This is a genomic window from Azohydromonas lata (assembly GCF_034427735.1).
Lineage (GTDB): Bacteria > Pseudomonadota > Gammaproteobacteria > Burkholderiales > Burkholderiaceae_C > Azohydromonas > Azohydromonas lata.
In genome coordinates this window covers 55,782-101,578 of record NZ_JAXOJX010000021.1, presented here as the reverse complement: position 1 = coordinate 101,578, position 45,797 = coordinate 55,782, and the positions used below count along the sequence as shown (strand labels likewise).

Genomic DNA, 45,797 nt, shown 5'->3' with positions numbered 1-45,797 from the left:
AACAGCCGCGCCGCGACGAGCCCCGCCGCTCCGCCCTCACCGGCGGCGGCGCGCGGCTGACGCAGCCCAAGCGCTGAGGTCGTCAAGGCCAGCGGCCCGCGTGCAAGGCGCGGGCTGTTGGGCGGCTGTCGGCTGCCCATGAAAGTGAAAACGTCGCCCATGAGGCGACGTTTTCACTTGGGGCGACGGAAAAGGCGGAAGGCTCAGCGCCCCGCCGGCGCCCTCATCGCCCCCATCACACGAACACCCGCTGCCGCAGCCACTTCGTGGCGACCCACTTCTCCCCGGTGATCACCGGCGCGCCGCCGTGCAGGGTACGGGTGTCGGGGTGCGGGCGGGCGTAGCTGAAGAACACGGCGTTGCCCTTGATGGGCGCGACTTCCAGGCCCACGTCGGGGAAGATCGTCGCGCCGCCCTGCTCCGGGGTGTTCAGGTACATCACCAGCGTGCCCACCCGCTGGCCGCCGCGCTGCAGGATGGCCGGCGTGCCCGGCTGCGCGGGGTCGAAGTAGTCGTGGTGCGGCCGGTACTCGGCGCCCGGCCCGTAGCGCAGGATCTGCAGCCCCTCGCCGTGGTCCACCGGCCAGTTCACCAGCGCGCCGATGCGCTCCTCGATGCGCTGGTGCAGCGCCGTTTCGCACCGGCTGAAGAACATGCCGGAGCTGGTGCGGGCGGCGTTGACCTCGCTGCCGCCCGTGGTCGTGTCCACCGTTTCCGAGCGCGCCAGGCGCGGACGGGCCAGCTCCACGAGCTGGTCGCACTCGTCTTCCGACAACAGCCCGCCAAACACCACCACGCGCGGGCTGTGCATCGCCATCAGCACCTTCACCTCATGCCCGCCCACCGCCACGATGCTGGGCTGCTGGCGCAGGTCAGGCTCGGGCACGGCCGACAGCGCCGGCGGTGCGGGCTGCACGGCCGGCTTCTGCAGCGAGTCCATGAAGCCCTGCAGGGTGGTCTCCAGCGCGTCCAGCGCCACGGCCTCATCCCAGCCGCTGGCGCGCATGGCCGCCACCACGGCCTCAGGCCGGTGGCCGGCGCGGGCCTGGTCGATGATCCATTGGCGCAATTCCGGCGTGATCTGCTGGCTCATGTCGAATTCCCGTGATTGGTCGTGAGGTCTCGCGGCGGCCCCGCAGGGCGCGGGCTCAGGCGGCCGCGCGGCGGCGGAAGACCAGCCTGTCGTCGGTGGAGGCGGCGGCGTCGAAGCGGTAGCCGTCGGCGTCGAACTCGCGCAGCGCCTCCACGCGGGCGGCGCGGTTGAGGATGGCCCAGCGCGCCATCAGCCCCCGTGCCCGCTTGGCCCAAAAGCTCACCACCTTGTAGCCGCTGCCCTTCCAGTCCTCGAACACGCACTCGACGATGCGCAGCGCCGGCAACGCCTTGCGGTCCACCGCCTTGAAGTACTCCTGCGAGGCGAGGTTGACCAGCACGGGCTGCGGGTCCTGCGCGAGCTGCGCGCGCAGGTGGTCGGCAATGCGCGTGCCCCACCAGGCATACAAATCCTTGCCGCGCGGATTGGCCAGGCGCGTGCCCATCTCCAGCCGGTAGGGCTGCAGCCGGTCCAGCGGGCGCAGCACCCCGTAGAGGCCGGAGAGGATGGCCAGGTGCTGTTGCGCCCACGCCAGGTCGTCCACGGCGAGGGTCTTGGCGTCCAGGCCGTCGTAGACGTCGCCGTCGAAGGCGAGCACGGCGGGCTTGCTGTTGTCGTCGTCGCAGGTGGTGGACCAGGCGGCGTAGCGGGCCACGTTGAGCGTGGACAAGGGGCCGGAAAGGTCCATGAGGGCGCCGACCTCGGCCGGCGTCTTGGGCTTGAGGAGGTCGATCAGCCCGGCCGCTTCATCCGTGAACGCAGGCAGCGTGGCGCGCTGCAGCGCGGACGGCGGCGTGGGGGTGTCGTAATCCAGGGCTTTGGATGGCGAAAGCAGGAAGAGCATGGGAATGAACAGTCGGCAAGTGAGCGGACGGCCGGGGAAAGTGGCGGCGGATGCCGGATTTTGCGGAGTGGCGGCGTAGGGGCGGTGACTGATCGGGACTGTGCGTTGGCCGAGCTGAGATCCAGGCCGCCAGCCACCACACCGTCATGCCCGCGAAAGCGGGCGTGACGAAGCAGTAGGCGAAACGCCTGGACTCACGGGACACGCAGTGCCACCAGGTTTCGCCGGACGGCAGTGCGCTCCCAGCCCCTCAATGCTCGCAATCCCCCCCGCGCTGCGCGCTGGACACCGCACCCAGCGCCGCCTGCCAGGTGCGGTGCGGGATGTGGGTGCGCAACCGGTGGATGGCCTCGTCCAGCAGGGCGGGGTGCAGCTCGTGGCCCACGCCCTCGGCGATGTCCAGCGTGGCGTCGCCGCCCAGGAGCGCCAGCCGCTCCAGCGCCTCGCGGGCGTGGCGCGTGGGCATCACCGTGTCCTGCGCGCCATGCAGCAGGTGCAGCGTGGTTTCGCGCGGGGCGTGGTCCGGCAACACGGCATAGCGGCCGCCGAAGGCCAGCACCCGGCCGGCCAGCCCGTCCTCGGCCTGCGCCGTCTCCAGCGCCAGGATGGCGCCCTGCGAAAAGCCCACCAGCGCCGTCACCGCGGGCGTGGCGCGCAGCCGCTGCTGCGCCGCGCGCAGCCACGCCACGAAGCGCTCGCGCGCCGCGGCCACGCGCTGCGGCCGGTTCTCCTCGGTGACGCCGCTCACCGAGAACCACTGCCGCCCCTGGGGGCCGCCGTCGAAGTCGTCAAAGCCTTCCGGGATCAGCAGCGCCGCCTGCGGGAACTCGCGCTGCAGCGCGCGGGCCGTGGGGATCATGGACGCCGCGTCCGCCCCCACGCCATGCAGCAGCACCATGAGCTGCGGCGGGGGCAGGCCCTGGCTGTTGTTGGGAATGAATTCAATGCAATCGCTCATTCCGGGATTGTGGGCGAGGCCGAAAGCACCGGCGAAGCCCGCCGCGCAAACCCCATGTCAAGCGCAACGACTCCGGCGCCCGCCCCGGCCCGCACTTTGCCGGTGCCTGTACACCAGCCGCGCTGCCGGGCCTACCATCGCGCCCGCCGCGCCCAGCCGCGGGCGCGCGCCCTGCCCTGTTGGCCCGCCCATCACGATCCGAGGAGAGCCCGCCATGCACGACCAGATCTACGTCAACCTGCCGGTCAAGGATTTGCAGCGCTCCATCGACTTCTTCACCCGGCTGGGCTTCACCTTCGACGAGCGCTTCAGCAACGAGCTGGCGACCTGCATGGTGGTGGGTCCCAACATCCACGTGATGCTGCTGAGCGAGCCCTTCTTCCAGGGCTTCATCGGCGACAAGCGGATCGCCGACGCCCACCGCGCCAGCGAGGCGCTGATCTGCATCTCCTGCAGCAGCCGCGCGCAGGTGGACGGCCTGGTGGCGCAGGCGGCAGCCGCGGGCGGGCGCATCCCGCGCCCGGCCCAGGACCACGGCTTCATGTACGGCCACGCCTTCGAGGACCTGGACGGCCACATCTGGGAGCTGATGTTCATGGCCGGCGAGCCGCCCAAGGCCTGACCGCTCACCCTCGCCCGCCATGCCCCGCATTGCCCTCATCTCCGACACCCATGGCCTGCTGCGCCCGCAGGCGCTGGCGGCGCTGCAAGGCTACGACGCCGTGATCCACGCCGGCGACATCGGCCCGCCAGAGCTGCTGCGGCAGTTGGAAGCCATCGCGCCGCTGACGGTCGTCCGCGGCAACAACGACCGCACCGCCTGGGCGCTGGAGCTGCCCCACACCGTGCTGCTGGACGTGCAAGGCGTGCGCGTGTGCGTGGTGCACGACGTGAAGGAAGCGCCCAGGCCGCTGCCGCCGGGCGTGCGCGTGGTCGTGTCCGGCCACTCGCACAAGCCGGCCTGCGCCGAAAGCGCCGGCGTGCTGTGGGTCAACCCGGGCAGTGCCGGGCCGCGCCGCTTCAAGTTGCCGGTGTCGGTGGGCGAGCTGCTCATCGACGGCAACGACGTGCGGGCGCGGCTGCGCATGCTGGCGGTCTGAGCCCAGAAAGAAACGAGGGAGAGATCCATGGACGCCGTCGATCTGGAAATCATGCGCGCTGCCCTGGCCTGGGCCGGCCAGGGCCAACGCTGCTGGAGCGCCACGGTGCTGGGCACCTACGGCTCGGCGCCGCGCCCGGTGGGGGCGATGGCGCTGCTGTGCGAAGACGGCCGCGTGGCCGGCTCCGTCTCCGGCGGCTGCGTGGAGGACGACCTCATGGCCCTGCTGCAGGCCGACGCCACGGGCCTGGCCGCCCCGCGCCGCCTGGTCTACGGCCGCAGCGACGAGGAGCGTGCCCGCCTGCGCCTGCCCTGCGGCGGCAGCCTGGACCTGTGGGCCGAGCCCGCGCCGCTGGCGGATTTTCAAGAGGCGCTGCGCCTCATAGACGCCGGCCAGGGCTGCGTGCGCGAGATCGATTTGCCCGGCGGCGCCTCGCGCGTGCGCGCCGCGCTGCCCGGGGACGCGAGCGCGCTGAGCGAAGGCGTCTTCACTCAGCGGCTGGGCCCGCGGCGGCGCCTGGTGCTCGTGGGCGCGGCGGAAGTGTCGCGGTATCTCGCGCCCATTGCGCGCACGCTGGACTTCGAGGTCTTCGTCATAGATCCGCGCCCCGAGTACCTGCAGAGTTGGCCGGCGGACCTCCCCGCGCGGCGCCTCTCAGGCATGCCGGACGACGAGCTGATCGCCCTGAAACCCGACGCCGGCACCGCCGTGGTGGCCCTGTCGCACGACCCCAAGCTGGACGACCTGGCGCTGCTGGAGGCGCTGCCCGGCGCGGCCTTCTACGTGGGCGCCATGGGCTCGTTCAAGAGCACGGCGGCGCGGCGCGAGCGGCTGGCGCTGTTCGACCTGGCGCCGCAGGCCATCGCCCGGCTGCGCGGCCCGGCCGGGCTGGACCTGGGCAGCCGCACGCCGCCGGAGATCGCGGTGGCCATCGCGGCCGAGCTGGTCCAGTGCTGCCGCGCCGAGGAGACGCGCCAGCGCCGCGCCGCCGTGTCCGCGCTGGAGGCGGCCGCCGCCGAGGCGCCGGCCTGCCGGGTGGACGCGTGAGCGCGGTTCAGGCCCTGCTGCTGGCCGGCGGCTTTTCCAGGCGTTTCGGGGCCGACAAGCGCCAGGCGCGGCTGGCGTTGGGCGACACGCTGCTGGAGCGCAGCCTGCGCACCTGGGCGAGCGCGCTGGGTGCCGTGCACGTGGCGCTGCGCGGCACGGACGAAGCGTTGGCGCGGCGGGTGGAGGCCTTGGGCGGCGTGCCGCTCCTTTGCTCCCGCAGCGAGGAGGGCTTGGGCGCGACGCTGGCCCAGGCCGTGGCGCAACTGCCGCCCGGCCCGGTGCTGGTGGGGCTGGCCGACATGCCTTTCGTCCAGGCCGGCACGCTGCAGGCGCTGGCGCGGCGGCTGGAAGGCGGCGCGCCCGCCGTGGCGCCCTTCTTCAACGGCCAGCGCGGCAACCCGGTGGGGTTCGGCGTGGAGCACCGGCCCAAGCTGCTGGCGCTGCAGGGCGACCGCGGCGCGGGGCCGCTGCTGGTTGGGCTGGCGCTGGAGCGGGTGGACGTGGACGACGCGGGAGTGCTGGTGGACATCGATCAGCCGGCGGATTTGCAGACGTCCGGCGACGCCGCCCAACCGCCCGCCACGCCTGGATGACGCCTGGATAAGGCTCAAATCACGAACAGGTCGGCCGCCGACAGTGCCCTGCCCGGCGCGCCCCAGGAGGGCGCGGGGTCCGGCGGTTCAGCGCCCCTTGCGCCCGCCCGCCTTGGCCGGTGCCGGCCGCCCGCCTGTCTCGCGCGGCGGCAACCCCGTGTGCTGCGTCAGCAGCGTGCCGCGGCGCGGCGCCGCGCCGGCGGGCTTGGCGTAGGAGACGCCACCTTTGGGCGCCTGTGCACCGGCCGCACCCGGTCGGCCGCCGGCCATCCCGGCCTTGCCGCCGGACACGGCGGTCTTGCCCCCGGACAGCACCGTGGGCGCCTTGCCGCCCGTCGCCGCCTGCGGCATCCCCACTTTCCCGCCCGGCTTGGCCACGGACGCCCGCGCCCCGGCCGCCGTGCTGTTCTTGCGCCGCGCGCTTTGATACGCCCCGTCGGTAGCCGGCTGGAAGGTCGGGATCAGGTGGTGCTTGCCGTTGCCGATGAGGTCGGCGCGGCCCAGGTCCTTGAGCGCGTCGCGCAGCAGCGGCCAGTTGTTGGGGTCGTGGTAGCGCAGGAAAGCCTTGTGAAGCCGGCGCCGCCGCTCGCCGCGGACGACGTCCACCTTCTCGCCCTTGGCCGCGTCGCGGCTGATGCCCTTGAGCGGGTTCATGCCGGAGTGGTACATGGCCGTGGCCGTGGCCATGGGCGACGGATAAAAGGTCTGCACCTGGTCCGCCCGGAAGCCGTTGCGCTTGAGCCAGAGGGCGAGGTTCATCATGTCCTCGTCGCTGGTGCCCGGGTGCGCGGCGATGAAGTACGGGATCAGGAACTGCTGCTTGCCCGCCTCGGCGCTGAACTGCTCGAAGAGCTGCTTGAAGCGGTCGTAGGTGCCGATGCCGGGCTTCATCATCTTGGACAGCGGCCCGCCCTCGGTGTGCTCCGGGGCGATCTTCAAGTAGCCGCCGACGTGGTGCGTGACGAGCTCCTTGATGTACTCCGGCGACTTCACCGCCAGGTCGTAGCGCAGGCCGGAGCCGATGAGGATCTTCTTGACCCCGGGCAGCGCGCGGGCGCGGCGGTACATCTTGATGAGCGGGGCGTGGTCGGTGCGCAGGTTCTGGCAGACGTCCGGGTAGACGCAGCTGGGCTTGCGGCAGGCGGCCTCGATCTCGGGGCTGCGGCAGCCCAGGCGGTACATGTTGGCCGTTGGGCCGCCCAGGTCGGAGACCACGCCGGTGAAGCCCGTCACCTTGTCGCGCATCTCCTCGATCTCGCGGATCACGGAGTCCTCGCTGCGGCTCTGGATGATGCGGCCCTCGTGCTCGGTGATGGAGCAGAAGGTGCAGCCGCCGAAGCAGCCCCGCATGATGTTCACGCTGAAGCGGATCATTTCCCAGGCCGGGATCTTGGTCGCACCGTCGTGGCGGCCGCTCTCGTCCGCGTAGCGCGGGTGCGGGCTGCGGGCGTAGTGCAAGTCGAAGACGTGGTCCATCTCCGCCGTGGTCAGCGGGATGGGCGGCGGGTTGATCCACACGTCGCGCTCGCCATGGCGCTGCACCAGCGCGCGGGCGTTGCCGGGGTTGGTCTCCAGGTGCAGCACGCGGTTGGCGTGGGCGTAGAGCACGGGATCGCTCTTGACCTGCTCGAAGCTGGGCAGCCGGATCACGGTCTTCTCGCGCGGCGGCAGGGCGATGCGCCCGGTCTTGCGGCTCACGGGCATGGCGACCACGGCCACGCCGGGCTCGCCTTGCGGCGTCGCGGCACCCTCGCCGGCCTGGCCATCCGCCGGGCCCTGCTGGCCCTCCTCCTTGGTGCAGGAGCCGCCCTTCGCGGCGGCCTGCTCCTCGGTCGTGAGGTAGGGGTTGATGTGCTCGTCAATGCGTCCCGGGCGGTCCACCTCGGAGGAGTCCAGCTCGAACCAGCCCAGGGCGGTAGGGTCGTTGCTGCGGCGCATGAAGGCGGTGCCGCGCACGTCGGTGATGCTCTCCACGGGCTCGCGGCGGCCCAGGCGGTGGGCGACCTCGATGAGCGCGCGCTCGGCGTTGCCGTAGAGCAGCAGGTCGGCCTTGGCGTCCACCAGGATGGAGCGGCGCACCTTGTCCTGCCAGTAGTCGTAGTGCGAGATGCGGCGCAGCGAGGCCTCTATGCCGCCGATGACGATGGGCACCTCGGGGAAGGCCTCGCGGCAGCGCTGCGCATAGACCAGGCAGGCGCGGTCGGGGCGCGAGCCGCCCTGGCCGCCGGGGGTGTAGGCGTCGTCGCTGCGGATCTTCCGGTCGGCCGTGTAGCGGTTGATCATGGAATCCATGTTCCCCGCGGTGACGCCCCAGAAGAGGTTGGGCTTGCCCAGCGCCCGGAAGGGCTCGGCGCTTTGCCAGTCCGGCTGGGCAATGATGCCGACGCGAAAGCCCTGCGCCTCCAGCACCCGGCCGATGACGGACATGCCGAAGCTCGGGTGGTCCACGTAGGCGTCGCCGGTGACCAGCACCACGTCGCAACTGTCCCAGCCCAGCGCGTCCATCTCCTCGCGGCTGGTTGGCAGGAATTTGGCCGTGCCGAAGCGCTTGGCCCAATACGGGCGCCACGAGGTGATCGGCTTGGCGTTCAAAGGCAGTTGGGACACGGCGGCAGGACTTCTTCAGGCAAACCCCGCATTGTCCCCGCTCACGCCCAGGCAAGCCCCGATCAGGGTTGTGCAGCCTGCCTCGCCCTCCCCGCTCTAAGGGTTAAACACCCTGTTTCCCGGCGTCATCCCATAACAAGATGACACAAATTCCTGACCGATGGGTCGGCATTGCGCTCAGGGGCAGGCCCGCAGGCGCACAAGAAGAGCGACGAGGGAGACGAACATGAGGCTGAGGAACCTGTCGGTGCGCAACCGGCTGGCCATGGTGTTCGGCGTGCTGGTGCTGCTGTTGTGGGCGGTATCGGCGGGCACGCTGCACACGCTGGGACGGGAGCACCAGTCCTTTGAGCGCTATGCCGGCGAAATGAGCGTGCGCCAGGAGCTGGCGCACCAGCTCCTGCACGCCGCCAGCGCGCGCGCCATGGCCGTGCGCAACGTGCTGCTGGTCGACGATGACGCGCAGCGCCAGGCGCAGCGCGCGGGCTTCGAGCAGGCGCAGCACCAGGTCGAGGCCGCCTTGGCGCAGCTCAGGCAAGCGCTCAACGGCGCCGGCGGCGGCACGCCGGCCGAGCAGCAGCACTTGCAGCAGATCGCGCAGGCCGACGCCCAATCCGGCGCGACGGCGCTGGAGATCGTGAAGATGGCGCTGGAGGACAGGCGCCAGGAGGCCGTGGCACGCCTGGGCCGCGACGGCACGCCGCAGGTGCAGGCGCTGCTGGCGGCCGTGCAGGCGCTCATCGCGCTGGGCACGCAGCAGGCGGGCGACGAGGTGCAGGCCGCGGCGCAGGCCTATGCCCAAAGCCGCTGGCTGCTGCTGGCGGCCTGCGCGCTGGCCGGGCTGCTGGCCGTCGGCCTGGGGGCCTGGGTGACGGCCTCCATCACCAGGCCCATGGCGCAGGCGCTGGGCGTGGCGCAGGCCGTGGCCCAGGGCAACCTGAGCATGGACATGGACACCAGCGGCCGCGACGAGGCCGCGCGCATGCTGCAGGCGCTGGCGGCCATGCGTGACCATCTCGCCCACACCGTGGCCGACGTGCGCCGCAACGCCGAGGGCGTGGCCTCGGCCAGCGCGCAGATCGCCCAGGGCACGCAGGACCTCAACCAGCGCACCGAGCAGCAGGCCAGCTCGCTGCAGCAGACGGCCTCCTCCATGGAGCAGTTGGGCAGCACCGTGCAGCACAACGCCGACAACGCGCTCCAGGCCAATCAGCTCGCGTTGGGCGCCTCGGAAGTGGCCGTCAAGGGCGGGGAGGTGGTGGCGCAGGTGGTGGGGACGATGCGGCGCATCGAGTCCGGCTCGCACCGCATCGCCGACATCATCGGAACGATTGACGGCATCGCCTTCCAGACCAACATCCTGGCGCTCAACGCCGCCGTGGAGGCCGCCCGCGCCGGCGAGCAGGGCCGGGGCTTTGCCGTGGTGGCGGGCGAGGTGCGCACGCTGGCGCAGCGCAGCGCCGAGGCGGCCAAGGAGATCAAGCAGCTCATCACCGAGAGCGTGCAAAGCGTGGGCGAGGGCTCGGCCCTGGCCGACCAGGCCGGCCACACCATGGAGGAGGTGGTGAGCGCCATACGCCGCGTGACGGACCTGATGGGCGAGATCAGCGCCGCCAGCGCCGAGCAGAGCAAGGGCGTGTCCCTGGTGGGCGACGCCGTCACGCGCATGGACCAGGCCACGCAGCAGAACGCCGCGCTGGTGGAGCAAAGCGCCTCAGCCGCAGGCAGCCTGCGCGAGCAGGCACAGGCGCTCGTGGGCTCGGTGGCGGTGTTCCGCCTGGGAGCCCAGGCCGACAGCGGCCGCCCTGCCCCGGTGGCGGCGCGGGCGCAGGCCATGGTGGATGCGCGGTCGCCGGCCCCGGCCGCGGCCGCGGCGCAGCCCGCCACCGGCAGCGGCTGGGACGGCGTGGAGCGCCGCGGCCCCCACCGCGCCACCAACGTCACGCGCCCAGACTTCCGCCGTGCCGCGCCGGCCATGGCCATGGCAGCGGCCGCGGTGACGCCGCTGGCGCAAGCGCGCACGGGGACGGACGACGAGGAGTGGGCGGCGTTTTAAAGGGCCGGCAGCCAGGTTGGGTTTCGCCGGCCGCATCGTTCAGGAATCTGAACGATCCCGCCCATTCAATGGGGGCCCAAAGGGCGTGAAAGCGAACGATGAGCGCCGCCCGCTCATCCCGCCCCGCCCAACTGCGCCTTCAAGAACCCCAGCAGCCGCGCGTCGGTGGCCCAGGCGGCGTTCAGGCGCAGGCGGTCCGCGCCCACGCCGCGGCGCGAGAACATGTGGCCGCCGGCGATGACGATGCCGGCCTCGCGCGCGGCCTCCACCAGCGCCGGCGCCAGCACGCCCGGCGGCAGCCCGGCCCACAGGAACACGCCGCCGGCCTGCGCCGCGTCGGCGTCAAAGCGCAGCCCGCAGCCCTGCAGCGCCGCGATGGCCGCGCCCCGCGAGCGCGCCAGCCGCTCGCGCAGCCGCAGCACGTGGCGGTGGTAGCGGCCGCTGCGCAGCACCTCGGCCACCAGCGCCTCTTCCAGCGTGGAGCCCGACAGCACGTCCATGAGCTTCAAGTCCACCAGGCGCTCGGTGAGCGACAGGGGGGCGGCCAGGTAGCCCACGCGCAGGCTGGGGCTCAGCAGCTTGCTGAAGCTGCCCACGTAGATCACGCGGCGCAGCGCGTCGATCTGCGCCAGGCGCACGCCCGCATCGCCCGCGAGGTCGCCATAGACATCGTCCTCCACCAGCACGAAATCGAACGCCTCGGCCAGGTTGAGGATGCGGTGGCTGCGCGCCGGCACGGTGCTCGCGCCCGTGGGGTTGTGCAGCAGCGTCTGCGTGAAGAAGGCGCGCGGGCGGTGCTCCTGCACCAGGGCGGCCAGGGCGTCGAGGTCCGGCCCTTGCGCCTCGCGCGGCACGCCCACCACGCGCAGGCCCAGCGCGGCGAGCTGGCTGTGCAGCAGGAAGTAGCCGGGGTCGTCCACCAGCACCGCGTCGCCCGGCACGGCCACGGCGCGCGCGGCGAGCTGCAGCGCCTGCGAGGCGCCGAAGGTGGTGAGCAACTGCTCGGGCCGCGCCGGGATCTGCCGCCGCGCCAGCCGCGCGGCGAGCTGCTCGCGCAGCGACGGCAGCCCCTGCACGGGCGGCACCACGGCGGCCTCGGCGCTCTCGCGCAGGCTGCGCGCCAGCGTGGCGGGGGCGATGGCGTCCTCGTACCAGTGCCGGGGCAGGTAGCCCGCGCCGGCCTGCAGCAGCGTGGCGTCGGTGGACAGCACGCTGTGCGTGAAGCCGGACGTGGTGGTGGCCGGCTGCGCGCGCGGCGCCGCCGCCGGCGCGGCCGCGGCCTGCGCGGCCGTGCGCTGCACGTAGTAGCCCGCGCCGGGGCGCGAGGCCACGTAGCCCAGGCCGGAGAGCCGGTCCAGCGCCACCAGCACGGTGTGCACGCTCACCTCCAGCCGCGCCGCGAGCTGGCGCACCGAGGGCAGCCGGGCCCCGGGCAGCAGCGCGCCCTCGTCTATGCGCTGCGCGTAGTGGCGCACGATCTGCTCGGTCAGCGGCGGGGCGTCGGTGTCTTTGGCAAGGGTGAACATGGCTCTCGGCCGGAATTCAGGCCGGCATTCAAGCATGGCGCGGGGTGCAACTGTTGCGGTGAATCCATCAAACAGTGCGCTCGACCGTACCGGTGACCGTACCGGGACAGTTGGCGCCGTGCTGCCTAGTCTTGAGCCCCACGCAGCCCCTTCCCGTTCACCCCATTCACCCACGCCACAGCCGCCGACCCGCCATGAGCACCGACCAGAACACCGACCAGAACACGCAACCAGCGCCCCGCTATGCCCTGTCCGCCCGCGCCGCCGCGCTGCGCAGCTCCGACGTGCGCGAGCTGCTCAAGGCCGCGCAGCAGGCGCAGGTGATTTCCCTGGCCGGCGGCCTGCCCGCGGCCGAGCTGTTCGACACCGAGGGCCTGCGCGCGGCCACGCTGGCCGCCCTGGACACCAACCCCGCCGCCGCGCTGCAGTACGGGCTGACCGAGGGGCAGACCGCCCTGCGCGAAGCGCTGCAGGCGCGTGAGCGCGAGCAGGGCATCGCCCTGGCCGGTCGCGCGCTGCTGGTGACCACGGGCTCGCAACAGGCGCTGGACATCGTGGCGCGGCTGCTGCTGGACGAGGGCGACGTGGTGGTGGTGCAGCGCCCAAGCTACCTGGCCGCCCTCCAGACTTTCAACTTGGCCGGCGCGCAATGCCTGGGGCTGGACGAGGACGAAGAAGGTGCCCGGGTGGAAGACCTGGAGACCATGGCGTTTCCTCGCAAGCCCAAGCTCGTCTACCTCGTGACGCCCTTCGCGAACCCGTCCGGCGCGACGCTGTCGCTGCGCCGCCGCCGCTGGCTGCTGGAGTGGGCGGCGCGCAACGAGGTGCTGGTGCTGGAGGACGACCCCTACGGCGTGCTGCGCACGGAAGGACAGGAGCTGCCCAGCCTGGCGGCGCTGGCGCAGGACGTGCCGGGCGCGCGCGCCTGGGTTGGGCGCACCTCCACGTTGTCCAAGGCCGTGGCGCCGGGGCTGCGGCTGGGCTGGCTGGTGCTGCCCACGGCGCTGGCGGAAGCCGCGGCGCGGGTGAAGCAGTCCATGGACCTGCACACCTCCTCCTTTGCGCAGGAGGTGGCGGCGCACTACCTAGCCGGCGGGCGGCTGCCGGCGCACCTGGCGCGGGTGCGCGGCGCCTACCGCGAGCGGCGCCGCGCGCTGTGCCAGGCGCTGCGCGAGGCCTTCGGCGGCGCGCTGGAGTTCAGCGAGCCGGAGGGCGGCATGTTCCTGTGGGCGCACTTCACCGACGGCACGGACACACGCGCCCTGCTCCCGGCGGCGCTGGCCGCGGGCATGGCCTTCGTCCCGGGCGACGCTTTTTACGCCGGTGCCGCGCCGCGCGACCGGCTGCGCCTGAGCTTCAGCACCGAGACGCCTGAGCGGCTGCGCGAGGGCGTGGCACGGCTGCGGAAGGCCTGGGAGGCGTCGCGCAGGGGCTGAGCAAGCCCGCACGCCGCAGGCGGCGCGAAGCCGCCCTGCCCCTCAAACCACGAACAGGTCCGCCGCCGTGAGCACGGTATTGGCGCCCAGCTTGGCCAGCAGCACGGCCGCGCGTGCGCCCGTGCCGTCGGCATCAAAGCGCAGCTCGCCCGTGGACGGCGTGTAGATGAGCCGGTCGCCTGCGTCCAGCGCCGCCTTGCCCAGGACGAAGGCGCCGGCGTTCAGCGCCCCCAGCGGGCCCAACGCGGCGTAGGCGGTGTGGTCGAACTCCAGCCGGTCATCGACGGCAACGAAGTCGGTGAGGCTGTCCACGGTGGTGCTGCCCGGCGCGTCGGCGAAGCGGAAGGCATCCTGGCCCGCGCCACCGCTGAGCTGGTCCAGCCCAGGGCCGCCGATGAGCGTGTCGTTGCCTGCGCCGCCTGAGACCGTGTCGTTGCCCGCACCGCCGCTGAGCACGTTGGCCACGGCATTGCCGCTCAGCACGTCGCCGACACGGCCACCGGTGGCGTTCTCGATTTGCGTGCCGAAGCCGATGAAGGATTGGCCCGCGGCCAGGATGCTGCCGGCCTTGGTGCCGACCCAGTTCCAACTGCCCTCGGCCAGATTCAGGTGCACGGCAGCGCTCTCGCCGGCGGCTGACAAGGTGTCCACGCCGCCGCCGTCCCAGATGTAGCGGTCCTGCAGCGAATAAGTATTGCTGCCGGCACGCACGCCGGCATTGACACCATAAAGATATTGAATGGCGGCCAGGTCAAACATGCCAATATTTTGCGCATGCACGCTGGAATTGTTGTAGCTCATGACCGTATTCTGCTGATCATCCTCCGCCTTGGGCAGCACGGGAGCTTCAAAAGAATGCTTCAAATATAAAGTATGTCCAATCTCGTGCAGCAGTACCTGATACCCATAATCAGGCGCCATCAGGGAAGCGTAATCCACCTTGACATGAACGGCGCCGTTTGCAGACGCATAACCAGAAGCATCATAGTAATGCCCAGACGCCAGATCGTCGCGGAAAAAACGCATTTTCACGCCAGGGCTGTCGGCCACTTCCTTGAATTTCAGGCCGGACACGACAGCATAACAAGCCAGTGCCGCGCGCACTGACGCCTGCTGCGCCCCATTGAAAGTTGCAAACCCCGTCATTCCCGGCGTCGGGCTCAGCGCAAAACTGTAGCTGATGGTTTTTGGCGAGCCGCTGGCGGGAATATCTGGAATATTGTTGTACAGCAGCCCAGAAATAAAATAGGGCAGCGCTTGCGCCCCATTGGTGTAGACCACCGATTCGATGCTGCCGGGCACGAAGGCGCCGTTGATGGAGACGTAGGCCGTGTCGCGGCCGCTTGCGTCCCAGACGCTGTCAAGGCGGTCATCGAGGTAATAGACGTCGTCGCCGGTACCGCCCTGCAGCGTGTCCACGCCCGCGCCGCCGTGCAGGGTGTCGTTGCCGTCGCCACCATCCAGGCTGTCGTTGCCGGCGCCGCCGTCCAGGCTGTCATGGCCGGCAACAGCATAGAGGGTGTCGTTGCCTTCGCCGCCATAAAGGCTGTCGCTCCCGCCACCGCCATCGAGTTTGTCGTTGCCCTGGCCGCCATCAAGAAAACTGCGGCCGTATTCCCTGTAAACGCCAAGATAGTCATCGCCGGCGCCGCCCTGCAGCGTATTGTCGCCTGCGCCTCCATACAGTGAATCCTGGCCCGCGCCGCCGTCCAGGCTGTCATGGCCGGCGCCACCGAAAAGGGTGTCGTCGCCGATGCTCCCGTAAAGGGTGTCATTGCCGTTGCCGCCGGAAATGGAGTCGTTGCCTTCCCCACCGTCCAGGATATTTTTTCCCAATCTGGCGCTGACGCTCAAAGTGTCATTTCCCGCGCCGCCTTGCAGGACGTTGTCGCCGGCATCGCCATACAGGTCATCATTGCCCGCGCCGCCCAGAATCGTGTCGTTTCCCAGCCCGCCATACAGCAAGTCATTGCCATCCCCGCCGTCGATCAAATCGTTTCCGGCATAGCCGATGGTATTGATGAGATCGTCGCCGCCCCCGCCCCGCAGGGTATCGGCGCCACCGAGACCATAATAAATATCAGCGTTTGGCGTACCGACAAAAACGTCGTTGCCGCTGGTGCCGTAAATAGGCTTCGAGGCGGCCTTGGCGCGGATTTTTATTTCCATGGACGTCGTTTCTTATCAAACCATGAACAGCCGCGCCGCCTCCCCGGCGGCGCGCAGGACTCGAAATTCTGCGCCGTTTATCCTACATTTTGTTGCACATCGTTCAGTGTACGGGATGGACAGGCGGTGCAAGGACTGGGCCCTCGGCGCGCCGTTTGCCGTGACTCCCGGGCAAACCCAGCTTTGCCAAGGAGCCTTGCCGTGTCCCTGCGCCTGACCGTGCTGGCCGTTGCCGCCGCCTTGCTGGCGGGGTGCGGCAGCGATTCGCCCCGCCTGTCCGTGGCGGACCTCACCGGGCCCGAGCCCACGCTGCCGCCGCCGCACAAGACGCTCATTCCCACCATGGACGTCGCCCCGGCCGTGGGCTGGCCCTCCGGCGCCAAACCGCTGGCGGCGCAGGGCCTGCAGGTGGCCGCCTTCGCCACCGGGCTGGAGCACCCGCGCTGGCTGTACGTGCTGCCCAACGGCGACGTGCTGGTGGCCGAGAGCAACGCGCCGCCCAAGCCGGAGGACGGCAAAGGCATCAAGGGCTGGTTCATGAAGAAGGCCATGGCCAAGGCCGGCGCGGGCGTCCCCAGCGCCAACCGCCTCACGCTGCTGCGCGACGCGGACGGCGACGGCGTGGCGGAGACGAAGACGGTGTTCCTCCAGGGCCTGAACTCGCCCCTGGGCATGGCGCTGGTGGGCAACGACCTCTACGTGGCCAACTCCGATGCGCTCGTGCGCTTCCCCTACACGCCGGGCGCCACGCAGATCACGGCGCCGGGCGAGCGGCTCACGGAGCTGCCGGGCGGGCCCATCAACCACCACTGGACCAAGAACGTGATCGCCAGCCGCGACGGGCGCACGCTCTACGCCACGGTGGGCTCCAACTCCAACGTGGCCGAGAACGGGCTGCAGGCGGAAGAGGGACGCGCGGCGATCTGGGAAATCGACCGCGCCAGCGGCCGCAAGCGGCTGTTCGCCACGGGCCTGCGCAACCCCAACGGCATGGCCTGGGAGCCGTCCACGGGCGTGCTGTGGACGGTGGCCAACGAGCGCGATGAGCTGGGCAACGACCTGGTGCCGGACTACCTGACCTCGGTGAAGGACGGCGGCTTCTACGGCTGGCCGTGGAGCTACTGGGGCCAGCACGTGGACGAGCGCGTGACGCCGGTGAACGAGCAGGCGGTGGCCAAGGCGATCAAGCCGGACTACGCGCTGGGCGCGCACGTGGCCGCGCTGGGGCTCACCTGGGGGGGCGATGCGGCGCTGCTGCCGCAGAGCCTGCGCCAGGGCATGTTCATAGGCCAGCACGGCAGCTGGAACCGCAAGCCGCCCGCGGGCTACCAGGTGGTGTTCGTGCCCTTTGCCAACGGCCGGCCCGGCGGGGCGCCGCAAACGGTGCTCTCAGGCTTCCTCAACGACCGCGGCGACGCGCAGGGCCGCCCCGTGGGCGTGGCCGTGGACGGCAAGGGCGCGCTGCTGGTGGCCGACGACGTGGGCAATGCGGTGTGGAGGGTGACGGGGGCGAAGTAACCCCCCGAGGGTCACGGCAGTCGAGGTGCAGGCCGTTGCAGTCAGGCGGGCAGCGCCTCGTGCAGCTTCTGAAACTCCTGCGTGAGCTTGTGCTTGGGGTCCATGTGCACCATGGGCTGCGAGCGCTGGTGGGACTCGCGGATCTTCACCGAGGCGCTGAGATACGGCTGCAGCACGGGCAGGCCCTCGTCCACCAGTTGCTGCACCAGTTGCTGCGGCAAGTTGGCGCGGGGCTGGTACTGGTTGACCACGATGCCGTCCACGCGGAGCTGCGCGTTGTGGTCGGCGCGTATCTCCTGGATGTTCTCCAGCAGCGCGTCCAGCGCGCGGCGCGAGAAGGCGTCGCAGTCGAACGGGATGAGGCAGCCGCCACCGGCGATCAGCGCCGAGCGCGTGTAGAAGTTCAGCGCCGGCGGGGTGTCGATGTAGATGCGGTCGAAGTGCGGCGCCAGCGACTCCAGCGCCTCGCGCAGCTTGTAGATCTTGTAGCGCGATTCCAGCTTGCTCTGCAGTTCTTCCAGCACCGGGTGCGAGGCCAGGACGAAGAGGTTCTCGAACGGCGTGGGCAGGACGAAGTCGATGGGTGCCTTGGGCCGCATGCTGAAGTGCAGCACCTGGTCGAACAGGCCGCCCAGGTGCGGCGCGTCGTCCGCCACGGCGTCCCCCAACAGGTAATGCGTGGAGTTGCCCTGCGGGTCCAGGTCCACCACCAGCGTGCGCAGCCCCTGGTGCGCGCTGATGGCCGCCAGGTTGCAGGTGATGGTGGATTTACCGACTCCACCCTTCTGGTTGAACACGACGTACCGCATGGACCACTCCTCCCGCTGCTGAGCGCTGCTGCCGCGCGCGGCAGGCCGCGCCGCGCCAACCGCGTATTGTGCAGTGCGGCAAACGGGGCGCCTTGGGCTTTGCAACAGGCGCGCCAGCCGTGCCGGCCTGAAGCAGCTGCGGCTGTGGCTGTGGCTGCGGCCCAACGCGGCAGCGGCGCGCGCCTGCCCGGCCAGGCCAGTCGCCCCGGCGGGAGTCGCTGGTCCGGCGCGGCCGGCCTCAGGCCTCGGTGGCCGGCGCTTCCCAGGGCTGGTGTTGCGGCGACTTGCCACCACCGCCGCCATGGGCGCGGGCGCGGGCGATGCCGCGCTGCATCACCGCGCCCAGCGACTCGCGCGTGAAAGGCTTGCTCAGGTAGTCGTCCATGCCGGCGGCCAGGCAGCGCTCGCGGTCGCCCTCCATGGCATTGGCGGTGAGCGCGACGATGGGCGTGCGCCGCCGGTTGGGCAACGCCGCCTCCAGCTCGCGCAGGCGGCGCGTGGCCTGGTAGCCGTCGAGCCGCGGCATCTGGCAGTCCATGAGCACCAGGTCGTGGGCGCCGGCCTGCCAGAGCTGCAAGGCCTCCTCGCCGTTGCCGGCCAGGGCCACTTCGCAGCCCAGGGCTTCCAGGTGCGTCTGCGCCAGGAGCTGGTTGACCTCGTTGTCCTCGGCCAGCAGCACGCGCAGGGGTTTGACTTGTTCCAGGGGCATGGACGGCGCACTGGCCGGCGGCGCCGCGCCACCGGCGCCGGCCAGCGACTGCAGCAGCTCCAGCAGCGCCTGGCGGCGCAGTGGCTTGGAAAGCCAGCGCACCCGCGCGTCCTGTGCGAGCACGCCCTCGTCGGCGGCCAGCGAGCTCAGCACCGCCACGGGCAGGCGGTGCCAGAGCGGGTCGGCGTGCACGGCGCGGGCCAAGGTCAAGCCGTCCAACTCGGGACCGTGGTGGTCGGTGAGCAGCAGGTCCACGCGCTCGCCGGACTCGGCGGCGCGGTTCAGCCACGCCAGGGCCTGGGCGGCGTCAGGCACGCACTCCGTCCGGACACCCCAGTGCGCCAGCGTGGCGGACAGGAATTCGCGGCTGGTGGCGTTGTCCTCCACCAGCAGCACGCGCAGGCCCTGCAGGCCGGCCTCCTCCGCGCCCGGCCGTGCGCCCTCGCCTGCGGGCAGCGGGCGCAGCGGCAGGTACAGCGTGAACGTGGACCCCTCGCCCGGCCGGCTGCGCAGCATGATCTCGCCGCCCATGAGGTGCGCGAGCTGGCGGCTGATGCTCAGGCCCAGCCCGGTGCCGCCAAAGCGCCGCGTGGTGGAGCTGTCGGCCTGCGTGAAGACCTTGAAGAGCCGCGCCTGCAGCTCCGGCGCGATGCCGGGGCCGGTGTCGCGCACCTCGATCTCGAAGGCATGCTCGCCCGCGGCGCGCAGGCTCACCGCCACTTCGCCGCGGGCGGTGAATTTCAAGGCGTTGGAGACCAGGTTGGAGACGATCTGGCGCAGCCGCAGCGCGTCGCCCAACACGCGCTCCGGCAGCGCCGGGTCCACGCCGCACAGCAGCTCCAGGCCCTTGCCCTGGGCGGTGGGGGCGAAGAGGGAGACGCTGTCCTCCACCACCTGGCCCAGGTCCAGCGGCACACTCTCCACGGCCAGGCGGCCGGCCTCGATCTTGGCCAAGTCCAGGATGTCGTTGAGGATGCTCAGCAGCGACTGCCCCGAGGCGTGCGCCGTGCGCGCGAAGTCGAGCTGGCGCGGCGACAGCGGCGTGTGCATGAGCAGCTCCAGCATGCCCAGCACGCCGTTCATGGGCGTGCGCAGCTCGTGGCTCATGTTGGCCACGAACTCGCTCTTGGCGCGGCTGGCGGCCTCGGCGGCGTCCTTGGCCTGGCGCAGCTCGGCGGTGCGCTGCTGCACCATGGCCTCCAGCTCGGCGCCGTGGCGGGCCAGGGCGGCGTCGCGCTGCTGTATCTCGCCGAGCATGGCGTTGAAGCCGTGGACCAGGCGGCCGATCTCGTCGTCGCCGCCGCCTTCGGCGCGCACGTCGTAGCGGTGCTCGCGGGTGACGCGGTGCATGGCGTCCGACAGGTGCTGCACGGGATCTATGAGCTTGCTGCGCAGCCGCGCCGTGACCAGCACCGCGCCGCAGGCCGCCAGCGCGGCCAGCGCCAGCGAGGCGGCCAGGTGCTCGGCCGCGTCGGCCCACAGCCGGGCGAGGTCCACGTCCATGACGAGCTGCGCAGCACGGCGGCCGTCCATGACGACGTCGTGCCGGCTGGTCTGCGCGGTCCAGCCCTGCTGCAGCGCGGAGTCGGTGCCCGGCAGCGCGGCGGCCTGGACGCGCAGCGCCACGCGCCAGCGCGGGTCCTGCGCGTCGCCGCTGCGGCGGTAGCTGGCCAGCACGTTGCCGGCGGCGTCCAGCAGCAGCGCGCCGCTGACCTCCGGGCGCTCGGACAGCCCGGCCACGATGCCGGCGGCGGCCCCCACGTCGTCCAGCACCAGCGCGGCGCGCAGGTGGTGCACCAGCAGCCGCGCCAGGCTCAGCGACTCGGTGCGCGTCTGCTCGCGGGCGTCCATGAGGCCGCGCGAGACCTCCACCACGCCCAGCAGCAGCGCCGCCAGCACGGCCGTGGCCGCCACGGCCGCGCGCAACTGGCGGCGTATGGAGCCCTGTAGCCAGCGGCCCAGCAGCGAGCTCATGCCGCCCCCCCGCGCAACGCGGTGCGGGTCACCGCGCGGGCGGGAACGGCCAGGTGGAACGGGGGTGCGGCAGACATGGGACGAAGCGCGCAAGGCGCCATGCGGGGACTACGTCTGCTGCATCGGATAGGGCGCCGCCGGCCTTGAGCCACAAACCGCGTCAGAAGGCAACGGGGTGTTAACGCGTGTGGCGGGATGTGGTTGAAGCGTTGCTGTCCTTAGAGGCCGCAATTCGGCCCGCGAGCGGGCCTCCTACAGGCACTCTGTCGCCGCTGCGGATGGCGCCGCCGCTTCACGCCGCCGGCCGCGGCTCCTCTTCCTCTTCGCTGTCGTCGGTGCGCGGCAGCACGTGCAGGGTGTCGCCGCTGCCCTCGTCCTCTTCGCCGATGAAGCCGCCGCTCTGGTGCGCCCACAGCCGCGCGTAGATGCCGCCGCGTGCCAGCAGGCTGCGGTGGTCGCCCTCCTCCACGATGCGGCCCTGGTCCAGCACCACCAGGCGGTCCATGGCGGCGATGGTGGACAGGCGGTGCGCGATGGCCACCACCGTCTTGCCCTCCATCAGCTTGTAGAGGCTGGCCTGGATGGCGGCCTCCACCTCGGAGTCCAGCGCGCTGGTGGCCTCGTCCAGCAGCAGGATGGGCGCGTCCTTGAGCATCACGCGGGCGATGGCGATGCGCTGGCGCTGCCCGCCCGACAGCTTCACGCCGCGCTCGCCCACGTGGGCCTCGTAGCCCTGGCGGCCGGAGGCGTCGGAGAGCGACTGGATGAAGCCGTGCGCCTCGGCCCGGCGCGAGGCGGCCATCACCTCGGCGTCGCTGGCGTCGGGGCGGCCGTAGACGATGTTGTCGCGCACCGAGCGGTGCAGCAGCGAGGTGTCCTGCGTGACCATGCCGATCTGCGCGCGCAGGCTGTCCTGCGTGACGCGCGAGATGTCCTGCCCGTCGATCAGGATGCGCCCGCCCTGCACGTCGTAAAAGCGCAGCAGCAGGTTCACCAGCGTGCTCTTGCCGGCGCCGGAGCGCCCGACCAGGCCGATCTTCTCGCCCGCGCGGATGTGCAGGTTGAAGCCGTCGAGCAGCGGCTCGTCGTTGCCCTTGCCGCCGTAGGCGAAGCGCAGTTGCTCGAAGCGGATGTCGCCCTGCGCCACGCGCAGCGCCGGGGCGTTGGGCTGGTCCACCACCGTGCGCGACCGGCTCAGGGTGTTGATGCCGTCCTGCACCGTGCCGACGTGCTCGAACAGGCCCGCCATCTCCCACATGATCCAGTGCGAGATGCCGTTGAGGCGCAGCGCCATGGCGGTGGCCGCGGCCAGCGCGCCGGCCGTGGCCTGGCCCTGCATCCACAGCCACAGCGCCACGCCCGCGGTGCTGCCGATGAGCAGCATGCTCAGCGTGTGGTTGACGACCTCGAAGCCCGTGACCAGCCGCATCTGGCCGTGCACCGTGACCATGAACTCCTGCATGGCGCTGCGCACGTAGCCGGCCTCGCGCTGCGCGTGCGAGAACAGCTTGACGGTGGTGATGTTGGTGTAGGCGTCGGTGATGCGCCCGGTCATGAGCGAGCGGGCGTCGGCCTGCGCCTTGGACACCTTGCCCAGCCGCGGGACGAAGTACCACAACGCCACGCCATAGCAGACCACCCAGCCGCCGAACGGGATGACGAGCCGCAGGTCGAAGGCGCCCACCACCGCCACCATGGTGACGAAGTAGATGGTGACGAAGACCAGGATGTCGCCCAGCGTGAACCAGGCCTCGCGCACGGCCAGGGCGGTCTGCATCACCTTGGTGGCCACGCGGCCGGCGAACTCGTCCTGGTAGAAGGCCAGGCTCTGGCCCAGCATGCGGCGGTGGAAGTCCCAGCGCAGCCGCATGGGGAAGTTGCCCGCCAGCGTCTGGTGCTTGAAGGCGGTCTGCACCGCCACCACCAGCGGGCTGAACAGCAGGATGGCCACCAGCCCAAGCAGGCTCCACTTCTCGCGCGCCCACAGTTCGCCCGGCGCCACGCCGGCGAGCCAGTCCACCATGCGGCCCATCATCCCGAACAGCAGCGCCTCGAAGGCGCCGATGACGGCGGTGAGCAGCGTCATGCCGACCAGCCAGGGCCGCATGCCCCGCGAGCAGGTCCACAGGAAGGCGAAGAAGTGCTTGGGCGGCGTGGGCGGCGGATCTTCCGGGTAGGGATGGACCAGGCGCTCGAAGAAGGCGGCGAAGGATCGGATCAAGGGGGGTGCCTCCAGTGCCGTGTTCTCAGGCGCCCTCGGGGGCGTCCTGCAGCAGGCGCAGCTTCACGCGCCGGCCCTTGAGCTTGCCCTGCGCCAGCCGCGCCACCACGGCGTGGGCGACCTCGCGCGCCACGGCGACGTGGGTCTGGTAGTCGCCGACGTGGATGCGGCCGACCTGCGCGGCCTGCAGGGCGCCCTCGCCGGTGAGCATGCCCAGCACGTCGCCGGGGCGGATCTTGTCCTTGCGCCCGCCCAGGATCTGCAGCATGTGCATGGGCGGCTGCAGTACGCCGCCGGGGGCGGCCTGCAGCGCGGCGAGCTTTTCCCAGCGCGACTCGCGGCCCTGCTGCTGCTCGATCTGGCCCACGCGGCCCATCTCGTCCATGGAGGCCAGGTTCAGGGCCAGCCCGGTGGCGTCGGCGCGGCCCGTGCGGCCGATGCGGTGCACGTGCTGCTGGGTGTCCTGGGAGATGTCGACGTTGATGACGGCGTCCAGCCCCTCGATGTCCAGGCCGCGCGCGGCCACGTCGGTGGCCACCAGCACGGAGCAGCTTCGGCCGGCGAAGCGGATGAGCACCTGGTCGCGGTCGCGCTGCTCCAGATCGCCGTGCAGCGCCAGCGCCTCTATCCCCTGCGCGCGCAGCACTTCCACCAGGTCGCGGCACTGCTGGCGCGTGTTGCAGAAGGCGATGCTGCTTTGCGGCCGGTAGTGCGCCAGCAGTTGCGAGACGGCGTGCAGCCGCTGGTCCTCCGTGACCTCGAACCAGTGCTCGGCGATGCGCCCCGGCGCGTGGCGCTCGGCCACCTTCACCTCCTTGGGCTCGCGCAGGAAGCGCTGCGCCAGCTTGGCGATGCCCTCGGGGTAGGTGGCCGAGAACAGCAGCGTCTGGCGCTGGCGCGGGCACTTGGCGGCCACGGCGGCGATGTCGTCGAAGAAGCCCATGTCCAGCATGCGGTCGGCCTCGTCCAGCACCAGGGTGGAGAGGGCGTCGAGCTGCAGCGTGCCGCGCTCCAGGTGGTCCAGCAGGCGGCCGGGCGTGCCCACCACCACGTGGGCGCCGTGGGCCAGGCTTTCGGCCTGGGGCTTGATGGGGCTGCCGCCGCTGAGGTTGAGCACCTTGACGTTGCTTTCCGCGCGGGCCAGGCGGCGCACCTGCTGCGTGACCTGCTCGGCCAGCTCGCGGGTCGGGCACAGCACCAGGGCCTGCACGTCCAGCCGCGCGGCGTCCAGGCGGGCGAGCAGCGGCAGCGCGAAGGCGGCGGTCTTGCCGCTGCCGGTGCGGGCCTGGGCGATGAGGTCGTGCCCCGCCAGGGCCAGCGGCAGCGCCGCGGCCTGTATGGGCGTCATGGACGCGTAGCCCAGTTGTTCGAGGTTGGCCAGCAGCGCGGGCGGCAGCGGCAGTTGCCCAAAGCCTTGGGTGGTCGTGGCGGCTTGGGCGGCAGTGCTTGATTCGGTCATCGGCGGATTATCCGGAAGCAGCGGCGCCGCCCCCTTGGGCAAGGGGCTTGCCGGGCCGGTGCCCGCGCTGCGGTAGATTGCGCGCCCCGAATGCAGGCCTGCCCATGAAGCTTTCCGTACTCGACCAATCCGTTTCCCTGGCCGGCGCCGGCGAGGACGCGGCCCTGCGCGACACCCTGGCGCTGGCCCAGCACTGCGAGGCGCTGGGCTACGAGCGCTTCTGGTGCTCGGAGCATCACAACCTGCCCACCATCGTGGGCAGCGCGCCGGAGGTGCTGCTGGCGGCCATCGCGGCGCGCACCACGCGCATACGGCTGGGCAGCGCCGGGGTGATGCTGCCGCACTACTCGGCCTTCAAGGTGGCCGAGCAGTTCCGCGTGCTGGACGCGCTGGCGCCGGGGCGCCTGGACCTGGGCGTGGGCCGCGCCCCGGGCGGCGACCTGCGCACGGCGCGCGCGCTCAACCCCAACGCGCTGGCCTCGGCCGAGGACTTTCCGCAGCAGGTGCAGGCGCTGCAGGCCTGGGTGGGCGGCGCGCGGCACCTGGGCATCGCCGCGCACCCGCTGCCGCCGGAGGGAGCGGGCGAGGAGCGCGCGCCGCAGCTCTGGGTGCTGGGCAGCTCGGACTACGGCGCGCAACTGGCCGCGCACCTGGGCCTGCCCTACGCCTTCGCCTACTTCTTCATGGACGGCCAGGGCGTGGAGCAGGCGCTGCACCTGTACCGCACGCTCTACCAGCCGAGCGCGCGGCACGCCAAGCCGCAGGCCACGATTTGCGTGTGGGCGCTGGTGGCCGAGACCGACGAGCAGGCGCGCCACCACGCCCTGTCGCGCGAGCGCTGGCGGCTGGACCGCGCGCGCGGCGTGCTGGGCCCGCTGCTGCCGCCGGACGAGGTGGCCCGGCGCGGCTTCACGGACGCCGAGCTGCAGCAGCTCGCCCCCCTGCGGCACAAGGCCTTCGTCGGCTCGCCGGCCACGGTTGGGCGGCAGTTGCGCTCGCTGGCGGCGGCGCTGGAGCTGGACGAGCTGGTGGTCAACACCTGGGCATTCGACCCGGCCGTGCGGCGGCGCTCCTATGCGCTGCTGGCCGAGGAATTCAATCTTTTGGAGGGAGGCGCCTGATGCGCATGCAACACATCGATTTCGAGCTGCGGGGCGAGTTCATCCCACTGGACGCCTTGTTGAAGGCCACGGGGCTGGCCGACAACGGCGGCGCGGCCAAGGCCCTGGTGGCCGCGGGCAAGGTGGAAGTGGACGGGCAGCAGGAGCTGCGCAAGACGGCCAAGCTGCGTGCGGGCCAGGTGGTGGCGATCGCGGGGGCGCGGGTGCGCATCCTGGCGCCGGGGTCCATGGCGCCAGCGGAAACAGGCGTGGACGAGTGAGGCGGCAGGGGCCCCATCGTTCACGAAAACGCACTTCGCTCCCTCACTGCATGGGAGCCATCGTTCAGATTCCTGAACGATGCGATGCGGCCGGCCCTACAGCTTCATTTCCAGCCGCAGCAGCCAATCCACATAGGTCCTGTTGACCGTCTGCGAGCTCTCGCGCAGGTTGAGCGCGGCGTTGTCGTAGGCGCTGCCGCGCACGAAATCCGGCGCCGAGAAATTCGTGGCCGACAGGCGCAGCGCCAGCGAGGGGTTGAAGGTCCACAGCGCGTAGGCGTCGAACACCGGCTTGCGGCCCACGCGGGCGGTTTCGATCGCCGACAGCCGCGTGACGTAGCCCGGCGTCCAGTGCAGGTTGCCGCCCAGGGTCAGCGGCGTGCCGCGCGGCTTCCAGTCCGCCCCCAGGTTGGCCGTCATGCCCGGCTGCTGGTCCACGCGGTTGTCCGGCCCCGGCACGTCGTGCACGCGGGAGCGGAAAAAGCTCACGCCGCTGCGCACGTCCAGCGCCGGGGCCTGCGCCAGCACTTCGCGCAGCGCGAACTTCGCCTCCAGCTCCAGGCCCTGCACCGTGGCGTCGCCGACGTTGTAGGGCCGGTTCACCCAGCGCCCGCCCTCCTGCCGCGTCTCGTTGCGCACGAGGTCGCTGATCTCGCGGTGGAACACGCCCGCGCTGAGCACGCCGCCGCCGCCCAGGTAGCGCTCCAGGGTGACATCCAGCCCCGTGGCCAGCTCCGGGCGCAGCGCGGGGTTGCCGGCGCGGTCGGGGCTGGTGGACGAGTTCTGCGTGCTGACCACGGGGCTGCCGACGAGGCTGCCCAGCGTGAGGGCGCGGTAGCTGCGCGAGAGGCTCATGCGCAACTGGTCGCGTTTCTTCGCGTCGAACTTCCACACCGTGTGCAGCACCGGGCTCCACACGGCGCTGCGGTTGCGCCGGTCGCCGTCCACGCCCTCGCTGCGCGTCTCTATGCTTTCCCAGCGCAGGCCGGCTTGGGCGGCCCAGCGCGGGTTGATGTCCCACTCGTCCTGCGCGTAGACGGCCACGCGCTGCGAGCGCGCCTGCAGGCCATCGTCGAAGGCCGGCAGCAGCGGCACGCCGTCGGCCAGGTTGCTGCGCTGCTCACGGCGCCGCGCGCCCTCCAGCTCCACGCCGGCCACGCCGCTGTGGGCGTCGGCCAGCAGCGTGGAGGCCTTCACGCTGGCGCTCCAGCTGCGGTCGCTGATGTGGGCGTCGTCGTAGCGCAGCGCGGGGTCCGCGCCGCCGGTTTCCGGGCGCAGCGTGTTCTCGTCGTACAGCCAGCGGCCGGCGCTGGCGCGCCATTCCAGCCGCGTGCCGTCGGCCAGGCGCTGGTTGCGCTGGGCGCTCAGCCGGGCCAGGGTGAAGCGCGAGTGGCCCACGGGATCGGCCTGCGTCCAGGGCACTTTGTTGTCGGGATCGGAGGACTGCTGCGCCAGCGTGGCGTGGCGGCGGCTGTCGCCCTCGCCGTAGATGGCAAAGGGCGTGAGGGTGAAGCTCTCGCCCTCCCCCAGCCGCCACTGCAGCCGGCCGTTGAAGGTGAGGCGCCGGCGCTCGATCTCGCTGTCCACCGTCTCCTCGCGGCGCAGCGTGGGGGCGCCGCCGGACGGCCCGCGCTCCAGCACGGAGTCGGTGTGCGCGCGCACGCGCGAGTTCAGCGCGTTGAGGTTGAAGGTGTAGGCCAGCGCGTCGGCGCTGCCGTTGCGGCTCCAGTTCAGCCCGGGGCTCCAGCGGCCGTCCTCCAGGCCCAGCGACAGGCGCAGGTCGTTGGCGCGGCGCTTGAAATTTTCGCGGGTGATGATGTTGATGGTGCCGGCGACGGCGCGGGCGCCGGTCTCGGCGGTGGGGGCGCGCAGGATTTCGATGCGCTCGATCTGCTCGGGCGCCAGCGAGTCGATCTCGAAGCCGCGCGGCACTTGTTCGCCGTCCAGCAGGATTTGCGTGTAACCGTTGCCCAGGCCGCGCAGTCGCGGGCTGCCGCCGCGGCCCGGGGCGCCGTCCAGCGTCACGCCGGGCAGGCGCTTGAGCACCTCGCCCAAGGAGGCGTCGCCGAAGCGCTCGATGTCCTCGCGGCCTATGACTGTCTTGGCGGCGGTGGACTCGCGCCGCTCGCGCACCTCGCCGCCGCTGCGCTCGCCGGTGATTTCGACACGCTGCACCGGCTCGCCGCTTGCCGGCACCGGGGGCGCACCGGGCGGCGCTGCGGTCTGTGCCACGGCGGCGCCGGCCACTGCGCAGGCCGCGGCGGCCAGGGTGCAGCCCAGGGCCTGGGAACGGGAAAGAGATTTCGACAGGGACATGGCCGAAATTGTCATTCACCCTTATTGGGGAACTTTGGGCCGCCCCCATCATTCACAGAACGCAAGGCCGGGCCATCGCCCGGAGACCGAGAAGAGAGACAAGGCAATGAGCAAGACAAGGACTGGACTGCTGGGCGCGCTGATGCTGGCCGTGGCGGCCGCGTCGTTCACCCCGGTGATGGCGGAAGCCAAGCGCTTGGGCGGCGGCAGCTCGTCCGGCCTGCAGCGCAGCCTGCCGGCGCGCAGCACGCCGCAGACGCCCCCCCCGCAACAGGCGCCCAACCAGGCCGCGCCCACCAGCCCGGCCGCTCCCGCGCAACAGGCCCAGCCCGGCCGCCAGGCCACGGCGCCGGCCGCCGGCGCGGCCGCTGCCGCCGCTGCGGCGCCCAAGCGCAACTGGCTGGGGCCCATCGCCGGCCTGGCCGCCGGCCTGGGTATCGCCGCGCTGCTGAGCCACTTCGGCATGGGCGAGGCGGTGGCCAACTTCGTGATGATGGCGCTGCTGGCCGTCGCGGCTATCTTCCTGATCCGCTTCCTGGTCAGCCGCTTCGCCGGCAAGAAGAACCAGCCGGCCTATGCCGGTGCGGGCGCGGGTGCCGGCCTGGGCGGCACGGCCGCCTCCACGCCCTGGAACCAGCAACCCGGCTACGGCACCAACCTGAACCGCCAGGCCGACAGCTTCGGCAGCACCGCGCAGCCGGGCAGTGCCTACACCCCGGCGGCCGCGGCCGACGGTGCCCTGGTGACGAATGCCGCGCCGCAACTGCCGGCAGACTTCGACGCCGCCGCCTTCGAGCGCGTGGCCAAGACCATCTTCATCCGCATGCAGGCGGCCAACGACACGGGCGACCTCAACGACCTGCGCAGCTTCACCACGCCGGAGATGTTCGCCTCGGCCAAGCTGGACCTGCAGGATCGCGCCGGCAAGCAGCAGACCACCGACGTGGTGCGCGTGGACGCGCAGGTGGTGGATTGGGCCCAGGAAGCCGACCGCCAGGTGGTGAGCGTGCGCTACAGCGGCCTCATCCGCGAGGACCGCGACGCCCCGGCGACGGACTTCGACGAGGTCTGGCACCTGGTGCGCCCTGCCGACGGCAGCCGCAATTGGGCCATCGCCGGCATCCAGCAGTACTCGCACTGAGCGCTGCGCTAACCCACCGGGAGACGCCATGAACGCTCCAGCCGCCACCCCCTCTTCCACCCAGCCGGCGCCCTCGCAGCAGGCCTTGGCGGCGGCGCTGGACAACGTGGCCGCCGTGACCCTGCGCGGCGTGGCCCTGCCCGCGGGCGTGCCGGGGCAGCTCTGGCTGTCGGCCATGCCCGGGCGCTTCGAGCCCTTCAAGCGCTTCCTGGCCGAGGCGCGGCAGCACCGGGTGTCGCTGGTGCTGTGCCTGGCGCCCATGGAGGAGCTGGCCACGCTGTCGCCCGCCTACCGCTCGGCCGTGGTGCAGGGCACGCTGCCGTTTCGCTGGCTGAACCTGCCCATGCGCAACTTCGGCCTGCCGCCGGACCTGCACGACTTCCACGCCGGCATGGCGGCGGCGGCGCAGTCGCTGCTGGCGGGCGAGTCGGTGCTACTGCACTGCGCCGCCGGCCTGGGGCGCACCGGCAGCGCCGCGGCCTGCCTGCTCAAGGCGCTGGGCCTGCCCACGGCCGACGCGCTGCAGCGCGTGCGCGACGCGGGCTCCAACCCGCAGACGGCGCAGCAGACGGGGCTGGTGGACCGCTTCTGAGCCGGGTGCAGGCCTCGCGGCAGCGGCGCAACCTCATCCCTTCCCCCAACGAAAAACGCGGCCCAGGGCCGCGTTTTTTCATGAGCCGGATATTCGGCGCGGATTACATCGCGCGGATCTTGGCGGCTTGCTGGCCTTTGGGGCCTTCACGCAGCTCGAATTCCACGCGCTGGTTTTCCTTCAGGCTTTTGAAGCCGTCGGACTGGATTTCGCTGAAATGCGCAAACACGTCCTTGCCGCCACCGTCCGGGGTGATGAAACCGAAACCCTTGCCATCGTCGAACCACTTGACGATGCCGGTTTGCTGAGTGCTCATTGCAATTGAACCTTGTGAAAAAACATCGAAATCCCGCCCGCGTACTACCCGGGCGGGAACAGAAACACGCAAGGGACGCAGCGGGGGATATTCAAACCAGGCCAGCCACGCAAGACATTCTGTTGAATGACCGCGGGCGGAAAGGGACACACCAGCAGGAACGGACTTGGTAATTCTGTGGTAACAATTCTACACATCCATTCGGGTCGTGATGGGCAAAGCCCGACATTTATGCTCGCCAGTTGATGGACGCTATTTCCTTGCTGTTTGCTGACGAGTTTTTGCTGGTCCTGGACAAACCCGCCGGCTTATTGGCCGTGCCCGGGCGCACCGAACCGGATTGCCTGGCGGCGCGGGCGCAAAAACAGTTTCCCGACGCACTGACCGTGCACCGGCTGGACATGGCCACCTCCGGCCTCATCGCCATGGGGCGCGGCGCCGATGCGCAGCGCGCGCTGAGCATGGCCTTTGCCGAGCGCCGCGTGCACAAGCGCTACGTGGCGGTGGTGGCCGGGCACCTGCAGCCGCCGGACGGCGGCGTGGGCGAAGTGAACCTGCCGCTGCGCTGCGACTGGCCCAACCGCCCGCGCCAGATGGTGGACCCGGTGCAGGGCAAGCCGTCGCTCACGCGCTGGCGCGTGCTCGGCCACGGGGCGGATGCCACCCGCGTGGAGCTGGAACCCGTCACCGGCCGCTCGCACCAGTTGCGCGTGCACATGGCCTCGCTGGGCCACCCCATCGTCGGCGACGAGCTGTATGCGCCGCCGGACGTGCTCGCGCGCTCGCCGCGGCTGCTGCTGCACGCGGCCGAGCTGGCGCTGCCGCACCCGCGCGACGGCACGGTCATGCGCTTTGAAAGCCCGGCGCCCTTCTGAGCGCGGGCATCATCGCGGCATGAAACAAGACGTGCCCCTGCCGCAGGCCTATCGCCTGATCAACCACGGTCCCACCGTGCTCGTGAGCGCCGCCCATGGCGGGCGCCGCAACCTCATGGCCGCCGCCTGGGCCATGCCGCTGGACTTCAATCCGCCCAAGATCGCGGTGGTGCTGGACAAGAGCACCTACACGCGCAAGCTGATCGAGGCCGCGGGCAGCTTCGCGCTCAACGTGCCCTGCCGCGCGCAGGTCGACCTGGCCTACACGGTGGGCACGTGCAGCGGCGAGGAGGTGGACAAGTTCGAGGCGTTCAACGTCGGCAGCTTTGCCGGACACGTGGTCGAGGCACCGCTGGTGGCGGGCTGCGTGGCCTGGCTGGAATGCCGGCTGCTGCCGCAGCCCGCGCTGCAGTCCGAGCACGACCTGTTCCTCGGCGAGGTGGTGGCGGCGCAGGCCGACTCGCGTGCCTGGGCCGGCGGACGCTGGCAGTACCGCGACGGCGCCGAGGCCGATCCGGCCCTGGACGCGCTGCGCACGCTGCACCACATCGCCGCCGGGCGCTTCTTCACCTGCGGCGAGCAGGTGCAGGGGCACTCCCTGTTCAACCAGGAGCCAGGCGCATGAAGCGGCTGGTGGTCCTCACCGGCGCCTCGCGCGGCATGGGGCGCGCGCTGGCCGTGGCGCTGCTGCAGCGCGAGCACACGCACGTGCTCACGCTCTCGCGCCGGCCGAACGAGGCGCTGGCGTCCGAGCCCCGCGCGGCCGGCGCGGCGCTGGAGCAGTGGGCGCAGGATTTGAGCCAGCCCGTGGCCGTGGCCGAGTTGCTGGAATCCTGGCTGGCGGCGCAGGCCGATGGCGGCTTTTCCGAAGCCGTGCTCGTCAACAACGCCGCGCTGCTGACGCCGCCGGGGCCGGTGGAGCAGGTGGAGGTGGACACGCTCTCGGCCGCGCTGCGCGTGGGCCTGGAGGCGCCGGTGCTGCTCACGCGCGCCTTCCTGCGCGCCACCGAGCCCTGGCGCGTGGCGCGCAAGGTGCTCAGCATTTCCTCCGGCCTGGGCCGCCGCGCCATGGCGGCCAGCGCGCCCTACTGTGCGGTCAAGGCGGGGCTGGACCATTTCACGCGCGCGCTGGCGCTGGACGAGGCACTGAAACCGCTGGGCGCGCGCGTGGTGTCGCTGGCGCCGGGCGTGATCGATACCGACATGCAGGTGCAGTTGCGCGGCGGCGACCCGGCGCACTTCCCGGACCACGACCGCTTCGTCCAGTTGCGCGCGCAGGGGCTGCTGGACAGCCCCGAGCAGGCGGCAGCCAAGCTGCTGGCCTACCTGGACCGGCCGGATTTCGGCGAGCAGCCGGTGGCCGATGTAAGGGAGGGGTGAGGGAGCTGAACGTCGGCGGCCCGTCAGCCGGTGGCCGACGGCGGCCGCGCGCTCACACCGCCTCCGCCGTCCTGAGCACCTTGTAGAACCCGGCCTCCGACTGCACCAGCGCGAGCTGCGCGAAGCGCCAGTGCAGCGGCGGCGGGTTCACGGGCGGCTTGGCGCCCTGGGCCTGGCGGGCCAGCGTCAGGTGCGGACGCCAGGGCCGGGCCTCCAGCGCCACGCCCAACTGCCGCAGCCGCAGCCCCAATTGCGCGTGCAGCGACTGCAGGTGCGCCGGCACGCTGGCCGGCTCCAGCACGGCAATGCCGCCGCGCCACAGCGCCGGGTGCGTGAACGTCAGCTCCGCCGCCGAGAACGAGGCCGGCATGGCCAGCATCAGCGGCTCCACCTGCGACTGCGGCACCTCGCCGATGAAGTGCAGCGTCAGGTGCAGCTTGGACGCCGGCGTGGGCCGCGCCTGCGGCGGCCAGCGCCACAACTGCTGGTGCGCGCGCGCTTCCCAGCGCTGCGCGTCGTCAGGCCACAAGCCGATGAACAGCCGGGCCGTGGCCTCGGCCGGGGCCTTGGGGAGGTCGGAATCGGAGGGCACGGGGGTGTCGGCGGCGCTTATCGTTTTCATGCCCCCTACCCTAGCCGGCCGGGCGGCTTCGCGTAAGCTGTTACGCCTCATGCCCCTGCTTGGGCGCAGGCATCGCGGCCGACACGCCGGCGGTGCGCGTCCGCAACAACCCTTCCCGCCTTGCCTTCCACGGCCCGCCGCCGCCCCCACGGCGGCCGGCCGCATTGCCCATGACCGCCGTACCCACGTCCCCCGCCGCCGCGCAGCCCAACGCGCCGTTGCGCTCCTACACGTCCTTCATGCGCTTCTGGTGGGGGCGGCTGGCCGGCACCACCGGGCAGCAGATGTTGATGGTGGCGCTGGGCTGGCAGATGTACGAGATCACCGGCAGCGCCTGGGACCTGGGCCTGGTGGGCCTTTTGCAGTTCATCCCGGCGCTGGTGCTGACGCTGCCGGCCGGCCACGTGGTGGACCGCCATGACCGCCGGCTGCTGCTGGCCGGCTGCATGGCGCTGCAGCTCGTGGTGGGCCTGGCGCTGGCGCTGGGCACGGCCGGGGGCTGGGTGGGCCGCGAGCTCATCCTGGCCCTGTCGCTGCTGCTGGGCGTGGCGCGCGCCTTCCAGATGCCTTCGCAGCAGGCGCTGGCCCCCACGCTGGTGCCGGCCGCGGTGCTGCCGCGGGCGCTGGCCTTCAGCTCCGGCGCCATGCAGGCGGCGGTGGTGGCCGGCCCGGCATTGGGCGGCTTTCTCTACGCGGCCGGCGCCACGGTGGTTTACGGCGTGTGCGCAGCCCTCTTCGCGCTAGGCTGCGTGCTGGTGATGCGCATCACGCCGGTGGCGCGGCCCGCGCACCGCGAGCCCGCGAGCTGGAACACCATGCTGGCCGGCCTGCGCTTCATCTGGCAGCGCCAGGCCATCCTGGGCGCGCTGTCGCTGGACCTGTTCGCCGTGCTGCTGGGCGGCGCCACGGCGCTGCTGCCCATCTTCGCCCGCGACGTGCTGCACACCGGCCCCTGGGGCCTGGGCCTGCTGCGCGGCGCGCCCGCGATCGGCGCGCTGCTGGTGTCGGTGGTGCTCACGCGCACGCCCATAGAGCGCCGGGTGGGCCGCACCATGCTGCTGTCGGTGGGCGTCTACGGGCTGTGCATGCTGGTGTTCGGCTGGTCCACCAACTTCCTGCTGTCCTTCGCGGCGCTGCTGGTCTCGGGCGGCGCGGACATGATCAGCGTGGTGATCCGCCAGTCCCTCGTGCAACTGGACACGCCCGACGAGATGCGCGGCCGCGTCGCGGCGGTGAACTCCATCTTCATCGGCGCCAGCAACCAGCTCGGCGAGTTCGAGTCCGGCGCCACGGCCGCTGCCTTCGGCCCGGTCGGCTCGGTCGTCCTGGGCGGCATGGGCACGCTGCTGGTGGTGGGACTGTGGTTCCGCCTCTTCCCGACGCTGGCGCGGCGCGAGACGCTGTCCTCGCCCCCGGCCTGACGCCTGCCCGCCGCCTCAGATCGCCCGTCCCTCGAAGCGCACGCACTGCCGCCGCACCACCTCCGGCAGGTATTTCTCGTGCGCCTGCACCGCGCGCAGCCAGGCGGCGTCGGCGCCGTCGTCGCGGCCCAGCATGTCGCGCAGCAGCGCCAGCGCGGGCTCGGCTTGTAAATCCTCGGCGTGGGGCTCGATCTCCTTGAGCGTCTGCGCGATCTGGGCGCGGATGGATTGCCGCTCGGCGCTGCGCGAATCCACCACCTCCCCGTCCAGGCCGAAGCGGCAGGCCTGGAAGCGGTTGTAGGTGTAGGCGAGGTAGTCGTCCTCGCGGGGCTGGAAGGGCTCCTGCAGCACCAGGCGCCGCGCCACGCACTGCAGGTAGGCGGCGATGGCGGCGGCTTTTTCAATGGTCAGCGGCGTGTCCATCACCCGCACCTCGATCGTTCCGTACTCCGGCTTTGGGCGGATGTCCCAATAAAAATCCTTCATGGACTCGACCACGCCGGTGCGGTGCATCTTGGCGAAGTAGGTGCTGAACTCCTCCCAGGTCAGCGCCCACGGGGCGCGGCCGGACAGCGGAAAGGCGAACACCGAGTTCAGCCGCGCGCTCTGGAACCCCGTGTCGCTGCCCTGCACGTAGGGCGAGGAGGCCGACAGCGCGATGGCGTGCGGGATGTAGCGCTGCAGCGCGTGCAGCAGCCACAGCGCCTGGTCGGCGCTGGGGCAGCCGATGTGCACGTGCTGGCCGAACACGGTGAACTGCTTGCTCAGGTAGCCGTAAAGCTCGGAGACCTGGCGGTAGCGCGGCGTGTCGTAGATGCGCCGGCGGCTCCAGTCCTGGAAGGGGTGCGTGCCCCCGCCGCACAGGCGCAGGTTCTGCTGCTGCGCGCAGTCCACCAGCACGTCGCGCACTTCGCGCAGCTCGGCCATCACCTGCCCGTAGCCGCGGCACACCCCGGTGGAGAGCTCGATCATGCTGCTCGTGATCTCGGGCTTCACGTCGGCCGCCATCTTGTGGCGCTGCACCAGGCGCAGCAGGTCGTCGGAGCCGGGGGTGAGGTCGTAGTCGTGGCGGCTGACGATTTGCAGCTCCAGCTCCACGCCGAGCGTGAAGGCTTCGGAGCTGGCGAACGGGGGCAGGCTCATGGCGGGTCTCCGGCAGGCAGTGACGGCCTGGCAACGGCAAGCCGTGCACCAGGCGGGAAGGTTCAGGCGCTCAGCGCGCGGGCTCGTGCGCCTCGGCCTCGTGGGCCAGGCGCAGCCCGTAGAGCAGCACCAGCGGCGCGGGCAGCTCGATCAGCGCCAGCATGCTCAGCAGCAGCGGCATGAGCTGCGAGGCGCTGACCGGGTGCAGCGCGGCGAAGTCCAGCGCCAGCAGCCAGGCCGTGCCGGACATGGGCAGCAGCGACGCGCCCAACGCGCCGGCCTGGCGCCAGCTCAGGCCGCTGGCCGGGGCCAGCAGCGCCACGGCGCCGAGCTTGGCCAGCGCGCGCGCCAGCAGCAGCGCGGCGGCGACGCCCATGGCGTCCGGCAGCGCCGCGGGCGACCAGGCCGAGGCCGCGGCCACGAACAGCACCAGCGCCAGCACCCCGCCCGCGCTGCCGAACTGGCGCCGCCACACCCAGGGCCGCGGATGGCGGTTGCGCAGCCAGATGCCCGCCAGCAGCGGCACCAGCAGCGTGGAGAGCTGCAGCGTCTTGGCCAGCGCCAGCGCCAGCAGCACGCAGCCCAGCAACAGCGCCACGGCGTTGTCCTGGCGCAAGTCCAGCCGCCGCGCGATCAGGCCCAGCGCCGAGCCCAGCAGCGCACCCAGCACGATGGAGCCGGCCAGCCCAAGCAGCACGGGCGCCAGCGCGTCCTGCCAGCCGGGATCGGAGAGCCGCAGGCCGCCGCTGTAGGCCTTGAGCAGCAGCAGCGCATAGAGCGTGTTGAGGGCGCTGAGCGTGCTCAGCCGCTCGGTCACCTGGCCGGCGGCGTCACTTTCGGCGATGACGCGCTGCACCACCGCCGGCGACACGCTCACCGCGATGAGCGCCAGCGCCGCGGCCACGGGCTGCGCCACGTCCAGCCACAGCGCGGCGAGGTAGACGGCCAGCGCCGTGAGCAGCGACTCCAGCACGCTGGTGGCCAGCAGCGCCGGGTTGCGCACCAGCCAGCGCAGGTTCAGCCGCGCGCCGGCCTCGAACAGCAGCAGCGCCAGCGCCATGTCCACCACCAGGCGCAGCGCGGTCTCGCTGCCGTCCGCGCCCGCGCCGAAGAGGGCCAGCACGGCACCCACGGCGATGTAGCCCATGAGCCGCGGCCAGTGCAGCAGCCGCCACAGGCCCTCGCCCAACAGCGCTGCCAGGATGAGCACCAGCGTGGCGCCCAGCAGCGTGTCGGGGCGCAAGGCCCAGGGGGCGGTGACGAGGGAATCCATGTCGCTCCAGGCAACCTAAGGGGGCGCCGACTTTGCCGCAGTGCAGCAATCGGCGTGCAACGGGAGGTGACGATAAGACACGCGGCCCGCCCGGCGGGCCGCGCCCGGCGCTGCCCGGTCAGCGGTGCAGCGGGTCCTGCGGGCCCTGGAAGCCGCCCCTGCGCAGCGTGACCACCAGGGTGTCGCGCCAGCCGGCTTCGCCGGTGGGCTGGATGGGGGTGGTTTCGTGGATGACGCGGGTGTCGTCGAGCAGCAGCAGCGTGCCGGGCTCGCTCATGGTGAAGCGCAGGCCCTGCGGGCCGTTGGCGTCGAAGACGCGCGTCTCGCCGCCCTTGATGCCTTCGCGCCCAACCAGCAGCACGGCCACCATGTCCACGCCGTCGCGGTGCGCACCCTCGGGGGTTGGGCGGCCGATGCCGTCGGTGGTGTCTATGCGGAAGACGTGCGCCTCCACGTACCAGGGCTGCGGGCCGCGCAGCGCGTCGGCGCGCTGCGCCAGCAGCAGCAGCAGCGGCTGCCACAGCGGCTGCGCCTCCAGCGCGGGCTCCACGGGCTCGAACCAGCGCTCTATGCCGCCGTGCAGCGCGTTGTATTCGACGGGCTGCCAGTGCGCGCGGTGCGGCACGGGCTGCACCTGGCCGTCGGCCACGATGTAGTTGGCGTGGCGGCGGCGCCGGTAGCGGCCGCCGTCGCGCAGGTAGGCGTCAGGGGGCAGCCGGTCCCAGAAGGGCTGCCAGTCGCCCAGCGCGCCAGCTTGCACGTGCAGCAGCGCCTGCAGCGCCTGCGGGGAAAGCACCGCGTGGCCCTGCGTGCACAGGACGTCGTCGAGCCGGGCGGGATCGGTGAAGGGCGGGGCCAGCATGAAAACCTCTCAACAAAGGAACTACGGGAAAAAGAAGGCGCAAAGCGGTCCTGGGCGCGCGCGCCGCGGCCTCAGCCGCCGTAGCGGCGGGGCGGCAGCGGCGCGCCGCAGTCGCTGCAAAAGCGCGCCTCGGGGTCGTGGCCCTCGCTCAGGCAGCTTGGGCAGGTGCGCGTGCTTGGGCGGCCGTGGATGCGCCGCGCCGTGAACTCGGCGCTGACGATGCCCGTGGGCACGGCCAGCGTGCCCCAGCCCAGCAGCATCATCACCGAGGCAATGAGGCGGCCAAGCTCGGTCTTGGGCGTGATGTCGCCAAAGCCCACGGTGGTCATGGTCGTGATGGCCCAGTACACCGACACGGGAATGTTGGCGAAGCCGTTGGCCGGCCCCTCCACCACGTACATCAGCGTGCCCATGACCACCACCACCATGACCACGAAGGACAGGAACACCAGGATCTTGCGCCGGCTGGCCATGAGCGCCCGCCCAAGCGCGCCGTACTCGGCCACGTAGGCACCGAGCTTGAGGATTCGAAAGAGCCGCAACAGCCGCAGCACGCGCACGTCCATGAGCGCGTGCAGGCCCGGGACGAGGAAGGACAGGTAGGTCGGCAGGATGGCCAGCAGGTCGATGACGCCGAAGAAGCTGCGCGCGTAGCGCAGCGGGCGCTGCACGCAGCTCAGGCGCGCCACGTACTCCAGCGTGAACAGCAGCGTGAAGCCCCACTCCAGCGTGTCGAAAAGCGGGCCGAAGCGCGCGCGCAGCGCGGGCACGCTGTCGAGCATGACCACGACGACGCTGCCCAGGATGAGGGCGATGAGGGCCAGGTCGAAAGCCCGCCCGGCCGGCGTGTCGGCCTCGAAGATGACGGTGTAGAAGCGCAGCCGCCAGCCGCCCAGGGGGCGGCCCAGGCGGCGGGCATCGGGGACGACGGGGGTGAACGGGGCGCTGCTGTGGTCCATGGGTACTTCCAGTGCGCGATTTTGGGCTGTGGCACAGTCCCGCCCCGCTGCCTTTAAGCAAACGAAGAAAAGGTTTTCCCCGATGTCCCGCCGTCCTGCCGGAGAGTGCCCGTGGCGCTGAAGTCCACCATCTACAAGGCCCAGCTGCAGCTGGCCGACATGGACCGCCATGTCTACGCCGACCACGCCCTCACGCTGGCGCGCCACCCGTCCGAGACCGAGGAGCGGCTGATGATGCGCGTGCTGGCCTTCGCGCTGTACGTGGCTGCCGACGACCACCACGGCCAGCTCGAATTCACCAAGGGCCTGTCGGACGTGGACGAGCCCGCGCTCTGGCACAAGGACCTCACCGGGCAACTGCTGCACTGGATCGAGCTTGGGCAGCCCGACGAGCGGCGGCTGCTCAAGGCCGCGGGGCGATCGGACCGGGTGACGGTCATCAGCTACGCCGCCTCCACGCCCGTGTGGTGGGCGCCGCTGCAGGGCAAGCTCGCGCGGGTGTCCAACATCACGGTGTGGCAGATCCCGGCCGACCAGAGCCAGGCGCTGGCCGCGCTGGCGCAGCGCGGCATGAGCCTGCAGGTGACGGTGCAGGACGGCATCGTCTGGGTGGGCGACGGGCAGCGCTCGGTGCAGATCGAGCCCGTGAAGCTCACGGCCTGAGCATCGACTGGCCGCGGCGAGGGCGGCGCCACAATGGGCGCCCTCCTTTGCTTCCCGCCCGCCGCGACCATGAACCCCAGCGCGCTGCCGCCACCGGCCCAAGACATCCTGCAGTTCTGGTTCGGCGCGCCGCCGCTCAAGGCGCAGCAGCGCTGGTTCGCCAAGGACGCCGCCTTCGACGCGCAGATCCGCGAGCGCTTCGGCGCCCACATCGAAGCCGCGCTGCGCGGCGAGCTCGACGGCTGGCAGTCCGACGCCCAGGCCGCGCTGGCGCGGCTGCTGCTGCTGGACCAGTTCACGCGCAACGTCTTTCGCGACACGCCGCGCGCCTTTGCCGGCGACGCGCTGGCCCTGGCCGGCGCGCGCGCCCTGGTGGACGCGGGCCAGGACCAGGTGCTGGCGCCGCTGCAGCGCGTCTTCGTCTATCTGCCCTTCGAGCACGCCGAGGATCTGGCGGCGCAGGCGCAGGGGCTGCGCCTCTTCGAAGCGCTGGCGCGCTGCGACACCACGGCGGCGGACTTCGAGTTCTGGGCGCGCAAGCACCACGTGATCATCGAGCGCTTCGGCCGCTTCCCGCACCGCAACGCGGTGCTTGGGCGCGAGTCCACGGTCGAGGAGATCGAGTTCCTGCAGCAGCCCTATTCGCGCTTCTGAGCCGGCCCGTGCCGGGTGTGCAAAGCGTCACGGCGCGCGGGCCGGTGCCGGCCGGGGGGCGACCCAAGGGCGATATGGTTGCGCCGCACGGCCGCTGCGCCCGGGAGGGCGGACGCCGGCAGCGCCTACCCATTGCCTATCCACGCCCATGCAAACGACCTTCGCAGACACCATCCTCAACATCTCCGTCACCGGCGCGCTGGTGCGGCTGGAGCTGGGCACCGTGGCGCCCACCGCCACCCAGGACGGCAAGCAGGAGCTCACCACCACGGCCACGCAGCAGGTGGTGATGCCGCTGGAAGGCTTCGTGCGCGCCTTCGGCATGCAGGAAACCGTGATCAAGAAGCTCATTGCCGACGGCGTGCTCAAGGCGCAGCCCGCGCCGGCCCAAGCGGCCAACTGAGCGCGCGCCATGCCGCGGCCGGCGGGCCGGTGGCGCGGCGCACATTGCATGCTCGCTTGTCAGGGACGGCCAGCCGGGTCAAGGGGCTGGGTGCGCACGGGGGTGATAATCCGCCGGTTTGTGCACGTGCGCGGTGCGCATGGAGTCCCGAGCCTTGACCGTCAAGCGTAGTTGCCTTCCCCTGCCCGCCGCGGCCACGACGGCGCGGCGGATGTCCCCGGCCCCGCGGCCCCTGCCGCGGGCGGCCCTCTCATGAACGCCGGCGTGCGCAGCGTGCAGCGCACGCGGCTGCTGCGCTGGATGGCCGTGGCCCTGCTCTTTCTCATGGGCGTGGGCCTGGTGCAGTGGAGCCAGGTGCGGCGCCTGGAAGCGCTCTCCGACGTCAAGGACGACTACCTGCTGCTGGGCCTACAGCAGTTGCGCAGCGACTACCTGGAGCTGCGCAGCCAGTGGCGCGCGCCCGGCGGGCCGGTGCGCGAGGCCGACTCGCTGCAGCAGCGCTACGAGGCCTTCGGGCAGCGCGTGGCGCTGCTGGACGACGAGCACGCGCAGCGCCTGGTGGCGCGCAACCCCGAGCTGGAGCACGCCGCGCGCATGGTGCGCGACTTCGTGGCGCGCGCCGATCTCTACTTGGGCGCCAACCCCAAGGCGCGGCTGAGCGAGGAATCGCACCGCGCGCTGCAGCAGGAGCTGGAGGCGCTGGACGAGCCCACCCGCATGCTGGCGCGCGACAGCACCCGCGAGGTGGCCGCGCAGACCGCGCAGCGCCAGGAGGGCGTGGCCGAGCACGCACGCATGGACATGCTGCTGACGCTGCTGCTGGCGCTGTGCACGCTGGCCTGCGCGCTGGCGCTGCTGCGCCAGCGCCACAAGCTCGACCAGCGCAGCGCCGGCGTGGAGCTGCTGGCGCAGCGGCTGCGCGAGGCGCGCCAGGAGTCCGAGTCGGCCAGCCAGGCCAAGAGCGCCTTCCTGGCCAACATGAGCCACGAGATACGCACGCCCTTCCAGGGCCTGCTGGGCATGCTGGCGCTGCTGCGCGACACGCCGCTGGAGCCGCGCCAGCAGGAGTACCTGCGCACGGCCAACGAGGCGGCGGACCACCTGCTGTCCATACTCAACGACATCCTGGACATGTCCAAGCTGGAGGCCGGCTCGCTGGCCCTGCTGAGCGAGCCCGTGGTGCTGCGCCCCATGGTGGCGGAGGTCGAGCAGGTGATGCGCCCGCGCGCCATGGCCAAGGGCCTGGCGCTGCGCGTGCACGTGGCGCCGGAGCTGCCCGCGGCGCTGGAGCTGGACGGCACGCGGCTCAAGCAGGTGCTCAACAAGCTGATGAACAACGCCATCCAGTTCACCGACAGCGGCTCGGTGACGCTCAACGTGCGCCTGGGCAACGCCAGCGGCACGCTGGAGTGCGCGGTGACGGACACGGGCATCGGCATGGACGAGTACACGCTCAGCCGGCTGTTCCAGCGCTTCGTGCAGGCCGGCGGCCCGCGCCGGCATGGCGGCACGGGGCTGGGCTTGGAGATTTCCCGCCACCTGGCGCGGCTCATGGGCGGCGACCTGCTGGTGCAAAGCAGCCCCGGCGCGGGCAGCACCTTCACGCTGGTGCTGCCGCTGGTGGAGGCGCAGGCGCCGCCGCTGCCGGAGGCCGACGAGCGGCTGCCGGTGGCGGGCCTGCGCGTGCTGGTGGCCGAGGACCACGAGATCAACCGCCGCTACCTGGCCGCGCTGCTGGACCGCCTGGGCCACCGCGCGCGCATCGTGCGCAACGGCGTGGACGCGGTGCAGGCGGTGGCCGAGCAGCGCTTTGACCTGGTGCTGATGGACCTGCACATGCCCGTGCTCGATGGCGCGGGCGCCGCGCAGGCCATACGTGCCCTGCCCGCACCGGCGGGTCAGGTTCCCATAGTGGCGCTCACTGCAGACGCCTTGCCCGAAACCCGCCAGCGTTGCCTGAACGCCGGCATGAACGACGTACTGACCAAGCCCGTGACGCTGCAACAACTCGCCCAAGTCATGCGCCGCCAGGCGCGTGAGCGCAATGGCGCCGGCGCGACGGCCGAAGGCGCTGCCGCCCAAGCCGTCCCGGACGGCGCTGCCCCCCAAACGCCGGACACCCTGCTGGTGGACGAAGCCACCGCCTGCGGCGTGGCGCAGGTGCTCTCCAACGCGCACTACAGCTCGCTGGTGCAGCGCTACCTGGACGACCTGGCGGTGCAGTTGCCGCAGCTCGCCGCCACGGTGCGCTCGCTGCAGCAGGCGCAGGACGCCGACGAGGCCGCCGCCGCCGGCCAAGACGTGGACCTGGCCGCCGCCGACGCCATACGCGCGCAGGCGCCGACGCTGCGCACGGGGCTGCGCGAGGCCGCGCATGCCGCCAAGGGCGCCGCGCTCAACCTGGGCCTGCCGGGGCTGGCGCAGGCGGCCGTGGAGGTGGAGAAGAACGCCTCCACCGCCGAGCCCGCGACGCTGCAGGACGCGCTGCAGCGCTGGAGCGCCCTGCTGCCGGCCACGCGCCAGGCGCTGCTGGACTGCGGGCTGATGGAGGCGGCGCCGGACGTGACGGCGTGAGGGCGGCGCCCCGTCCGTGACGGCGCGGGGCCGGCCTTTGTCTCAATGGAGCAACACAGCCCGCCCTACACCACCACCGGCTCCGGCTCCAGCCGTATGCCGAAGCGGCCGTAGACGCTTTCCTGGATGGCGCGCGCCAGGGTGAGCACTTCTGCGCCGCTGGCGCCGCCGCGGTTGACCAGCACCAGCGCCTGCTTCTCGTACACGCCGGCGCGGCCGATGCTCTTGCCCTTCCAGCCGCAGGCGTCTATGAGCCAGCCCGCGGCCAGCTTCACGCGGCCGTCGGCCAGCGGGTAGTGAACGATGTGCGGGTCGCGGCCGATGATGTCGCGGCACTGCTCGGCGCTGACCACCGGGTTCTTGAAGAAGCTGCCGGCGTTGCCCAGCGCGGCCGGGTCCGGCAGCTTGGCGCGGCGTATGGCGCACACCCACTCGAAGATCTGCTGCGGCGCCGGCCCGCGCACGCCGGTCTCGGCCATCTTCCGCTCCAGATCCACGTAGCCCAGCACGGGCTGCCAGGGGCGGGGCAACCTGAAGCGCACGCGGGTGATGAGGCTCTTGCCGGCCAGGCCGCCGAAGTCGGTGTGCTTGAAGACGCTGTCGCGGTAGCCGAAGTGGCAGGCGCGCGCCCCCAGCGTGACGCTGCGGCCGGTGACGAGGTCCACCGCGTCCAGCGACTCGAAGCGGTCCTTGAGCTCCAGCCCATAGGCGCCGATGTTCTGCACCGGCGAGGCGCCCACGGTGCCGGGAATGAGCGCCATGTTCTCCAGGCCCGGCAGGCCGTGCGCCAGCGTCCACTCCACCAGCGCGTGCCAGCTCTCGCCGGCGCCGGCTTCGACGATCCAGGCGTCCTCGCGCTCTTCGACCAGGCGTATGCCCGCCACCTCGACCTTGAGCACCAGCGCGGCCACGTCGCGCGTGAGCACCAGGTTGCTGCCGCCGCCCAGCACCAGCTTTTGGGCGCGGCCGAGCTCGGGGTGGTCCAGCACGCGGCGCACGTCGGCGTCGCTGCGGATGCGCACCAGCTGGCGCGCCTGAGCCGGCAGGCCGAAGCTGTTGTACGGCCGCAGGTTCAGACCGCATTCAATGGACAGGGATTGCTGCATGGCAGAATTTTCGCCGATCCCCTCTTTTTCCCAGCCCAATGCCCAGTTTCGACACCGTCCTGCAACCCGAGATCGTCGAGGTGCGCAATGCCCTTGACCAAGCCAACAAGGAAATCGGCACCCGCTTCGATTTCAAGGGCTCCGACGCCCGCGTGGAGTTTTCCGACAAGGGCAAGGACAAGGAGCTCACGCTCTTTGCCGACAGCGACTTCCAGCTCGGCCAGGTCAAGGACGTGCTGCTGGCCAAGCTGACCAAGCGCGCCGTGGACGTGCGCTTCCTGGACGACAGTGCCAAGCCCGAGAAGATCGGCGGCGACAAGCTCAAGCAGCTCGTCAAGCTCAAGGCCGGCATCGAGGCCGAAACGGCCAAGAAGATCCAGTCGCTCATCAAGCAAAGCAAGCTCAAGGTGCAGGCCTCCATCCAGGGCGACACCGTGCGCGTCACCGGCGCCAAGCGCGACGACCTGCAGGCCGCCATGGCGCTGCTGCGCAAGGACATCGACCTGCCGCTGAAGTTCGACAACTTCCGCGACTGACCGCCCTCCTGTCTCCTTCCCGCGCACGCCCCGGACGTCCTGCACGCCCGGGGCGTTTTTGCTTCGCCAAGGCATGGCGTTCGTGAAATGCGAACGCGCCACCGCACCGTCCCACGCTTCACAGTCCCGGCTTTGTGCCGATCAACGCGGTGACGGGGTGCGCACTCCGTGCATGTGCCGGCAGCGGCCGCGTGCCGCGCCATTCAGCGCTCCGTTGACTTTTGACAAGTCCGCCATCGTTTGGCCGGCGTTTGGGCCGGTTTGCGGTATCAAAATGCAACGGCTCGCGAAACCCGGAATTGCCTTGACCTTGCGATGACACTTGCTTCCTCCCCCGTCGCCATTGCGCCTGAAGGCGAATTCGATTTCGGCAGCGCCGACTTTCAGCGCGTGCGGCAGCTGATCTACCAGCGCGCCGGCATCAGCCTGCACGAGGGCAAGCAGGCCATGGTGTACAGCCGGCTCTCGCGCCGCCTGCGCGAGACGGGCCACCGCAGCTTCTCGTCCTACCTGCAGACGCTGGAGAACGCGCGCGGGCCCGGCGGCGAGTCCGAGTGGCAGGAGTTCATCAACTGCCTGACCACCAACCTCACGGCCTTTTTCCGCGAGGAGCACCACTTCCACGCCCTGGCCGAGGAGTTCCAGCGGCGCGAGCGCAACATCCAGCGCATCTGGTGCTGCGCCGCCTCCACGGGCGAGGAGCCCTACTCGCTGGCGATGACGACGGTGGAGCATGCGCCGGACGCGCAGCGCGTGCGCATTCTCTGCAGCGACATCGACACCAAGGTGCTGGCCACGGCGCAGCGCGGCGTGTACGACGCCAGCGCCCGCGGCCTGAGCCCCGAGCGGCTCAAGCGCCACTTCCTGCGCGGCACCGGCGCCAACTCCGGGCGCATGAAGGTCAAGCCGGAGCTGTCGCGGCTGGTGAGCTTTTTCCCTTTCAACCTCATGACCCCGACATGGGATCTGGGCGAGCCGTTCGACGTGGTCTTCTGCCGCAACGTGATGATTTACTTCGACGCCCCGACCCAGATGCAGGTGCTGCAGCGGCTGCACCGCGCCATGAGGCCCGGCTCGCTGCTGTTCGTCGGCCATTCCGAGAACTTCGGCGACGCGCGCGCGCTCTTCCGGCTGCGCGGCAAGACCATCTACGAGCGGGTTTGATGCAAGCAGTACGCACTCTCAAGACCATATCCGGCAGCCTGCAGAACACGGCGCGGCTGGAGGAGCTGCGCGCGCAGCGGCGCAAGCCGGGCGAGGCCTCCTTCTTCTTCTACGACGCGCACTTCCGCCGCGAGGCGGTGAAGGTGCTGCCGGGCGAGTACTTCGTGCATGACCAGAACATCCTGATCATGACCACGCTGGGCTCGTGCATCGCGGCCTGCCTGTGGGACCGCGACCGCCGCGTGGGCGGCATGAACCACTTCATGCTGCCGGACGCGGGCGACGGCGGGCGCTACG

General features: G+C 71.4%; 40 protein-coding genes (1 of these 40 only partly in view). 22 read left to right on the top strand and 18 right to left on the bottom strand.

Annotated elements, in window-relative coordinates:
* Positions 1 to 235: 235 nt before the first annotated feature.
* The 3 genes from SM757_RS14255 to ypfH all read right to left on the bottom strand — a co-directional run bounded on the left by SM757_RS14255 (position 236) and on the right by ypfH (position 2,895).
* On the bottom strand, positions 236 to 1,093 hold the full coding sequence (locus SM757_RS14255; RefSeq protein WP_066334896.1) for a 2OG-Fe(II) oxygenase: 858 nt from the start codon (positions 1,091 to 1,093) through the stop codon (positions 236 to 238).
* A gap of 55 nt (positions 1,094 to 1,148) precedes the next feature.
* Complete coding sequence (gene yaaA / locus SM757_RS14250; RefSeq protein WP_322465967.1) at positions 1,149 to 1,937, bottom strand: peroxide stress protein YaaA; 789 nt, start codon at positions 1,935 to 1,937, stop codon at positions 1,149 to 1,151.
* Between the two features lie 250 nt (positions 1,938 to 2,187).
* Positions 2,188 to 2,895: an esterase gene (ypfH, locus tag SM757_RS14245; RefSeq protein WP_322465966.1), complete on the bottom strand. Its 708-nt coding sequence runs from the start codon at positions 2,893 to 2,895 to the stop codon at positions 2,188 to 2,190.
* Between the two features lie 214 nt (positions 2,896 to 3,109).
* Between ypfH and SM757_RS14240 the strand changes: the two genes are divergently transcribed.
* The 4 genes from SM757_RS14240 to SM757_RS14225 are packed head-to-tail and all read left to right on the top strand — an operon-like array spanning position 3,110 to position 5,635.
* Complete coding sequence (locus tag SM757_RS14240) at positions 3,110 to 3,517, top strand: VOC family protein (RefSeq protein ID WP_322465965.1); 408 nt, start codon at positions 3,110 to 3,112, stop codon at positions 3,515 to 3,517.
* 19 nt (positions 3,518 to 3,536) lie between these two features.
* A complete protein-coding gene (locus SM757_RS14235; protein ID WP_066334911.1) occupies positions 3,537 to 3,995 on the top strand; it encodes a metallophosphoesterase family protein in 459 nt (152 codons plus the stop codon).
* Positions 3,996 to 4,022: 27 nt separating this feature from the next.
* Positions 4,023 to 5,042 (top strand): XdhC family protein, encoded by a 1,020-nt coding sequence (locus tag SM757_RS14230; protein ID WP_066334914.1) that lies wholly within the window; start codon positions 4,023 to 4,025, stop codon positions 5,040 to 5,042.
* Positions 5,039 to 5,635 (top strand): nucleotidyltransferase family protein, encoded by a 597-nt coding sequence (locus SM757_RS14225; RefSeq protein WP_322465964.1) that lies wholly within the window; start codon positions 5,039 to 5,041, stop codon positions 5,633 to 5,635. Before SM757_RS14230 ends, SM757_RS14225 begins: the two co-directional genes overlap by 4 nt.
* An 87-nt stretch (positions 5,636 to 5,722) precedes the next feature.
* Here SM757_RS14225 and SM757_RS14220 read toward each other — a convergent pair whose 3' ends face one another.
* The gene (locus tag SM757_RS14220; protein WP_407655759.1) at positions 5,723 to 8,242 is read right to left on the bottom strand and encodes a YgiQ family radical SAM protein; all 2,520 of its coding nucleotides are present in this window, start codon (positions 8,240 to 8,242) and stop codon (positions 5,723 to 5,725) included.
* 226 nt (positions 8,243 to 8,468) lie between these two features.
* On the opposite strand from SM757_RS14220, the gene SM757_RS14215 reads away from it, so the two are divergent.
* Entirely contained in the window at positions 8,469 to 10,298 is a 1,830-nt protein-coding gene (locus SM757_RS14215) for a methyl-accepting chemotaxis protein (RefSeq protein WP_322465963.1), read from the top strand.
* 113 nt (positions 10,299 to 10,411) lie between these two features.
* Here the strand turns inward: SM757_RS14215 and SM757_RS14210 are convergent, their stop codons facing one another.
* On the bottom strand, positions 10,412 to 11,824 hold the full coding sequence (locus SM757_RS14210; RefSeq protein ID WP_322465962.1) for an aminotransferase-like domain-containing protein: 1,413 nt from the start codon (positions 11,822 to 11,824) through the stop codon (positions 10,412 to 10,414).
* A 194-nt stretch (positions 11,825 to 12,018) separates the two neighbouring features.
* On the opposite strand from SM757_RS14210, the gene SM757_RS14205 reads away from it, so the two are divergent.
* Positions 12,019 to 13,260, top strand: coding sequence for an aminotransferase-like domain-containing protein (locus tag SM757_RS14205; protein ID WP_322465961.1), 1,242 nt, complete (start codon positions 12,019 to 12,021; stop codon positions 13,258 to 13,260).
* Positions 13,261 to 13,302: 42 nt separating this feature from the next.
* Here SM757_RS14205 and SM757_RS14200 read toward each other — a convergent pair whose 3' ends face one another.
* Positions 13,303 to 15,429 carry a calcium-binding protein gene (locus tag SM757_RS14200; RefSeq protein WP_322465960.1) on the bottom strand — a complete coding sequence of 709 codons (2,127 nt, stop codon included), beginning with the start codon at positions 15,427 to 15,429 and terminating at the stop codon, positions 13,303 to 13,305.
* Positions 15,430 to 15,612: 183 nt separating this feature from the next.
* On the opposite strand from SM757_RS14200, the gene SM757_RS14195 reads away from it, so the two are divergent.
* Positions 15,613 to 16,947 (top strand): PQQ-dependent sugar dehydrogenase, encoded by a 1,335-nt coding sequence (locus tag SM757_RS14195; protein ID WP_407655758.1) that lies wholly within the window; start codon positions 15,613 to 15,615, stop codon positions 16,945 to 16,947.
* A 41-nt stretch (positions 16,948 to 16,988) separates the two neighbouring features.
* Here the strand turns inward: SM757_RS14195 and SM757_RS14190 are convergent, their stop codons facing one another.
* The 4 genes from SM757_RS14190 to dbpA all read right to left on the bottom strand — a co-directional run bounded on the left by SM757_RS14190 (position 16,989) and on the right by dbpA (position 24,119).
* Positions 16,989 to 17,756 (bottom strand): ParA family protein, encoded by a 768-nt coding sequence (locus SM757_RS14190; RefSeq protein ID WP_066338185.1) that lies wholly within the window; start codon positions 17,754 to 17,756, stop codon positions 16,989 to 16,991.
* Positions 17,757 to 17,994: 238 nt separating this feature from the next.
* Positions 17,995 to 20,439 carry a response regulator gene (locus SM757_RS14185; protein ID WP_322465959.1) on the bottom strand — a complete coding sequence of 815 codons (2,445 nt, stop codon included), beginning with the start codon at positions 20,437 to 20,439 and terminating at the stop codon, positions 17,995 to 17,997.
* Between the two features lie 292 nt (positions 20,440 to 20,731).
* The gene (locus tag SM757_RS14180) at positions 20,732 to 22,660 is read right to left on the bottom strand and encodes an ABC transporter ATP-binding protein (RefSeq protein ID WP_322465958.1); all 1,929 of its coding nucleotides are present in this window, start codon (positions 22,658 to 22,660) and stop codon (positions 20,732 to 20,734) included.
* 25 nt (positions 22,661 to 22,685) lie between these two features.
* On the bottom strand, positions 22,686 to 24,119 hold the full coding sequence (dbpA, locus tag SM757_RS14175) for an ATP-dependent RNA helicase DbpA (protein ID WP_322465957.1): 1,434 nt from the start codon (positions 24,117 to 24,119) through the stop codon (positions 22,686 to 22,688).
* Between the two features lie 104 nt (positions 24,120 to 24,223).
* Here dbpA and SM757_RS14170 point away from each other — a divergent pair, with 104 nt between their 5' ends.
* Entirely contained in the window at positions 24,224 to 25,240 is a 1,017-nt protein-coding gene (locus SM757_RS14170) for an LLM class flavin-dependent oxidoreductase (protein ID WP_066338192.1), read from the top strand.
* Between the two features lie 5 nt (positions 25,241 to 25,245).
* Positions 25,246 to 25,500 (top strand): RNA-binding S4 domain-containing protein, encoded by a 255-nt coding sequence (locus SM757_RS14165; protein WP_322465956.1) that lies wholly within the window; start codon positions 25,246 to 25,248, stop codon positions 25,498 to 25,500.
* A gap of 96 nt (positions 25,501 to 25,596) precedes the next feature.
* Here the strand turns inward: SM757_RS14165 and SM757_RS14160 are convergent, their stop codons facing one another.
* On the bottom strand, positions 25,597 to 27,816 hold the full coding sequence (locus tag SM757_RS14160; protein WP_322465955.1) for a TonB-dependent receptor plug domain-containing protein: 2,220 nt from the start codon (positions 27,814 to 27,816) through the stop codon (positions 25,597 to 25,599).
* 106 nt (positions 27,817 to 27,922) lie between these two features.
* Between SM757_RS14160 and SM757_RS14155 the strand changes: the two genes are divergently transcribed.
* Entirely contained in the window at positions 27,923 to 28,957 is a 1,035-nt protein-coding gene (locus SM757_RS14155; RefSeq protein WP_322465954.1) for a Tim44 domain-containing protein, read from the top strand.
* Positions 28,958 to 28,985: 28 nt separating this feature from the next.
* Positions 28,986 to 29,549 carry a protein-tyrosine phosphatase family protein gene (locus tag SM757_RS14150; protein ID WP_322465953.1) on the top strand — a complete coding sequence of 188 codons (564 nt, stop codon included), beginning with the start codon at positions 28,986 to 28,988 and terminating at the stop codon, positions 29,547 to 29,549.
* Between the two features lie 103 nt (positions 29,550 to 29,652).
* Here SM757_RS14150 and SM757_RS14145 read toward each other — a convergent pair whose 3' ends face one another.
* Positions 29,653 to 29,865: a cold-shock protein gene (locus SM757_RS14145; RefSeq protein ID WP_066338195.1), complete on the bottom strand. Its 213-nt coding sequence runs from the start codon at positions 29,863 to 29,865 to the stop codon at positions 29,653 to 29,655.
* Positions 29,866 to 30,110: 245 nt separating this feature from the next.
* On the opposite strand from SM757_RS14145, the gene SM757_RS14140 reads away from it, so the two are divergent.
* The 3 genes from SM757_RS14140 to SM757_RS14130 are packed head-to-tail and all read left to right on the top strand — an operon-like array spanning position 30,111 to position 32,120.
* Positions 30,111 to 30,740, top strand: coding sequence for a pseudouridine synthase (locus tag SM757_RS14140; protein WP_322465952.1), 630 nt, complete (start codon positions 30,111 to 30,113; stop codon positions 30,738 to 30,740).
* Between the two features lie 19 nt (positions 30,741 to 30,759).
* The gene (locus tag SM757_RS14135; protein ID WP_066338199.1) at positions 30,760 to 31,365 is read left to right on the top strand and encodes a flavin reductase family protein; all 606 of its coding nucleotides are present in this window, start codon (positions 30,760 to 30,762) and stop codon (positions 31,363 to 31,365) included.
* A complete protein-coding gene (locus SM757_RS14130; RefSeq protein ID WP_322465951.1) occupies positions 31,362 to 32,120 on the top strand; it encodes an SDR family NAD(P)-dependent oxidoreductase in 759 nt (252 codons plus the stop codon). The genes SM757_RS14135 and SM757_RS14130 overlap by 4 nt, the downstream gene beginning before the upstream one ends.
* 52 nt (positions 32,121 to 32,172) lie before the next feature.
* Here the strand turns inward: SM757_RS14130 and SM757_RS14125 are convergent, their stop codons facing one another.
* Positions 32,173 to 32,742, bottom strand: coding sequence for a 2'-5' RNA ligase family protein (locus tag SM757_RS14125; RefSeq protein WP_169805941.1), 570 nt, complete (start codon positions 32,740 to 32,742; stop codon positions 32,173 to 32,175).
* Between the two features lie 170 nt (positions 32,743 to 32,912).
* Here SM757_RS14125 and SM757_RS14120 point away from each other — a divergent pair, with 170 nt between their 5' ends.
* Positions 32,913 to 34,163 carry an MFS transporter gene (locus SM757_RS14120; RefSeq protein ID WP_084267642.1) on the top strand — a complete coding sequence of 417 codons (1,251 nt, stop codon included), beginning with the start codon at positions 32,913 to 32,915 and terminating at the stop codon, positions 34,161 to 34,163.
* Between the two features lie 15 nt (positions 34,164 to 34,178).
* On the opposite strand, the gene SM757_RS14115 is transcribed toward SM757_RS14120, so the two are convergent.
* The 4 genes from SM757_RS14115 to SM757_RS14100 form a co-directional block, all read right to left on the bottom strand.
* Positions 34,179 to 35,306, bottom strand: a complete 1,128-nt coding sequence (locus SM757_RS14115; RefSeq protein WP_322465950.1) for a YbdK family carboxylate-amine ligase — start codon at positions 35,304 to 35,306, stop codon at positions 34,179 to 34,181.
* A gap of 70 nt (positions 35,307 to 35,376) precedes the next feature.
* On the bottom strand, positions 35,377 to 36,579 hold the full coding sequence (locus tag SM757_RS14110) for a cation:proton antiporter domain-containing protein (RefSeq protein WP_066338207.1): 1,203 nt from the start codon (positions 36,577 to 36,579) through the stop codon (positions 35,377 to 35,379).
* 118 nt (positions 36,580 to 36,697) lie between these two features.
* Entirely contained in the window at positions 36,698 to 37,441 is a 744-nt protein-coding gene (locus SM757_RS14105) for a 2OG-Fe dioxygenase family protein (RefSeq protein WP_066338209.1), read from the bottom strand.
* Between the two features lie 71 nt (positions 37,442 to 37,512).
* Positions 37,513 to 38,400: an ion transporter gene (locus SM757_RS14100; protein ID WP_322465949.1), complete on the bottom strand. Its 888-nt coding sequence runs from the start codon at positions 38,398 to 38,400 to the stop codon at positions 37,513 to 37,515.
* 111 nt (positions 38,401 to 38,511) lie between these two features.
* On the opposite strand from SM757_RS14100, the gene SM757_RS14095 reads away from it, so the two are divergent.
* The 4 genes from SM757_RS14095 (at position 38,512) to SM757_RS14080 (ending at position 42,694) form a co-directional block, all read left to right on the top strand.
* Entirely contained in the window at positions 38,512 to 39,063 is a 552-nt protein-coding gene (locus SM757_RS14095) for a YaeQ family protein (protein WP_066338213.1), read from the top strand.
* A 33-nt stretch (positions 39,064 to 39,096) separates the two neighbouring features.
* Complete coding sequence (locus tag SM757_RS14090; RefSeq protein ID WP_322465948.1) at positions 39,097 to 39,717, top strand: DUF924 family protein; 621 nt, start codon at positions 39,097 to 39,099, stop codon at positions 39,715 to 39,717.
* A 148-nt stretch (positions 39,718 to 39,865) separates the two neighbouring features.
* Positions 39,866 to 40,120: a hypothetical protein gene (locus SM757_RS14085; protein WP_066338215.1), complete on the top strand. Its 255-nt coding sequence runs from the start codon at positions 39,866 to 39,868 to the stop codon at positions 40,118 to 40,120.
* 252 nt (positions 40,121 to 40,372) lie between these two features.
* Positions 40,373 to 42,694, top strand: coding sequence for an ATP-binding protein (locus tag SM757_RS14080; protein ID WP_066338217.1), 2,322 nt, complete (start codon positions 40,373 to 40,375; stop codon positions 42,692 to 42,694).
* 65 nt (positions 42,695 to 42,759) lie between these two features.
* Here the strand turns inward: SM757_RS14080 and murB are convergent, their stop codons facing one another.
* Entirely contained in the window at positions 42,760 to 43,788 is a 1,029-nt protein-coding gene (gene murB / locus SM757_RS14075) for a UDP-N-acetylmuramate dehydrogenase (protein WP_322465971.1), read from the bottom strand.
* Positions 43,789 to 43,838: 50 nt separating this feature from the next.
* Between murB and SM757_RS14070 the strand changes: the two genes are divergently transcribed.
* The 3 genes from SM757_RS14070 to cheD all read left to right on the top strand — a co-directional run.
* Positions 43,839 to 44,336 (top strand): YajQ family cyclic di-GMP-binding protein, encoded by a 498-nt coding sequence (locus SM757_RS14070; RefSeq protein ID WP_066338220.1) that lies wholly within the window; start codon positions 43,839 to 43,841, stop codon positions 44,334 to 44,336.
* Between the two features lie 315 nt (positions 44,337 to 44,651).
* Positions 44,652 to 45,500 (top strand): CheR family methyltransferase, encoded by an 849-nt coding sequence (locus SM757_RS14065; RefSeq protein ID WP_066338221.1) that lies wholly within the window; start codon positions 44,652 to 44,654, stop codon positions 45,498 to 45,500.
* On the top strand, positions 45,500 to 45,797 hold the beginning of the coding sequence (cheD, locus tag SM757_RS14060) for a chemoreceptor glutamine deamidase CheD (RefSeq protein ID WP_066338222.1). 356 nt of this gene lie beyond the right edge of the window; 298 of the gene's 654 nt are visible here — the first part of the coding sequence; the start codon lies at positions 45,500 to 45,502; its stop codon lies beyond the right edge, outside the window. The genes SM757_RS14065 and cheD overlap by 1 nt, the downstream gene beginning before the upstream one ends.

What these genes read in the sequence shown, in the direction of transcription:
- SM757_RS14255 (WP_066334896.1), bottom strand. Translation starts at nt 1,093, where the DNA reads ATGAGCCAGCAGATCACGCCGGAATTGCGCCAATGGATCATCGACCAG.
- yaaA (WP_322465967.1), bottom strand. Translation starts at nt 1,937, where the DNA reads ATGCTCTTCCTGCTTTCGCCATCCAAAGCCCTGGATTACGACACCCCC.
- ypfH (WP_322465966.1), bottom strand. Translation starts at nt 2,895, where the DNA reads ATGAGCGATTGCATTGAATTCATTCCCAACAACAGCCAGGGCCTGCCC.
- SM757_RS14240 (WP_322465965.1), top strand. Translation starts at nt 3,110, where the DNA reads ATGCACGACCAGATCTACGTCAACCTGCCGGTCAAGGATTTGCAGCGC.
- SM757_RS14235 (WP_066334911.1), top strand. Translation starts at nt 3,537, where the DNA reads ATGCCCCGCATTGCCCTCATCTCCGACACCCATGGCCTGCTGCGCCCG.
- SM757_RS14230 (WP_066334914.1), top strand. Translation starts at nt 4,023, where the DNA reads ATGGACGCCGTCGATCTGGAAATCATGCGCGCTGCCCTGGCCTGGGCC.
- SM757_RS14215 (WP_322465963.1), top strand. Translation starts at nt 8,469, where the DNA reads ATGAGGCTGAGGAACCTGTCGGTGCGCAACCGGCTGGCCATGGTGTTC.
- SM757_RS14210 (WP_322465962.1), bottom strand. Translation starts at nt 11,824, where the DNA reads ATGTTCACCCTTGCCAAAGACACCGACGCCCCGCCGCTGACCGAGCAG.
- SM757_RS14205 (WP_322465961.1), top strand. Translation starts at nt 12,019, where the DNA reads ATGAGCACCGACCAGAACACCGACCAGAACACGCAACCAGCGCCCCGC.
- SM757_RS14200 (WP_322465960.1), bottom strand. Translation starts at nt 15,429, where the DNA reads ATGGAAATAAAAATCCGCGCCAAGGCCGCCTCGAAGCCTATTTACGGC.
- SM757_RS14190 (WP_066338185.1), bottom strand. Translation starts at nt 17,756, where the DNA reads ATGCGGTACGTCGTGTTCAACCAGAAGGGTGGAGTCGGTAAATCCACC.
- SM757_RS14185 (WP_322465959.1), bottom strand. Translation starts at nt 20,439, where the DNA reads ATGAGCTCGCTGCTGGGCCGCTGGCTACAGGGCTCCATACGCCGCCAG.
- dbpA (WP_322465957.1), bottom strand. Translation starts at nt 24,119, where the DNA reads ATGACCGAATCAAGCACTGCCGCCCAAGCCGCCACGACCACCCAAGGC.
- SM757_RS14170 (WP_066338192.1), top strand. Translation starts at nt 24,224, where the DNA reads ATGAAGCTTTCCGTACTCGACCAATCCGTTTCCCTGGCCGGCGCCGGC.
- SM757_RS14165 (WP_322465956.1), top strand. Translation starts at nt 25,246, where the DNA reads ATGCAACACATCGATTTCGAGCTGCGGGGCGAGTTCATCCCACTGGAC.
- SM757_RS14160 (WP_322465955.1), bottom strand. Translation starts at nt 27,816, where the DNA reads ATGTCCCTGTCGAAATCTCTTTCCCGTTCCCAGGCCCTGGGCTGCACC.
- SM757_RS14155 (WP_322465954.1), top strand. Translation starts at nt 27,923, where the DNA reads ATGAGCAAGACAAGGACTGGACTGCTGGGCGCGCTGATGCTGGCCGTG.
- SM757_RS14150 (WP_322465953.1), top strand. Translation starts at nt 28,986, where the DNA reads ATGAACGCTCCAGCCGCCACCCCCTCTTCCACCCAGCCGGCGCCCTCG.
- SM757_RS14145 (WP_066338195.1), bottom strand. Translation starts at nt 29,865, where the DNA reads ATGAGCACTCAGCAAACCGGCATCGTCAAGTGGTTCGACGATGGCAAG.
- SM757_RS14140 (WP_322465952.1), top strand. Translation starts at nt 30,111, where the DNA reads ATGGACGCTATTTCCTTGCTGTTTGCTGACGAGTTTTTGCTGGTCCTG.
- SM757_RS14135 (WP_066338199.1), top strand. Translation starts at nt 30,760, where the DNA reads ATGAAACAAGACGTGCCCCTGCCGCAGGCCTATCGCCTGATCAACCAC.
- SM757_RS14130 (WP_322465951.1), top strand. Translation starts at nt 31,362, where the DNA reads ATGAAGCGGCTGGTGGTCCTCACCGGCGCCTCGCGCGGCATGGGGCGC.
- SM757_RS14125 (WP_169805941.1), bottom strand. Translation starts at nt 32,742, where the DNA reads ATGAAAACGATAAGCGCCGCCGACACCCCCGTGCCCTCCGATTCCGAC.
- SM757_RS14120 (WP_084267642.1), top strand. Translation starts at nt 32,913, where the DNA reads ATGACCGCCGTACCCACGTCCCCCGCCGCCGCGCAGCCCAACGCGCCG.
- SM757_RS14115 (WP_322465950.1), bottom strand. Translation starts at nt 35,306, where the DNA reads ATGAGCCTGCCCCCGTTCGCCAGCTCCGAAGCCTTCACGCTCGGCGTG.
- SM757_RS14110 (WP_066338207.1), bottom strand. Translation starts at nt 36,579, where the DNA reads ATGGATTCCCTCGTCACCGCCCCCTGGGCCTTGCGCCCCGACACGCTG.
- SM757_RS14105 (WP_066338209.1), bottom strand. Translation starts at nt 37,441, where the DNA reads ATGCTGGCCCCGCCCTTCACCGATCCCGCCCGGCTCGACGACGTCCTG.
- SM757_RS14100 (WP_322465949.1), bottom strand. Translation starts at nt 38,400, where the DNA reads ATGGACCACAGCAGCGCCCCGTTCACCCCCGTCGTCCCCGATGCCCGC.
- SM757_RS14090 (WP_322465948.1), top strand. Translation starts at nt 39,097, where the DNA reads ATGGGCGCCCTCCTTTGCTTCCCGCCCGCCGCGACCATGAACCCCAGC.
- SM757_RS14085 (WP_066338215.1), top strand. Translation starts at nt 39,866, where the DNA reads ATGCAAACGACCTTCGCAGACACCATCCTCAACATCTCCGTCACCGGC.
- SM757_RS14080 (WP_066338217.1), top strand. Translation starts at nt 40,373, where the DNA reads ATGAACGCCGGCGTGCGCAGCGTGCAGCGCACGCGGCTGCTGCGCTGG.
- SM757_RS14070 (WP_066338220.1), top strand. Translation starts at nt 43,839, where the DNA reads ATGCCCAGTTTCGACACCGTCCTGCAACCCGAGATCGTCGAGGTGCGC.
- SM757_RS14065 (WP_066338221.1), top strand. Translation starts at nt 44,652, where the DNA reads ATGACACTTGCTTCCTCCCCCGTCGCCATTGCGCCTGAAGGCGAATTC.